Below are 57,671 nucleotides of genomic sequence, written 5' to 3' on the forward strand. Positions count from 1 at the left end.
CTACAGACGGTAAAATTCTTGCCGACCGGTATAAACTGGAGCACATCTATTATAATTTGATGAGTAATGCCCTGAAGTATACCCCTTCAGGCCAAAGTGTAACCACCTGTTTGTCAGAAGAAAGTGACACTTACGTCATTCAGGTGATAGATACCGGTGTTGGAATAGCGGCTGCAGATTTGCCACATATTTTTGATAAATTTTATCAAGGTAAGATGTCGGCCGGAGGAACGGGTATCGGTTTGGCTCTAGTGAAAGCTTATACCCTCCTACATCATGGTACAGCAACTGTAAATAGTGTGAAAAATGAAGGTTCAACCTTCACCATACGTTTGCCGAAAACTCAGACTGAAGGAGAAATGGTGCATGCTATGGTTACTGATAGTAAAAACGTCACAGATACTTCTGCCAAGGTAAGTGTGAAAGAAACTTTAGAGGGGCAATGTATCAATGGTCCTGTTAATCAGGATGTTCATCTGAGTGATATCGTGACAGAAGAAGAAAATGACAAGCCAGAAATCCTGATTATTGATGACAATAACGATATGCGCGAATATCTGCGTATCTTACTGAAGGCACAATATCATGTGCTTGAAGCTGTAGACGGAAAAATTGGTCTATCTATGGCTCGCAAGCAAGTGCCAGATATCATTATATGCGATATTATGATGCCTGTAATGGATGGACTTGAATTTACAAGAGCGCTAAAAAAAGATACCGTAACCAGTCATATTCCTGTTATTCTTCTTTCAGCTCGTAGTCTTGATGAGCAAAAAGTGCAAGGTTACCAAGAAGGTGCCGATTCTTATATTACCAAACCATTCCAAGCTGATGTACTGATAGCTCGCATTGATAATCTGTTGAAGAGTAGAGAGCACTTGCATAAACTGATGTTGCAAAGTCAACAAGGGGCAGTTGATTTACCATCTCATACCATGACGTCCACTTCTGCGACTCTTTTGAACGAGAGTAAGACAGATGATTTTAAGACATCCAGTCAGCTAAAACCAACTGATAAAGATACCAAGTTTATTGAGCTATTGCGTAAGAGCATTCAGGATAATCTAGGAAATTCCGATCTTAGTGTTGAACAGATAGGAGCAGAGATAGGTTTAAGTCGAATACAACTCTACCGCAAAGTTAAAGCTCTCACAGGTAAATCGCCAGTAGAACTGATTAGGACATCTCGCTTGACTCGAGGACGTAAACTTATAGAAACCACAGATATGACGATATCCGAGATAGCCTATACCGTAGGTTTCAGTTCTTCGAGTTATTTCACGAAATGCTTTAAAGATGAATTTGGTATTGGTCCGAATGAATTACGAGTATAATATCCCAAAAGAACTAAATCAATAAGAGGATGAACCCCGAAAAGGTTCATCCTCTCTCTTTTATCTGTTAATAATTCTAACTATAAAGTTGTACAAGCTTTTATTTAATCTGATCTAGGAATTCTTGAGGAATCTTAGGCATAGCACCCTTTTGGGTACAAACATACGCACTTACCTTTACAGCCAGTTCGTGAGCCTCTTGGATATCCTTACCAGCCAAAATTGCCGATGCAAAAGAAGCGGTAAAGCTATCGCCTGCACCAACAGTATCAGCAACCTCCACCTTAGGTGTAGGCTGATAACTGCTTATTCCTGGAGCGAAGACATAACTGCCATTTACGCCACAAGTAAGAACAAGCATATCCAAATCATATTTACCTAAGATTAACCAGCATTTATTCTCCATATCAAGACCAGGATAGTCGAACAATCTGCCGATAGCCACCAATTCCTCATCATTGATTTTCAAGATATTTGCTTGTTTTAGATTTTCCTTGATAATCTCTTTTGTATAGAAATTTTGACGGAGATTAATATCAAAAATCTTTAAACACTCTTTAGGAGTATTAGCTAAGAATCGTTGAATAGTTTCATGCGAAACTTTGCTGCGTTGAGCCAATGAACCGAAGCAAACGCAACGGCAATTTTTGGCAATTTCTTCGAGTTCGGGTGTAAACGGAATATTATCCCAAGCCACATTTGTCTTGATATCATAAGTAGGAACACCCTCATTATCGAGTTCCACATTAACCACACCTGTAGGGAAGTCAACACGAGGCATAATATGCTTTACCCCTTTCTCGTTAAACTCCTTAATCGCCTGATCACCAAGAGCATCATTACCCAGCGCACTTATAGCCACAGCGTTGTGGCCAAACTGAGTAGTATGATACGCAAAGTTTGCTGGAGCACCCCCCAATTTTGCACCTTCAGGTAATACATCATATAACGCCTCTCCGAGGCCAACAATTACATTTTCCATCTTTTATGATTTATGCGTTAACTTGTTTCATATAAGTAAATAGGTATACTACGCCAACTGCCATGACGATAACTGCGCCTGCCTGTCCGATGGTATCAGAAGCAAAGCCCATGAGCAGCGGAAATACAGTACCACCAAACAATCCCATAATCATGAGTCCAGAAACCTCATTCTTTTTTTCTGGTAGGGCAAGAAGTGCCTGACTGAAGATCATAGAGAATACATTAGAGTTGCCATAGCCCACAAGAGCGATAGCAATATAGAGTGTAGCCTTGCTAGTACCCACCAAAAGTCCTGCCATACTGAGTGCCATCATCACGACTGAAATAATGAAGAAGTAGCGAGTCTTCATGACACGAAGGAAGAAACTACCCGTAAGACATCCTATGGTACGGAAGATAAAGTACAAACTTGTAGCAAAAGCGGCTTCGTTGAGCGACATGCCCAAGCGTTCTATCAAGATCTTAGGAGCTGTAGTATTGGTGCCGACATCGATACCAACATGACACATAATACCAACAAAACTCAAGAGAACAATAGGTTTGCGGAGCAATTTGAAACAGTCTGTAAACTGTTGTGTCACAGAGACTTCCTCTTTTTGAGTGTTTGCTAAAATCTCTTCTTCTATAGGAGTAGAGGCAAGCAGTAAAGAAGCTACAATACCAATAACCATATAAATAGGGAAGAGAACACGCCACTCAAGACCGAAACTTGGAATAGTAGCAGAAGCACCCCACATAGCGATATACGGAGCCATGAAAGAGGCTATCGCTTTCACAAACTGTCCGAAGGTGAGTGTAGATGCCAGATGTCCTTTGGTCACTACAGATACCAAAGGATTGAGTGAAGTTTGCATCAAAGCATTACCAATACCTAAGAGGGAGAAAGAGATGAGCATGATTGGAAAATTCTCCGTGAATATAGGAAGTAAGAGTGATATAATTGTTACTACGAGCGATAACAATACCGTCTTTTTGCGACCAATCTTATTCATCAATACGCCGGTAGGAACAGAGAAGATTAGGAACCAAAAGAATACCAAAGAAGGTAACGTGTTGGCTACTGTATCACTCAGTTGAAGATCTTCTTTCACATAGTTAGAAGCAATACCTACCAAGTCGACAAAGCCCATGGCGAAGAAACATAGCATCACCGGGATTAAGGCTAGTTTATTAGTTGTTTTATTCATTTTAAAGCTGTTAGATTGTTTAGTCGGGGCATACTGTGTTTTACAGTTTCCCCGAATGTTATTTTTTTCTTTTCGTTTACCTTATTTCAGTGGATAGATTTTGGCTTTACCGCCCTTAACGACCACCTTGTTATAGGCTTCTGTAGGGAAGACGATATTTGTCATTCCCATTTTGCCCTCAGCATCAAAGATTTCAATGCTTGATTTGTCTATGAAGATTTGAAGCGTTTTTATTTTTCCGTAAGTTGGAGATTTGGTGACTACAGGGAATTCTGCGCTAAAGTCTGTAATACCACTCTTCGTGCGGTCCATGCTTAACTCCTCTTTCTTGTTATCATAAGCGATAACCACCTGTTCACCCTTGTCGTTTGTTAGTGTAATCGTGCTGTTTCCTCTGAGTTGTACATCTACACGACAAGCATCGGTAAGTCTGCCGGTTGCTTTAGGCGAGAAAGCTTTCATCACCTCAGGACTTGGTTTTACACTGAGATAGGTTTCTCCTTTGTAATTGAATGTACCCAAGTCGCGAGCAATACCATTAGCAGAGCGATACTGCATGGTAGGAACCTCATTAGCATACTGCCAGTTGCTCATCCATGGCAGAACGACGATACGACCATCAGGTGCATTGTTAAATGAAACGGTAGCGTAATGATCTTTTCCATAATCGAGCCATTTCGTTTCAGTCTTGTCATCCTCACAAGTAAACTTGTGGCCATCAAAATCACCTACAAAATACTGTGTTGCACTACCACCGAACGGACCCCCAGGGTTGATATTTAGCAAAATAAACCATTTGCCATTTATCTCAAAAATATCTGGGCATTCCCATACGCCGTCGTGACTACCGTACTCTTCACCAAAGCGGCTCTCAAATGTCCAGTTCTTCAGATCTTTAGAAGAATAGATATTGATGTGCGACTTTTCAGCGAGCACCATAACCCATTTCTGTGACTTTTCATGCCAAATAATATTTGGATCGCGGAAATCAGGAATTTCAGAAGTCAGCACTGGGTTAGCTGGATATTTCGTGAAGGTATTACCATTATCAGTAGAGTAGGCCATACTCTGTGTCTGTGCCTGTCCGGCAGAGGTATAATAAGTGACAATGGCGCCCTTGCCAAAACCAGCTGTATTATGATGATCGACAACAGAAGAGCCTGAGAAGATAGTACCAAAAGCATCACGTTCGATAACATCATCCTCAAATTTCCAGTTGATTAAATCGGTAGAAGTAGAGTGTCCCCAAGTCATATTCTCCCATTGAGAGCCATACGGATTATGTTGGAAATACAGATGCCATACCCCATCCTTATAGAACATGCCATTTGGATCGTTCATCCAGCCCCAAGTAGGAGTATGATGATATACCGGGCGATATTTCTCACGATTAGTCGTGTCAAAAGTGTTAGAAACCTTCATGCCATTCCAGCAAGCAAAGTCTTTGATAGAAAGCTGACCACCTCGGTTACCATTATTTGCACTTCTGTGAATCGTAATATCAAGAACGATTTCGCCAGCTGCATTTTCGCTGCCTTTCTCATTCTTACGAATACGGCCTAAATCCAAAGGCACGGTATAATCGGTTTTGTTAATAGCCAGTTTACAGTTGAATTCCTTCACCAACTTATTATCCAGAGATACACGGATATAGTCATTTTCGTGACTTTCCTCCACCGGCATCAGAAGATATTTATAGTTAGCAGGAATACGAAGCATTGCGTGCGTATCGCTCAAAACTTTGAGCTCCTGCGCATTTGCAGATAATGCCATCATACCCGCAAATAACATTGTTATAAGTTTCTTGTTTGTAGTCATTGGTTTTCGATTGTTTCCAAATTGATTTGTATTCGCAAATTTAACAATATATAGTTGGCTATATTGAAAATAAACGTTCATATCATGCTAAATATGTTTCATGTAACGAATTTGATATGAATAATACAAAATTTAATATGATGTCATCATATCCATGATGATAGAGGGTTTTTCGTGTACTTTTCAAAAAATCCCCAATCCAAAGAAGGATTGGGGAATATTCTCTGTTTACGAATCGTCTAACCAGATGATAATCCTTTTTTAAAATTCACTCACTTTGACATCGCTGATACTGATAGAGCCACCATAGTTATTAATACTCCAGGTATTCTTCTGGATGCCATAGATACGGTTGGTGTAGCAAACATTATCGTTAATATACATCACACAAACACTATTATCCGTGTAGATGGTAACATGATAAGTATTATCAGCCGGACGAGTAAAGTTATAACCATCGATAGCAGCGATAAAACCTTTACCCTCTGTACCCTCTTCTTCGAAGTTTATCTTACGAGTATCCTCATTCTCAGGATTAACAACCATCGTGTAATACTTCTTCGTATCACTACCACCACGAACGAGCGAAATACCAAACTTATCCCAGTTATTGCTGGTTTTTACGGTAAACGAAATCTTGTTGTGATAGCCTAGACGATTGAAGAGGACATATGCATTATCGCCCGTAAGGGTGTAGTCCTCGCCAGTCTGTGACAGACCCTGCTGGTCTACAACAGAAACGCTCTTCTCCTGATTATACTTCTCGCTAATACCTTGAACTTCACCTAAGGTAAGTGTACCGTCAGCATGCTGAACCACCTTGTGACAAACCAAAGCACCACTCCAGTTTGGTTCACCACCGTTATCGGTATTTACATTCTTCTCCATATAGTTTGCACCTGAACGGAATGGATTCCAGCCCCAGATGAAGCGATCTGTACCGTTGCTGGCTGTCTTACCGGCATAGAAGCCACGACTATCGAGAACACCCTCACGGCCATCTTTAGGCCAGTTCGCACCCGGGTCATTGAAACAAGCCTTCAATTCGTCATAACTCTTAGCCATCATATATTTCACCTTACGGCTCCATGCTGCCCTGTAAGCCTCAGAGTAAACAAGATACCAGTAATCGCCCATCTTGAAGATATCAGGGCACTCGCACATACGATCCCATACCATATTGAAACCACCAGCAGGAGTCCAGTTCTTCAAGTCAGTAGAAGTGAAATCGGCAAACTTATTCTTGCTGGCGATAACCATGTGATACAGGCCATCGTCAGTCTTGAAAATCTGCGGATCACGGAAATTGATAGAAGAGAAGCCATAGTCATCACCTTTCAGCTCCCATACATGATCACGCGTCCAGGTCTTGAAATCAGGAGAAGTAGCGCGCATAACCGTTTCTACATTCTTCAGCTGGCCATTGTGTCCTGTATAGTAAATGTAATAAAGACCATCTGCCTCGTTATAATAGCAGCATCCTGTACCCAGCGCAGCATCCTGAGCCAGTGCAGACTTACCCGTAGATAGCACCTCACCAAGGGAAGTATAGTTAGCACAGTCTTTTGTAGCTAAGCCCCAGAAAGGATGAAACATATAGGCATCATTGATATTGTATTCCTGCAGATACAACACTTTAAATTCACCAGCCTTCTGATCATAGAATGGCATAGGGTCGCCAACACGGCCGATAGCCGGTTGGTAATATGTAGAGAAATGACTCTCGTCTACTGAATTAAATACCTCTGTCGTTGTACTCAAGTCACGAACAGGATCACCTTCGAATTTCTCGTCGCTGCAAGCTGTCAGCGATAAAGCTGACAGCGCAAGTGCGAATGAATATATCATTGTTTTCATTGTTATTATTTCATTAAGTAATTGATTGCGTTCTTGGTCATCGTAGCGATGTTCTTGTGGTAATTCTCCGTATAACCTGCTTCGTAGGTATAAGAATACCAGTCGTAACAACCTGAACCGATACAGATGATACCACCCTTAGTAGCTGTGCGTGGGTATTCCCAAGCAACGATAGCGCCATCACCGCCAACACCGAGGATCGTAGCACCCGTGCGAGAGGTCCATGCATTATAGTCTGGATAATCACCCCAGTCGGTACCTATGTGATACTGAGCAGTAGAGTTGGTGATATGGTAACCAGCATCAGTACAGTATACTTCGTTAGTATTGTCACCCTTAATGAGTCCCTGGTACAAGGCATGTCCATCCTGTCCTTCATACATTCTGAATGTCCATGGACCGCCACAAAGTTCGGCACCACTTTCATCCTGACCCCAACAGTTGTTAGGTGTTGTCCATTCATCATCACCTGTAACACCGATGAATGAAGGTAGATTGGTAGCGTAGCGAGTAAGAAGGAATGAACCACCGTTCTCATAGAAAGAGCGTAGTTGATTCTTAGCAGCGAGTGCCTTGGTAGCACGAGCAGCAAAGACATCGTGACCGTCTACACCACCATCTACATGGTAATGCCACCACATCACTTTACAATTAGAGAGATCGATAGTATTATTCTCGATATCAGCAAATGATGCATAGAGTGAGTTTGGTACGTTAGCCAACATCCATAGACAAGCTTCCTTAGCTTCTGGATCGAGTCCATTCAGATTAGAAGCCTCACCGATGAAGAGTGCAGCTGGTTTGTCAATGGCATTTACGGTAACGGTATAAGTGCTCTTTGCAGAATTGTTAACAACCTCGTAAGTAACAGGATTTGTGAAATCTTGAGCTACACCTGTAGCAGGAGTAATGGTTGCACCATCGCTATAGGTAATGGTTGGAACCAGATTTGTAATATCAAGAGAATGAGGTACATACAATGTAATGGTTCTATTATCTTGATCGATAATACCGGTATAGATATCATTGATGACAAACTGCTTGATGCGGGCTTCGTCATTGACTACCTGAAGAGTCCAGTCGATATACACATCACCATTTTTAACATGGAGCACCTTAGCAGCTTCCATATTAAGCGTTTGGCCAGCTTGAATATCGCAAGTCGCACCATCAGAAAGTGTCAACTCTGTAACCTTCATAGCTGAAGCATCGTAAATCTCAGGAAGTCGTACAGTAATGGTACGATTGGTTAGATTGACAGTACCCTCAAAGTCATCGAGCTTAATACTTTCAACCATACAGTCTCCTGAGAGTTGCAGATCACTCACGTTATCATTGCTGCAGGCCGACAAAAGAATGGCGGCCATACAGAGTATATATTTGAAAATTGTTTTCATATTATTCCTGATTAGTATTAATGTTTACTATTCATTGTAGGCTAGTGCTTACCAGTTACCGATATTCTGGGTATAGTGGCCGTTAGAAGCAGCTATCTGAGAGTAAGGTATTGGTAAATATTCATCCTTGTTTGCTGTAAAGTGAGCGCTGCTGTATATAGAACAGTCATTAGTCTCCTCTTGATAATATTTGTTCAGTACAGTGGCTGCTTCTCCCCAGCGTACCAAGTCGAAGAAGCGTTCACACTCCATACCCAATTCCAATCGTCGTTCCATCTTGACTATCTTGATGGTTTCTTCCTGAGAATAGCTACCAGTATAGGTCTTGATATAAGGATTAACTCCGTAAGTGCTATGATAGTTACTAATCATCTGTGTACTGCCGGCAGCACGCTCACGAATCTGGTTAACCAACTGGATAGCCTGTTCGTTATTCCCCAACTGTGCATAAGCTTCAGCTCGTTCCAAGAGAACATCAGCATAGCGGAACACGATACGGTTCATAGAACTAGCCCAGTAAGAACCCTTGATCAGATAAGTACCCACCAACGCAGGATCTATATTCTGTTTTAAAGTAACATAATAGCCATAAAGACCGTTAGAGCGACTCCAGATACTACTCTTCTCCATCATATAGTTCTTATTAAACTCGTAAGGTAAGCCAGGGATGCCTACAGTGAGGAAGAGGCGAGGGTCTGCGTTATCAGTAGTCATATCATAGTTCTGATTATTATATGAGTCGATCAAAGGAAGACCATTATCACCTGTGCGATAGGCATTAACCAGATTCTGACTAGGTTTGTAAAAGTCGCAACCACCATCTGTAGTACCAGGAATATTTGGGACGATAAGACCATAACTCCAGTTCAAGTTACCAAAGGTGCTACCATCATTCTTAGAGTATTGAATAGCCCAGATACTCTCCTTACCATTTTCATACTGTTCCTCAGGACGGAAATTGTTGTGGAAATCACTTTCCAAACCATAATTGGTATAAAGAGCAGGGTTCGTATATTCGATAACCTTCTGCAAATCTTCCTTATTAATAGAAGTAACCTGATTACTCTTTGGATCATCCTGGCGATATGCCTTATATAAGTACACCTTAGCTAAGAACGCTGCAGCAGAAGCCTGAGTAGGTCTACCCTTATCAACCTGAGTCTTAGGCAGACTATTGTAGGCTTCAGTCAAGTCATCGATAATAAGTTGCCATCCCTGATCATTAGAATATTCTGTATTCGAAAGAAGATTATATTCATCATACGTCATATTCTCATTCATAATAAAAGGAATATTCTTATAAAGACGTTTCAAGAGGAAGTGAGCATAAGCACGAAGGAATTTCATTTCGCCCAAACGCTCCTGCTTGAGACTATAGCTATTGTCTGTAGAATGAAGCAGTGCGATAGCAGAGTTGACACGAGAGATACAGTTATAAAGACGTACCCACATATCATTAATATTCCAGTTGGTAGTAAGAACTCCTTGCTGTACTTCAAGCTGGTGGAAAACATCACCATCACTAGTACCGCTACCACCTTTATACGCATCGTCACTGCGTACATCAAAGTTCCACATAGAGAAAGAAGAGTTGATATCCTCTGCAGACGTAAAGATGGCATACGCAGAAGTAACCATTGCATCAGCGTTTTCAGGCTTTTTCACCTGATCTTCGCTGAGAGAACCCTGTGGAGTGTGTTCATCTAAGAAGCTGTCGCATGATGAAAAACCGGTTACGGCACATGCGGCTAAGATGAATGAATATATTTTGGTTTTCATATTGTTAATCGTTTTAAGTTAGAAGGAAACATTGAGACCGAAGGTTACGTTCAATGGGATAGGATAGCCAAAGTTTGGATTCTCTGGATCTACACCACTGAATTTATTAGACTTGATTGTAAGCAAGTTCTGAGCTGAGAGATATATGCGGAGACGTTCCATATAGAGCTTCTCGGCTAGCTTCTTAGGGAAGTTGTAACCCAACTGGATAGTACGAAGTTTTACGTATGAACCATTTTCTACGAAGTAGCTGCTTACACGTTTTTCGTTATTATTATCCATGGTGCTCACTGCTGGGATATTACTACCCATATTGGTAGGAGTCCAAGCGTTAAGAAGTCGTTCACCCTTATTCAAGTTAGAGATATTCAAACCACTCCAAAGGTCAGTTTGTTTCTTGAGGTCAGATATGACATCTACTCCCTGAACACCTTGCCAGAACATCGTAAGGTCTAGATTCTTGTACTGCAGGTAAATATTAAGACCCCAAGTGAAATCTGGAGTAGGGTCGTAGATCCAAGTTTGGTCTTTCTCGTTGATGACATTATTGCCGTCTAAATCTTTCCAGCGCATACGACCTAAACCAGCACCATTCTGAGTAGCGTGGTTATCAATCTCTTCTTGACTCTTGAAGATACCATCGAAAACATAACCTACCTGTGCACCCATAGGATGACCTACAACGCTCTCTACGCCGTTACCACCAAAGGTACCGTTAGCAGCGATCGTTTCAGGAAGTTTGGTAATCTTGTTGCGATAGGTACCGAGGTTAGCAGAGAGGTCATATTGGAAATCGTGAATCTGACCACGGTAGCCCAAATTAAGCTCAATACCCTTATTTTCCATTTCACCAGCGTTGATCCACTGTGAACTACCTTCACCCATTACAGCGATACCTGGCATATATACCAAGATATCCTTGGTTTTCTTATAGTACCATTCGAAGGAACCATAGATCGAGTTTTTGAGGAATGCGAAATCGAGACCCAAGTTGGTTTGTGTCGTTGTTTCCCACTTCAAATCATCGTTACCAAGCTGATTACGTTTGTAACCACTAGGAAGTGTAGTACCACCGTTACTACCGGTGATATCATAGCTTGTACCATAGCTTTGTCCACCAAAGCCAGCCTCACCATAGTTACTCTCATAGAGTGTATAACGAGCGATGTTAGAGATTTCCTGGTTACCAGTTTGACCCCAACTGAAACGTAATTTCAAGTTGTCTATCCAGGTAGCCTTCTTCATGAAGTTTTCCTGATTAATACGCCAGCCGGCGCTGACAGCTGGGAAGGTACCATAACGATTATGCTTACCGAAGCGGCTACTACCATCACGACGGATAGTAAAGCTGGCAAGATAACGATCGTCGTAAGAATAATTAGCCTTACCAAAGAATGAAACTAATGTATAACCTTCACCCGTACCATATGCTTCAGCCTCTCCTACACCGGCATTAGGCCACATATAATCAGGATTCAAGATAGAGAAGTCATATTTTTTACCGCTAAAAGAAACATCATCTTCACGGTTTAACTCTGTACCAATCATGAAGTCAGCACGATGTTTACCAGCTTCCAGGTTATAGGTAGCGATAGCGTTCCACATCCACTTCGTCCAGTGCTCCTGTTTGGCCTCTGAAGCATTTGTTGGATTAGCTACGTTACCCTCAGTAACAGGGTAGGTAAGGATACGCTGCTGTTTCTGTGCATAATCGAGACCGAAAGTTGTCTTGATATTCAAGTTCTTAATAGGATTGATGTTCACGTAAGCATCACCAAACATACGCCAATACGAATAGCGATTGTCGCTGTTGCGTTCGAGACGAGCTACAGGGTTTTCACGATCAGGGTAGCCACCGATAGGACCTGCATATTCACCGTTACGAGTATAAACAGGGAGAGAAGGGTTAAACTGAAGTACATTTTCTAGGAAACCACCTGGAGCCTGAACTTCAGAAGTGCGGTTTAAGGTAAAGTTCTCACCTACTGTCACCACATTACGATTGCCTACTTTAATAAGTTTATAACTTGTATTCATACGAGCAGAGAATCGCTCGAAATCAGAAGACTTGATAATACCCTTGTTCTTGTAGTAGCCTAGAGAGAAGAAAGAGCTACCACGCTCACCACCATTGCTGAGTGATACATTATAATTCTGAATCAACCCTGTACGAGTAGTCTCTTTGAACCAGTCAGTATCAGCAGCAGGAGTGGTACCAGCATTATCGATGTATTTCTGCATCGTGATATTGTTGAGTACAGGATATCCTTGAGCATCGTAAGCCCAGTCATAGTGATAGCCCAAACCATTTGTGTTAGGATCAAGTCCATCGTTTACATAGCCCTGCCACATGACTTGGCCGAATTCCTTGGCATTGAGCACCTTCATCTTGTGGGCATAAGTCTGTACGGCGATACTCGCATCAAAGTTTACCTTAACTTTGCCCTCTTTACCACTCTTTGTAGTAATAATGATAACACCATTAGCAGCGCGACTACCATAGATAGAAGCAGAAGCAGCATCCTTGAGTACTTGAATGCTCTCGATGTCGTTTCCGTTAAGTTCGTGCATACCAGCTTTGGTAGGCACACCATCAATAATGTAGAGTGGGTCGTTGTTATTCAAGGTTCCTATACCACGGATACGTACAGTAGCATTACCAGCAGGAGAACCATCGGCAGTAATATTCATACCAGGAACTCGTCCCTGCATAGCCTTGATAGGGTTGTTTTCGTTTTGCTTTGCAATATCACTGGCACTTACTACAGAGATGGCTCCAGTTAAATCAGCTTTACGTTGTGTGGTGTAACCCGTAACTACTACTTCGTTCAAATCATTTGCTTCTTCATGAATTGTGATTTTCATGTTAGGAGTAGCAGGTAGTTCCTGTGTCTGGAAGCCTACATAAGAGATAACAACTATGGCACCTTTGTTAACTTTTAAGGAGAAGTTGCCGTCCATGTCTGTAACGACACCATTTGTGGTACCTTTTTCCATAATCGTAGCACCGATAACAGATTCACCTATGGGATCTAGTACGGTACCACTGACATCAATCTTCTGTGCATTAGCGATAGTACATACCATCATGAACAAAATGCTCAGAATAGTCTTTGACAGATCTTTCATTCGATACGATTTTTAGTTACTAATTAGATTTACTTTTGCATAGTTACAACAAAAATCTAAGGATTAGCAATTGATATCGTTCGTTAGATAGCAAAAATGTTACATGCAACATTTTTTGCAATTATAGTCAAAAATGTTATAATGTCATGGAGGTAACCTCTTGTAGTTGTGCTCGATAACGGGTATTAATTGTTATTTTTCTTAAGATCAGCTGGGTAGATGTCGAATTCCTTTTTAAAGCAAGAGGCGAAGTAACTAGGGGTTCCAAAGCCCACTTCGTAACATATTTCTGATACACTTTTATCACTATTAAGCAATAGGGCGTAGGCTTGTTGGAGACGCATCTTTCGGAGCAGTTCTACTGGAGTAAGACCTGTGAGTGCTTTTACTTTCCTGTATAGTTGTACACGGCTTAGTCCGAGTTCATCTCCTAAGTCTTCCATTTTAAGATGTGAGTCTGCCATTTTTTCAAGAATTGCTGTTTTCAGATTATCGATGAAACGACGGTCGGCAGTGCTCATTTGTACGGCTGGAATCTCTTGTTTATGTTCATTGGCTTCCTTCTTCTGCGCATCATCTTTATGATGAGGAGTAGTACTGAGGTTTACATTTGCGGATTTCGCAAACTGTTGGCGCAATTTCTCGCGATTATAAAGTAAACTTTCTATATGACTGATGAGTAGTTGTGCATTAAACGGTTTGGTGATATATGCTTCGGCACCGTTCTTGAAACCTTCGATAAGTTGATGATCTGTACTTTGGGCTGATAGGAGTAAAACAGGGATATGGCTTGTGATAGGATCCTCTTTGATTCGTTTGCAAAACTCCAGACCATTCATGACAGGCATGATGATATCACTGACAATCAAGTCTGGCACTCCCTCGCGTGCCAATTTCAGTCCACTTTGTCCATCTGCAGCTTCAATAACATAATAGTTATCAGCAAATAGGGTGTGTAGAAATTTTCGCATATCACTATTTTCGTCAACCACCAGGATGGTAGGCAATTCATCTGTATCTAATTTCAGCAACATCTTCTGATGGCCCTTCTGAATATCGTTGGTGACAGACTTATCTTCATGCTGTTCATCCGCAAGCAACTGACTATTCGGGATAGCATCATCACTTACAGACAGAAGAGTATCCTCAGCCATCGCTTTTTTCACCTGTTCCTTAAAATTTAAGACATGATAAACGACTTGCTCCAAAAGATTGACATTTCGATTCAAAATTTCGAGAAGTTCTTTATCACGATCTTTTTTCTGTGAACAATTAGCAAGCAATTCCTTAGCCGGACCGGCTATTAATGTTAGTGGCGTTTTGAGCTGATGACTGGCATTCGTATAGAATAAAGTTTGTTCCTCATTTAGTTTTTTCATTTTGTTGTTAGCTTTTTTCATCTGATGGTTTGCGCGCCGTGTAGATTGGATAGCACGGCCAATCAAAAGAATTGCTACGAGCGAAATGAGAAAAGCGAAAGCAAGAAAGTAGAGCACCATTTGTTGGGTGTGATACTGTCCTAAATAATTTTCAAGTTTATTTTGGATAGTTATCAGATAGTCATTCTGTTGCATCATGACTTGTGTACTAATCATGATATCATCTACATTAGTAGGAGTAACCACAAAACTCTGGATTGTATTATTTTGTTTATATTTTTTGCCTTCCAGAATATTCAGTGCTAAAAGAATAATCTCCTCGCCATGAGTAGGGTAGATATAAGTACCAGCTAATTTCCCACTTTTTACACCTTCCAGGCCCTGTCCCTCTCCAGGTAATCCGTCGATGCCGAGAAAACTGATACTTTTTTCCAGTCCACACTCTTTTGCGGCCTGATAAGCTCCTAAGGCATCGATATCGCTATGACAAAATACAATATCCGGTCGCTTACCAGCTTTCAGATAAGCCATCATCTTTTTGTAATTATCTTCTGGTGTCCAATTGGTTATCAAGAACTGATAATCTATCAGCGTATTTGGAGTGATGGTTTGCGCAAAACCTTTATGTCGTTCTCGTGCTGGTGACATTTCCATCGGACCAGTTAATTCGAGCACGCTTGTTTTTCTGCCTTTATTTTGTGATTGTAGACGATCGGCCAGTTGCAGCGCATATCGGCCGATACAAGCGCCAGCTTCCACATTATCACCACCAATATAAGCCGTATAGTTTTTGGGAGATATTTTTCGATCGAACAAGACGACAGGAATATTTTTTTGTCGTGCTCGTTCTATGCTTTTGGTAATGTGTGAATATTCATAAGGAGCGATAACCAACAAATCGACATTTGCATCGATGAGGCTGTCAATTTGTTGAACTTGTTTTTGAGCATTATCATAACAGTTGGCAATCGAGATTTTTACTTCCTTATCATAGAGATGTTGTGCTGATAACATTTCATGATTTACCTTTTCACGCCATTTGCCACTTGAACACTGACTTACACCTATCGTATAATAAGAGGTAGACTTGTTGCAACATGTCAGCAAAAGTGGTATCAGCAAAAGGAGTATGTATTTTTTCATCTTTATAATTCAGTTTGATGTATTTATTTTGTTTCAAAATTATAAAAAAGATGTGAAACTCACAAATAACCACTCTTATTTGTATTAGAATTATTATGGTTGGAGAAAGTGGGGGGGACATTGAATATGAGTAGAACGCAGCTTTTCCATTTTATATCAATCGACATTTTCGCTATAGTTTAGTATCTCTATTTACTGTATTTTTTGTAATATCACAACTTTTAGGTATTGTGTATATTGTATCGTCTACGTACCTTTGCAAACTAAATATGAGAAAAAAGATTCTACAGATTCACTTGTGGCTAGGATTCCTGTCAGGAATCGTGATTGTCATCATGGCTGTCACAGGAGCATTATATGCATTCGCTGAGGAGATTAAGACTGTGGGTATTGAGGCCGTTAATCCTCAAGGTGAGATACTTTATACCCCAGGGCAACTCAAAGAAATTCTTGTACCGGAACTGCGTAAGTTAGAGGGGGGCGATGTCGTGGCTTATGGTGTAACTTATCAGCCTGCACCAAAACCGAGTATGTTAACCTATTCTTCTCAGAATACGAGTTATGGTAATGTATATATCAATCCGTATACGGCTGAAATTTTGGGTAAACCAACGGGTGAAGATTTCTTCAACTGGGTCATGGCTGGTCATCGTTCATTATGGCTTCCACCAACCATTGGTCGGCTGATTATAGGATGGAGTATGGTTATTTTTGTTATCGAATTGCTTACGGGGTTGATACTTTGGTTTCCGCGCCGGTGGAATAGAAAAGCCATTCGTCAGCGATTAACCGTGAAAACCAATGGTGGGCACCGCCGATTTTTTTATGATTTACATAATTCTTTGGGCGGACTGATTTTGTTGCCTATATTGGCCATAACCTTTACCGGACTAACCTGGAGTTTTCCTTTGCTAGCCAAAGGCTACTATACCTTACTTTCTAGTAAAACTTATCATGAATGGAGCATGCCTGTATCCGACACGACACATGTCGATACAGCGAAAATCAATGATGAGGCTATGTGGGATAAAGTGTTAATGCGAAAGCCAGATATGAAAACGAGTTCTGTACGTTTCGATTTCCCGATGGGAAACACGGGCGTCTATACAGTGGTTTTTAATCCGAAACCTGGTAAGAATTACTCTAATGACTATCATTTTTACGACCGTTATTCTCTTCGGGAATTAGCTGGCGGAGGAGTCTATGGCTTGTCCCAGTCCCAGGTGAATGGAGGTGACATCCTGTTTCGTATGTCTTATGATATCCATTCTGGAGCTATTGCAGGCATACCTGGCAAGCTGATCGCTTTCTTGTTGAGTATCATTGCAGCTTCTTTACCGATAACCGGATGTGTGATTTGGCTTATGAAACGTAAAAAGTAACCCTGAGGCGACGTAGCAGGGTTACTTATAACGATATTCTATCGGTGTACATCCTAAATGTTCTTTAACGTATTTTCCGAAGAAACTGGTATTCGGAAAACCTACTTTATCGGCTATTTCCTTAATCGTCATATTTGTGTTCTGTAGATAATGGATAATATCAGCCACAGTATACTCGGTAATCCATTCATTAGCCGTCTTTTGGGAATTCTTCTTGCAAATTACGGTAAGATATTTAGGTGACATTTTACAAAAAGTGTTGTGAGAATCGCATGAAACAAAAAGGGAAGGCATTAATGCTTTCCCTTTTTGTTCGTCAGATATTCTGCAAAGATTCTGGCAGCACTCTCAACTTTAGCAACACACGGTCGCTTCTTGTAGTATTCAGCAGTACGTTCAGAGGCAACATAACTGTTGGCTGCTTTATCATGCCCGTTGAGTCCTAATATCTCCGCACAGATAATAGAACCATTCTGCAGTTTGGATTCTTCCAGTAACTGTTGAACGATCATATAGCAATGTGATTTGCCTTCACGGTCGGCACCATCAGTCTGTCCCTCTTCCAAGCCAACGAGCATCACGATTCCCGACACAGCCCCACACATCATACGCATTCTGCCTACGCCACCACCAAAGCCTGCAGCAATCTTTAAAGCTAATTGATGATCTAAACCATACAAATCGGCAAAAGCAGCTACCACACTCTGGCAGCAACCGTAACCTTGCATGAAATAATCGACAGCATGTTCTACACGTGTTTCAAATTCTGGGCTTATGGTATTATTCCTCATGATGATGACAATGATGATGACAACTACTGTCGCCATACACGATAGTACCGTTTAGATACTGTGTAAGTACTTCTTCGATAGCGATGGCAGGAGCTCCGCCATGAATCTTAATGCCCAACTGTTGGAGCATATTTACTGCACCCTGGCCAAGACCGCCACAAAGAACATCGGTAGCCCCTTGAGCAGCAATAAACTTAGGCATGGCACCATGTTCGTGCTCCGGAGCCTGCATCACGACAGAATCTTTTACCTTTCCGTTTTCAATGGTTACAAATGTTACTTGTGGTGCTTTACCGAAATGTTGCCACAATTTTCCTTCACATGTTGGAATAGCTATTTTCTGATTCATTACTTATATTTTTTGTTTTTATCTACACGTTATAATAACGTATGTTCTTTTTCATTGCAAAGATACTAAACCTTTTTGAAAATATGTCCTTCCGTATCATTAAAAAAAATGGGCATGTCACATCTTATGGCTTTAGCCATCGTCAGTGTCATGCCCTTTCATTAATTCTTTAAATCCAAAATTTTTAATTCTCTTATCTTCTTTTTTCCTTCTTTTTTCCTTCTTTTTTCCTTCTTTTTTCCTTCTTTCACTAGAGCTAACCTATTGTATATTTGGAGCTTTTAAGCTTGAGTACTGATTAAGGCTACTAGACCTACACCAAGGACAATCATCGCCATATATAAAATATTCATTACCATATAATACTCCTTTCCTGTTGGTAATTTATTACACATTATCTCGTTTACGATGCAAAGATAGGAATAATATTTAGTATCGCAAACGATTAAGATAACTTATTAACTGGTTTTAATAAATTATCGCATACGAGTATTGTAAATTATCAGTTGTTAACATATATCGTATAAAATTATTAATGGAAATCAAAGATGAGAAAATAGTACGAAACGAAAAAGGAAGAAATGAATTACTTTTGTAAAGTAATAACATTATAACTTGTTTTATATCAAGAACTTGACGATTGATATGTATACCAAGTGTTTGGAGATATGGGGTGAATCCCTGTTGAATACACTTTATAATATGGCATAAAGGTAAATATACATGAGGGCACTTCAAAAGTAACAGAAACGATCTCTTTGTATTAGTTAGATTAACCATGGTATCGAAGGGTTTAAAGGTGGAATTTTTAACAAAAAAAGGTGATATTCTGATATTTATGACTTTTTTTGCAGAATTTTGCTCCTTTCTTTATTTCTTATTTACTTTATTTGTAGTCGTGAAAACTAATAACGAGAAAAGTATAACCTAAGCATTATAAAACATATCTAAAAAATTTAACCTAAATGAAATCTAAACAAAGTAAGAACATTTCTCATGCCGTATGGCAGCGAAGGGTATTGTTCTTGGGCGCATTGTCGCTGTCCATGATGGTACAAGCCCAAAAAATTGATCTTGATCAGAGTGGTAGAAATACTACAGAGGTGACGATGGACAATTTCTCCAGTTGGCAGGTGAACGAGTTAACGGCTAATCAGAGTGAAACCAAAACTTTTGGTAATGTCAAGGTGACCATTCAGAATTCCACCTCAGCCTATAGTCTGCGTTCTGGTTGGTACAAGGCTGCCATCGCCAATGATAAACTCATCAATGATGGTATTCACCATGATGGCTCTCCGAAGAGTGCCACGAGCATAACCGTAACCATAAGTGGATTAAGCAACGGTACCCACACACTTCAGGCTTATCATAATAATCCCGAGGGATTATCAGGTATGGGCAGTATCAATGTAGCCGTCAACGGCACGAAACAGACAACAGTAACACCTACCTCAAGAGCTGCTAACACGGCAGCGTCAGCTAAGAGTTATGTTACCTTCAGTGGCACATCGGCTACCATTACCTATAGTAGTTCTACCGATTTCTTTATCAATTCACTAGAATTAGATGTGACTAATGCTGATGTTTTAGCCACCAGTCCTTCGCCAGCCGATAACGATCTGCATGCTAATGCCGACGGTGGAAGTATCTGGCTAAACTGGAAGGTGGCAGCCAGCGGTTCTGAGGGACAAAAACTATATTGGGGTACGGATAAAAATACCATTGCCAATGGTGGAGGTACCTGTATTAATCTAAATAGTACATCACATTCGCGCCAGCTTACGGGGCTTTCTCCGTTAAAGACCTATTATTGGCGTATCGACAATACCAAAAATGGTATAGTCTATAGAGGCGAGGTATGGACATTCCAGCCAAGACGTCTTGCTTTCCCTGGTGCTGAAGGTTATGGCAAATGGGCTATCGGTGGTCGTGGAGGACAGGTATATCATGTTACCAGTCTGGCCGATGACGGTAGTTATGGTACCTTCCGTTATGGTGTTACCCAACTGAGTGGTCCTCGCACTATTGTCTTTGATGTGGGCGGTGTCATTACCTTGAAAGAGCGGCTTACCATAAACGATCCATATATCACGATTGCCGGACAGACAGCTCCCGGTAGAGGCATTATGTTTAAATCGAGTCCGTTGGGTGTTGCCAGCGATGGTATTACCCGTTTCATTCGTCTGCGTCTCGGTGGTGGCGACAGCTGGAGTGGAAGTGGTGCCAATGCCAATACGTCAGATGGTATGGGTATGGCTGGTAACAATCATGCTATTATGGACCACTGTAGTATAGGATGGGCCATTGATGAGGGATTTTCTAGTAGAAACAGTCGTAATCTTACCTTGCAACATACTCTGATTTCGGAAGAGTTGAATTATGCTGGTCATAGTCACTATGTAGAGCAATCTGGCCGTTATGTAGAGCATGGTTATGCTGCTACTATCGGTGGCGGCTATACGGATGGCGTAGGTAGTTATCACCACAATCTGCTGGCACATAATAACGGTAGAAACTGGAGTATGAGCGGTGGACTAAGTGATGGCGCCTATGCAGGTGCCCTTGATATTTTTAATAATGTATGCTACAACTGGGGTGACCGTACTACTGATGGTGGAACCCATGAGGGCAACTTTGTGAACAACTATTACAAGATGGGGCCGGCCAGTACAGAGAAGTATCTTCTGACAGCCGATTTGGAAGGCACGGGAACAGGTACACAGAGTTATTATGTGGCTGGTAATATCCGGGAAAATACTGATGGAAGCAAAACAACCAATCAGAGTGAACTGCGAAGACAACGTGCAACCAACGGTCAGGTTGTGAATTGGACCGTATTTCAGAGTGCGCCTTTTTTTGATAGCTATGCTACTATTGAGAATGCTGAGGCTGCCTATAAGAATGTGCTATCCGATGTAGGTTGTAACCTGCCTGAACTGGATAATCACGACCAGCGTATGGTAAAGGAAACTCTTAGCGGAAGTTATTCCAAGACGGGGCATTATACCGGAAAGAAAGGTCTTATCGACCGTGAAAGTGATGCCGAAGGTTTTGGTGGACTAAATATTACTACAGCATCGCGCCCTTCTAACTGGGATACGGATAAGGATGGAATGCCAGATTGGTGGGAGAAGGCTTATGGTACTAATGCCAATTCAGCTGATCATAATAGCGATCTGAATGGCGATAACTATACGAATCTGGAAGAATACCTTAATTGGATGGCCGATCCTCATTTCACGATGAGTGGCAAGATAACCATCGACTTGGCTACCTATTTTGCTGGTTATACTAATGCCCGCTATCAGGTGGTAGCATGTGCAGAAGGTGCGGTAGCTGGTATCAATGGTAGTACGCTGACGGTTTACAATGGTACTGCTTCGGCTCTTTTTACCGTTCAGGTGAAAGCTACGCAAGATGGTGTGTCGCTTACCCGAACCTTTAACTTTTATGTAGATGGGGCTTCTGCCGGACAACAGACTTCGGGCTCTACAGCAACAGCTACCCTGCCTAATGTCTCGGCTCAGAATGGTGTTATTCTCTGGCCTTTTGAACAGGGTGTCGCTCATCAGTTGGCTGTGGTCGGTGATGATCTGAAGAATTATGTCACCACAGATGTTACCATCGGTTCGGGGCTGACTTATGGTGGTGTCAAGGAGCTCAATGACCTTACTGAGACCCGAATAGGAGTAACCGTGGATAATAATCCAGCACCAGATGCTGACAATAAATTATCTTTTAATATCGTACCTTTATCCGGTTACAGTCTGAATATCACCCGTATCGACTTTACAGCCACCCGTATCGGCACCGATGGTGGAAATATAGATGTGAGCTGGTGTGGCAATAAAATAGCTTCCGGTCTTCGTCCGGCCCGTAATGCCCAGAATCCAGAATACACCACATATTGTTATAACGTAACGACTACCAATCCGGAGAAAGGTCATAAACTAACGTTTAACGTCTACAACTTAGGTATTACCAAGCAGATGGCCTTTGCCAATATCAAACTCTATGGTACCATCAGCCAGACGGCCAATGCCAAGAGTAATACCATCGACAATGCCGTAACAGGAATAGTCGATGTACAGTCTGACGCCTCTGTAGAAGAGAAATGGTATACCCTGAGTGGTGTGCGCATCAAAGCCCCAACCCAGAGTGGTATTTACATACTTAATGGGAAGAAAGTAAGCGTCAAGAAATAAAGAAAAACGAATAACCTAAATGATATCAAAAATGAAAAACCAACTGAGGGCTATGGCCCTAACCGGCTTACTGGCAGCCACAACAACCCCGTTAGCCATACAAGCGCAGAATACGCCAGTCTCGCAAATGGAGAAAATCACCAGAGGAATCATTGCTGTACCAGCCATGAATGCTACAGGTGAATTTGTGTCATGGAGACTGTTGGGTACCGACAATGCCAAAACAACCACCTTTGATGTGCTTCGTGATGGACAGACCATAGCGTCTAATTTGAAGAATGTAACCAGTTATCTCGATACAAATGGAAATACCTCAAGCAAGTATCAGATAGTAACCCGAGTTAACGGTGTCAAAACAGAGACATCGGCAGTTGTCACCCCTTGGAGTGATAAATATCTGAAGGTAAAACTCAGTAGTCCCGGAAGCCAATACACACCTAACGACTGTAGCGTGGGTGATGTAGATGGTGATGGTGAATATGAAATTATCGTGAAGTGGAATCCAGAGAATGCCAAGGACAACAGCCAAAGTGGCAAGACAGATGCCGTTTTTCTTGACTGTTATAAGTTCTCAGGCCAACGTCTGTGGCGTATAGACTTAGGCTATAATATTCGTGCAGGTGCCCATTATACCCAACATCTGGTGTACGACTTTGATGGTGACGGCAAAGCAGAAGTAATCTGTAAGACCGCTCCGTTGACCAAGGACGGTAAGGGGCAGTATGTAACAGCAGCAGCTACCGACAGCAATATCAAAAATGCCTCACAGACCAATTATCGTAACAGCAGTGGCTATATCCTGTCAGGTCCAGAGTTTCTGACCGTATTCAATGGACAGACCGGATCAGCTATACATACCGTATGGTATAATCCGAACCGTGCTGGAGGAGCATCGGGTGCAGCCAGTATGCCTTCGAAGAGCTTCTGGGGTGATACCTATGGTAACCGATGCGACCGTTATCTATCGGCAGTAGCTTATCTCAATGGAGCCGGTAATAGACCAAGTGCCATCCTCTGTCGAGGTTACTATACCCGAGCTTATGTATGGGCTGTAGACTTTGACGGAAAGAAGTTGAGTACCCGGTGGCTTCATGCCTCTACTTCCAGCACATCGGCCAGTGTGACCGATGCCAATGGCAATACCACAACCAAGAGCTATGGCTCAAGTACAGCAAACCGCGGAAGTCATACCCTTTATGGTAATGGTAACCATAATCTCTCGATAGCTGATGTCGACGGAGATGGCTGTGATGAGATTATCTATGGATCGGGTGCTCTGGATAACAATGGTTATCTGCTCTATGCCACAGGTTACGGTCATGGTGATGCTATTCATGTGGGCGATTTTAATCCAGATAGAGCAGGTCTGGAAGTATTCCAGGTACATGAAGAGAGTCCATACGGTTGGGATTTGCATGATGCCAAAACCGGACAAATTCTTTATTCGGCTACAACCAGCGGTGATAATGGTAGAGGTATGGCAGGTTGCTTCGTGGCGAATAAGCGTGGAGGACAATTCTCATCGTATGGTGACAGAAGTTTGCGAAGTGCCGTCGACAATAGTATAATTACCACTAATGGTACGTCTTGTAATTTTCGCATCTATTGGGATGGAAGTCTGCAAGATAACTGGTTTGATACGAATGTGAGCAAATGGAATGGCAGCTCAGCCACCACAATATTCTCACCAGGGAATTACAGTAATTCCAAGACTTGTAACACGACCAAGGCTACTCCATGTTTGCAAGCCGATATATTTGGTGACTGGCGCGAGGAAATCGTGGAGTACAGTGGTGATGACAATACGACTCTCACTATTTTTACCTCAACAGAGGCTACCAATTATCGTGTGCCATGTCTGATGCACGACCATACTTACCGTATGGCTGTTGCTTGGCAACAGTCGGCTTATAATCAGCCACCTCATTTGGGTTACTATTTGCCTGATGCTGCTGCAGGCTTTATAGCCAACAGTTCTATTACGGTTCAGGATGACGCTTCTTCTTCATCGGCAACAATGCCAGCGGTGGTTCCTCAGAATGGTGTTATTCTTTGGCCTTTTGAACAGGGTGTCGCTCATCAGTTGGCTGTGGTCGGTGATGATCTGAAGAATTATGTCACCACAGATGTTACCATCGGTTCGGGGCTGACTTATGGTGGTGTCAAGGAGCTCAATGACCTTACCGAGACCCGAATAGGAGTAACCGTGGATAATAATCCAGCACCAGACGACAACAACAAATTATCTTTTAATATCGTACCTTTATCTGGTTATAGTCTGAACATCACCCGTATCGACTTTACAGCCACCCGTATCGGCACCGATGGTGGAAATATAGATGTGAGCTGGTGTGGCAATAAAATAGCTTCCGGTCTTCGTCCGGCCCGTAATGCCCAGAATCCAGAATACACCACATATTGTTATAACGTAACGACTACCAATCCGGAGAAAGGTCATAAACTGACGTTTAACGTCTACAACTTAGGTATTACCAAGCAGATGGCCTTTGCCAATATCAAACTCTATGGTACCATCAGCCAGACGGCCAATGCCAAGAGTAATACTATCGACAATGCCGTAACAGGAATAGTCGATGTACAGTCTGACGCCTCTGTAGAAGAGAAATGGTATACCCTGAGTGGTGTGCGCATCAAAGCCCCAACCCAGAGTGGTATTTACATACTTAATGGGAAGAAAGTAAGCATCAAGAAATAAAGACTTGCATATATAAAAGGCGTCAGTTCAAGCAGAACTGACGCCTTTAATGAATTCCTGAGAGATATCCCCTCAGGGACTATTTCTATTTCCATTATGCCATACCGTATGGAGTTGATTTCAAAAGGGCTTCACCCCAAATCACCAAACATTTGGCATACAAGTTAACGATTCTCTTCATTGTTTTTCTCATTGCTCTCAACATGTTCATAATTTGTTATCCTAAATTTAATCAATAATATCCTGAATACTTATTTTTTCTTCGGCAAAGGTAAGCACAAAACAGTAAGAGACCATGTAACATGAGATATTTAATGAGAAAACAATCTTTTTCTTGATTAGTATCAAGTACTTGATTTAGAACAAGTTACAAAGTCTTTGGATAATCGATATTGTTATTACATGTCTGGAAAACATTAGGATTGACCGAGTATTCGCTGATAACTTTATAGGCGTGTGCAGGAATAATCTACAATAGTAGAAATTAAATAAGCTTTATAGCCAAAGCCGATGAAAAAGTAAGTCCATATCTTATCTACAATAGTAGAAATTAAATAAGCTTTATAGCCTGAAAAATTCATTATCATACTCTTTCTCATCTACAATAGTAGAAATTAAATAAGCTTTATAGCCAAGTCAATGAAAAAGTAAGTCCATATCTTATCTACAATAGTAGAAATTAAATAGGCTTTATAGCCTAACTTGGAAAATTGCATACCTCATTATGATCTACAATAGTAGAAATTAAATAAGCTTTATAGCCCACACACACTTCACAGTAATTATCTTTAATCTACAATAGTAGAAATTAAATAAGCTTTATAGCCCTTCCAGGTAAATGTACGGGTACATGCAAATCTACAATAGTAGAAATTAAATAAGCTTTATAGCCCTAAAGAACCCTTCTTCAAGTTTCTGCAATCTACAATAGTAGAAATTAAATAAGCTTTATAGCCAATATTTTGAAAGAGATCAAAGTTAACATCTACAATAGTAGAAATTAAATAAGCTTTATAGCCTCTCGTTACAATAGTCGTTTACTTTCTGATCTACAATAGTAGAAATTAAATAAGCTTTATAGCCTTTCTGGTCGCTCCAATCGGCTACTGCATATCTACAATAGTAGAAATTAAATAAGCTTTATAGCCAGCCAAAAAAGGACGATTGGATATATCTATCTACAATAGTAGAAATTAAATAAGCTTTATAGCCAAATAATATGAGCCAAAAATTTTATATCATCTACAATAGTAGAAATTAAATAAGCTTTATAGCCAAGCAATGTAGCAGGCGGTCGCCAATAGATCTACAATAGTAGAAATTAAATAAGCTTTATAGCCTTCAAAATCTGATTGTCGGCATTTACTTGATCTACAATAGTAGAAATTAAATAAGCTTTATAGCCTTCAAAATCTGATTGTCGGCATTTACTTGATCTACAATAGTAGAAATTAAATAAGCTTTATAGCCTGGATTTTGTATTGTCCAACCGTCCGCATCTACAATAGTAGAAATTAAATAAGCTTTATAGCCATGCTTCTGGTCAACTTTCTATGGCATAATCTACAGTAGTAGAAATTAAATAAGCTTTATAGCCGTACCACGCCTTAAAGTCCCCAAGCCAATCTACAATAGTAGAAATTAAATAAGCTTTATAGCCTGGCGCATCCTACCCCTTGTCCTAACTTGATCTACAATAGTAGAAATTAAATAGGCTTTATAGCCATAAAAGTTAAATCACCCTGTTATTTTCTAATCTACAATAGTAGAAATTAAATAGGCTTTATAGCCATATGGTGAGCGTTCTGTTTGCCAATCAATCTACAATAGTAGAAATTAAATAGGCTTTATAGCCCTTCATCCACCAATACCATATGTTTCGATCTACAATAGTAGAAATTAAATAGGCTTTATAGCCCTCTACTTGCCATAAGTATGTCAATCGGATCTACAATAGTAGAAATTAAATAAGCTTTTTTATAGCCCCCCTAAAACTAACGATGAAAACTAGACTATCTACAATAGTAGAAATTAAATAAGCTTTATAGCCCGCTACTATTCATAGGCATAGCTCGCAATCTACAATAGTAGAAATTAAATAAGCTTTATAGCCTCTTATTTTTTACAAAAATATAAAAAAGTACTGATATATAAGCATTTTTTGGATAATTATTTTTGAGTTTTTATCTCCCCGTCAGCTTCTTGATTGTTATATAAAAGTTTATAATGTGTTTGATATCAGAACTTTATGAAAATGTAGGCTAAAACATAATATCGTATATTTGTATTAAAGAAAAACAATGGCTTTATCCCGATGAATGGCATTACCGTATTTTATTAAATCTTTTTGATCAACATCGAATATGATAACACTGTCGTCACCAGAAAAATGTTTTGACCAAGCTTCGATTTTGGTCATTAGATTGTCTGTAATCCTGTTTGTATTGATTACTTCATAAACTGAATATTGTAACCTGATTGCACCATACTGTTTTAGCATTTTTGCAAATTTCCCTCTCCAAAAGTCATTGGAGATATCATAACTAATTATTTTCATTGATATACAAAATTAGGAAATTGTTGAGCTGATTTTCTACCCATGAAACATCGGTAGTATTGTTGAACATACTTAAAAATCTCAGTTTTGTAATCTATTAATACTTTAAAGAATACATTATAATACACTGAAGATTTTTCATACTTTAAATGGATTTCACCTTTAAGTTTTATAAAGTCTTTATCTTTGAATTGACCTCTATGAAAAGCCAATAAGATAGTATGATCAATAATACATCTGAATGGTTCCATGATATCGCAAATTAGTGATTTGCGTTGATACCATAACCGATGATATACACCTTTGTATAAATCGAATCCAAACATACGCATGAACGATTCCATATAGTTGAAAAGTATTGTGTATCCGATATCCAATGTAACGTTTAGTGTATCACTTTTCATTCTTGGATGACGTCCTTTCCAGTTAAAGTCTTGAAAATAAGCAGAAAAGAAGCATTTGGCTACAGTTCCTTCCAACCCCATCAAAAGATTGTAATCTTCTATGTCTTCAATTGTTGTCAATGCAGCCTTACATTGTTGGATGGCATCTATTGTTTTATTATCTTTTTTTCTGGTTTTCTAAGATTATTTTTCCTTTCTATTAATTGTTTCTTATCAGTTTTGTATACATCGATTTTGCCAGACACACCCAGCGTATCACTATAAACATGTATAGAAAAAATATCAGTTTTTTTTGTGCTACTCGTTTTATGGTCTACACCCTCATGAACTAAAGTACCTTTTATTTGTGGTGTAGCTTTATACATTCCTTCGTCCGTATCCATATATACGTTATGCAAATATATGGAGTACGGACAAAAGATGTAATCATTTAGAGTGGCTATAGCAATATAGTCATCCATGTTTTATCAATCATTAAGATAAGGTTTTTCTTGAGCAAATATAAGCCAATCTTTATTGGTAATAGGACTAAATTTGAAGCGATTAGAACTGGTTGAGTCTTTAATCTGTTGAATCAACATTAAACCTTTACGGGCTATGTTATATGCTCCATTAGCATCAGCATTAGCTGGAAGTGAGTTGTCACATATTCTACTATCATAGAAATTACCTTTAGAATCGTGAACAGGAGATATTAAATAATCTGTGGTTGTACCAGTAATGCTATTTCGCATCTGAAGTGTTAACTTCAACAAATGTAGTAAATCTTCAAAGAAGGACTTCTCCGTTTCCATGGCAATTGCTTCCTTAATATTATCATAGATATTTATTCCATGTTTGGCAAAGAACGCTTTGTAGGCTTTCGTTAAATCAATCTCTTCGTTGTCCCATTGGGAATTCTTAGCTTGATTTCTGAAAGTTCTTATGCGTGAACCATAAGTACAAATGGTCCAGTTGGTTCTAGTTCCTTCTGCTTTTGTCGTAAAGTTGTTATAGTCAAAAGCAAATTCAAACCAATCTTTATCGGCATTATATCTGATACTGTCAAATTTTCCAAAGAAAGCTTTTGCCTTATCAATACTTTCATATCGTGTGTCGAATAAATTTACAAATCCAGTTACAGGATCTATTTTTGAAGTATTCCAGGCAGGGATATAGAATAAGAATCCACTTTGCTTTCCTAATTTTTGGAAACTTTCAAACTTACTTGTAAGTTGATAAGCGTGCAAAAGTCCTCCTGCAGAATTTTGATCTGCCTTCTTGTTGACTAGATAATTTAGTTTATTAATCAACATTTCTTCAAATTTCTGGTAAACTTGTTTTTCTACTTTTTGTCTACCACGCATGAATCCCATGTTCAAATCTTCCAAAACAACCACGGCATGATATTTTTGCATCAAGTCAGTTATCTTATGGATTACTTGAGAAATATAGCCTTCTTTCAGTTCTTTGATATTCTCAATTGTTTGCCAGCTTTCTCGTGCCTTTTCTCGATTTTGTTCTCTTGTGTCAAGAAGATCATGATAATTTGTACGATAAATATTGCCACCATACTCATTTACAATTTCGTTCAAGGTAAATTGTTCTACGATTTTGCCGTGGCTGTCGATGACGACAAGATATAAAAGATGACGTTCACCACGATCTATACCTATAATATGGGTATCGTCTTCTGTGCGCAAATAGTCTATAACTTGCTGATTGATGTTAGTATTTCCCGTACTCTTGAAATTCATAGTTATAGGTACATGGAATTGGAACTTATCCACAGTATATCTCTTGTCTTTTACCAAGTCGTAATCGAATATGCTTTCCTTTTTCTCATTGCATTTATTTTTATTCTTGATAGCTTGGTGAGCAGGATGAGTTGGGCGTTTATAGTTGAGGCTTTTCTTACGGAAGAAGATTTCTGCTTGTCCATTCAACTTATAAATGATATTATTAAGATTCTCTTTACTAAATAAAGAGTTCCAATATAGTGTGTGCATGTTCGGTGTACCTTTGCTGAATTCAGAGAAATCCTTATTATAAATTTGGAAGAGATATAGATCACCTTTCTCTACCATTTTATTAATATACTCTACAGATACATCACAGAAGCTTATAGAATATCCTTGTTGCTCTACTTCGCGGTAAAAATCACTGAGATCCTCATAAGAAGAGGTGTCAGAAAAGTGGAAATTGAATTTACTCCAGTCTTCATGTTTGGATATTGATGATTTGAAGAAATCAATTAGATTATGGCAATCAGCTAAGTTGAAATTGGCACCTTTTTTATGTGTTCCTTTTTTGTAGTTCTCAATAATATTTTCACTAGGCTTAAATTCATCAATCCTAGACTTGGAGAAGAAAACTTTTGGTAACATCTTGTTTGCACCTGGTAGTAATTTATATACCATTTTTTCGTAGCAGTCTCCAGAATTATCTAGTTTATCTTTGTCAAATATCTTATTGGCACTTTTCTTCATGATAGCCAAATAATATAGACCGTTTTTTCTTAGAATAATGGCTGTGTTATCATGCTCTTTATTCAGGTCCCATCCTCCTAAAAGAGTACTATTTTCAAAATTGAGTTTAATTTTTTCTTGTGAATATGGTTTACGAGTCATATAATTGCGAACCATATTGTAAAGAGGAGTTATTTGGTTAAGCGTTTCCCATAAAGGTGTAAAATCACCATAAAAGCGCTCATCTTTATCACTTTCATCACCCTTACCGAGTAATGGTTTGATAAAACGTTGCAATCGTTTTAAAGAGTCAAGGAGATTTTTAATTAATGCTACGGTCTCCTTGTCCTGTGCTAAATTCGCGTTTTCAGGATATGGTGTAGTAAGTATTGCTTGTACTGATGTATATGCATTTCTTACTTGTGCAAATAGATTAATGGTCTGTTCGTGCTCATTGTTAACTGCTCCTAGTTTTGCGAAGTAATCTTGTATGTTTTCAGTTTTTCCATAGGCACGTAAACAGTCATTTAAGTACTGGATGGAGAAACTCTCTTGTGAAGTGTAGAGTTTCTTTAAGCGGTCATTATAATCTTCTGCTGATTCTTTTTTCTTGCGTGAAACCTGCTTCTTCAAGTCAAGAATGACAGCATCTTGAATGACGTTCCAACTAGCATACATTTTTTGTGAAATGTCTGTCAACTGTAAATCGTTGCGAATGAATATTCCTTTCAGGTTATAAGTATCTATATTTTCCAGTAATAGTTTTAAATTACCCTCTCCTAAAACATTGCCATCATTCAATAAGTTCTTATAGCATGTATCAATAGAATCGAGCGCTTCTTGGTCATCCTTAAAGTTGTCAGGCAACCATGATATTGCAATGCGATCGCTTAGAATCTGTTTGAATAACAGCTTTAGTTTTGGAAGTTTACAATCCTTGTGTTTCTGATTATACAGATTAATGTACTCATTTAAACCCTGAATTTTCTTATCATTGGTACTTTTACCACCAATTATGGCATTATAAACTTCTATCTGTTTTTGTGTCATCACCATGCTGAAATAGTCAAGATGGAATATTTCATCGATGCTTTCTACATTTAAGTATTCTTCAAAATCTTGATAAATCTGATTTAATTTTTCTCGGAGTTCAGGAATAAGAATTATTTTCGAAAACGCATTAATATTATCAACAAACTTAGGAAGATTCTCATGAATTATGCGATGTGATATAGCTGTAGACTTATCTTCAGCAGAGTACATGTTTTCACGATTCTCATAAAAACCTTTAAAGTAAGTGGTGAAGTCCTTAAATTCTTTTATTAATGTCCGTTCTTCGTCAGATTTGACAAAATCAGGCAAATTTTTACGAATAAGATCTTTGCTGAAAATAGTTTTATAAGATTCATCCCCTTTCAGGTGATCAGCGATTTGTTTTCTTAGGTTATCTTGTATTTTAGCAAATTTATCTTTTTCTGTTTTTTCAATGCGTTTCATGGAATAGTACATCAAATATTCTTCGAGTGAGTCTAATTTGTCTTCACTTTGGTATTTCAGTTCGAAGTTTGATAAAGATTTTTCGATAAATGCTTTGTGGTATTCATCAATGATCTTTTTTACTTTCTTGTAGCTGTCAGCTCTATGCTGATCTTGTTCAAGAAGACCTGCTTTCTTGATGTTTTCAAGGGTTTTACCTATAGGTTTGAGTTCGAAACGTAATGTTTTGGAAAGGGAATATAATCCCGTAAAATCAGTGAATTTCATATATATAATTTTTAAATTATTAATTTGCAACAAAAGTAGTTTGTTGCTACGAAATATATGTTCACTGTTTTTTTAGAATAGTGTTAAATATCTCAGAAATTAATATTTTTTAAGCATATGGGCTTTAATTTTTAGTTCGCTTATAATGAATTCTGAAGTTATAAACAATAATAGTAAAATATGTCTAGGTATTGAATATATAATAGTAATTCGAATGAAGCTTTAGAAGTATTAAATTTATTTATTGTGGGTCGAAGGTATTCTACAGATTTGTCATAATTTTAATGATGGCTCAAATCGATATAGTCAAATACTCCTTTTGCAGTGATTCGTCTTTGTTGATTATCCTTGTAGCATATAATCCGATATTTCTACGCAAAGCAGAAATATCGGATTATTAATTTTGATGTATCTATTTTTAGATCTTTATTTGGTCTTCAGCGATAGTGTTGCGATAGGCAGTTTACTCTTGATGCTTACATTGACAGTGCCTTTCTTTTGCGAACTGCGAACCACGAGCATTGCACGTCCTTTCCAGGTCTTGCTGTGTACTGATGGATAAGGCTCTTCATCTTTCAGGTTAGCAGAAGCAAATGCCAGAAGTTTTCCGGTTCCCTTCACGGTAGCTTCGCATGGTATCTCTGCTTCAGGTACAAGGTTGCCGTCTTGGTCAACTACTTCGACAATGATGTAGGTGAGTGATTGACCATCAGCTCTCATAACGGTTCGATCAGGAGTAAGTTTCAAACGAGCTGGTTCGCCTGCTGTCTTCAGCGTAACGCTTTCTTCGCCAGCTTCTGCACGAAGTGTTCCTTTTTGGTAAGGTACAGTGAATACTGCTTTATACTCAGTATTGCGATTTACCTCCTTGGTACCAATGAGTTGATCGTTTAGATAGAGTTTCACTTTTGGTTGATGGGTGTAAACTTCCACCTCTACAGGTTTTCCTTCCCAACCTTTCCAAGTCCAAGATTCATAGGTAGGCCATACGCTCCACATGGTTTGTTTAATTTCGCCATGATATCCCTCTGGTTCTTTCACTGCCATATAAAGAGGAGTGTTTTCGTTCCATAGCATTTCACGATAGTGGCTGATTGGTTTGCGACAACCTGTGATATCGACATCACCGCATGGTGCGCCATGCCATTCTGGTTGTCCACCTTTGATCCATGATTCACCTTCGCGTTCACCTTTATAATAGGTACGGCCGATACCACTTTCACCTAAATAATCCAAACCTGTCCAGACGATATCGCCTACTACATAAGGGAAATCGTGTACTGTAGCCCAGTTCCTGAAGGCATCACGGGGATAGCTCTCGGTCTGCCATATTACGCGTTTAGGATCGCGCTTGTGGTCATCGGCGTGCTTGAAGAGCATATAGTTATAGCCCACAACATCGAGCACCTCTGCATGAGGATCGTATATTTCCCAGTCGCTATCCCAAGCACAGAGGGCCTCTGTGACAGGGCGTGTGGTATCTTTCTCGTGAATAGCAGCTTTCATCTGTCGAGCTGTATATACCACCCGGATATCCTTACGCTCAATCACTTCATTACCAATGCTCCAGGAGATAATGCTTGGATGATTGCGGTCGCGCAACACCATTGACTGTATGTCGCTCCGGAAACAGGAGTCGATTACGGTAGAGTAGTCGTATGGATTCTTCTGTGTGCGCCAACCGTCGAAAGCTTCGTCGATAACGAACATTCCGATAGAGTCGCATGCATCGAGAAATGCACGTGTAGTAGGATTATGGCTCGTGCGGATGAGGTTGAAACCTGCATTCTTCATCTGACGTACCTTTCGTATTTCAGCATCGTCGAAAGCGCTTGCTCCCAGTACTCCATCGTCGTGGTGAACACAGGCTCCATTGATGAGTACCTTCTTTCCATTGAGTATAAACCCTTTTTCTGCATCGAATGAGAAAGAGCGTATACCATATTTCACGGTCTGCGTATCAAGAATTTTGCCTTTCTCCTTGAGTTGCACACTAAGGTTGTTGAGTGTAGGATGTTCCGTCGACCATAAACTTGGGTTATTCACGGTGAATTGGGTACGTACTGTTTGGGTCTCTCCTGCAGCAAGGTTAACCGTTAGTTCCTTTCCGCCGATTGTTATTATGGCATTACGGTTGGATGGTGACTCATTCGCAACGCTTACTTCTACTTGTACCAGTGCCTGATTATCTGAAACTTCAGGCGTAGTCACAAAGACACCATTCTCAGCGATATGCAAGGCAGCCATGCTTTCTAACCAGACATGGCGATAGATACCCGAACCGGAATACCATCGACAGTTAGGTTGCTGGCTGTTGTCTACTTTGACAACTACCTCGTTCATGCCTTTGTTTTTCAACATCTTAGTGATATCTACAGTAAACGGTGTATATCCATAGTGGTGTTGGCCCACTTTCTGTCCGTTGACGAAGATTTCTGATTTTTGATATACACCTTCAAAATGTAGTTTTACCACTTCGCCTTTAGGTGACGCAAATAACTTACGATACTCACCTTTACCGGCTTCGAACCATCCACCACCGGTACCTGTGGCTCCCTTGCCAGAGTGGGGACCTTCAAGAATATCCCAGTCATGAGGTAAGTCTACCAATTGTGTGGTTCCATTGTGAGTAAATTTCCAACCGAAATCGAATAGTTGTTTTTGTGACTGTGCTGAGAGAGTCGTAGTAGATGCCAGCGCAGTTAATGTTAGAAAATAGGTTTTAAGTTGTTTCATGAGTTTTAAATTATATCAGGTGCAAAGGTAATAAAAAAAACGAAAAGGCTTATTAAAACGTTAATTTTAAAAAAATGTTTATAAGCAATCGGATATTGATACCTTTTCTTTATATTTGTTTTAAAAAAAACTGATGCAGTTTCATTATTTTTAGGTATTGTTTTTTTCGCTGGGAATATCTATATTTGCACCGAAAATTGTATTAAACAAAAAATATTATCAGATATGAAAATCGAAAAAATTCATGCAAGAGAAATTCTTGATTCAAGAGGTAATCCTACAGTAGAAGTAGAGGTAACTCTTGAAAATGGTGTTATGGGTCGTGCTGCCGTTCCTTCTGGTGCATCTACCGGTGAAAATGAAGCTCTCGAACTTCGTGATGGTGATAAGAACCGCTATTTAGGTAAGGGTGTACTCAAGGCCGTCGATAATGTGAATCAAGTGATTGCTCCTGCATTGCATGGCGAGTGCGTCTTTGAACAGCGTGCTATTGATTATAAGATGTTGGCTCTCGATGGTACTCCTACTAAATCTAAGTTGGGTGCCAATGCTATTCTTGGTGTATCACTGGCTTGTGCACAGGCTGCAGCTAAAGCACTTAATATGCCACTTTATCGTTATATCGGTGGTAGCAATGCTTACACTCTTCCAGTTCCGATGATGAATATCGTGAATGGTGGTGCTCACTCTGCTGCTCCTATTGCTTTCCAGGAATTTATGATTCGTCCAGTTGGTGCCAGCAGTGAGCGTGAGGCTATTCGTATGGGTGCAGAGGTGTTCCATCATTTGGCTAAGCTTTTGAAAGCACGTGGCCTCTCTACGGCAGTAGGTGACGAGGGTGGCTATGCTCCTAATTTCGATGGTATCGAGGATGCACTCGATACGATTGTTGAGGCTATTAAGAAAGCAGGTTATGAGCCTGGCAAGGATGTGAAGATTGCTATGGACTGTGCCGCTTCTGAGTTTGCTACTTGCGAAGATGGCCAGTGGTATTATGATTATCGCCAGCTTAAGAATGGTGCAAAGAAAGATCCTAATGGCAAGAAACTTTCTGCCGATGAGCAGATAGCTTATCTTGAAGAGCTGATTACCAAATATCCTATTGACTCTATCGAGGATGGTCTTGATGAGAACGACTGGGATAACTGGGTTAAACTGACAGAGAAGATAGGTGATCGTTGTCAGCTTGTAGGTGATGACTTATTTGTAACTAACACGAAATTCCTGGAGAAAGGAATTAAGATGGGAGCTGCAAACTCGATATTAATTAAGGTGAACCAGATTGGTTCGCTTACAGAGACCTTGGAAGCTATAGAAATGGCACATCGTCATGGCTATACCACAGTGACTTCTCACCGTTCTGGTGAAACAGAGGACACTACGATAGCCGACATAGCTGTAGCTACAAACTCTGGGCAAATCAAGACTGGTTCCCTTTCTCGTACAGACCGTATGGCTAAATATAATCAGCTTATCCGTATCGAGGAAGAGCTTGGTGAGATTGCTGCCTATGGTTATCGCCGATTGAAATAAAATTTCGTTTTGAATAAATTATGTTATCAAATTTGCAAAAGCAGACAAACTGTGAAGTTTGTCTGCTTTTTAGTTTACCTACATAACTACGAGGTCATGTAGGTAAATGTCGTTTATTTTATGGATATCATAATTAACTATAATTACGATATCCCTTTAGCTATTGCTTCTTTTACTCGGTCGGCTAGTTCCTCATAGGTGTTATTGGCTTCTGGCATGATGGCAGGCAGAAATTCCAAAATAATCTTGTGTGGTTTCACAAGGAGACTGGAACGTGACCAGGCTTCGTAGGCTCCTGTAATACGAACCGGAATAATCGGAATGTTAAGTTCGGTAGATAATATAGCAAAGCTCTTCTTGAAGTTTCCCACTTTGCCATGGTGAGTTCGGCTACCTTCAGGGAAGATAATCAAATTTTTATTATCCCTCAGTACCTGAGCTAATTTCAACAGAGAGTTGCGTAGATTGCTTCTTTCCATGAGAATGATATTGGTATTGCGAGCGTATGCTTTGCTCAAAGCATTCTTCACATGATCTTCTTTAGCATAAAAGTAAGAGTGTGAAAGTACCTGAGTAGGTATGGCTGCAGCTACCAATGGTCCATCGAGAAAACTCTGATGGTTAGGTGCAATGATGCAGGCATGGTCGAGTGGTAGGTTTTCGATACCTCTTACTTCCATTCGATTATAGCATTTTAAAAAGGCCTTAGATAGTGCTCTAGACAGTGGAAGTAGGAAGGATGCTTTAGGTATCTCCACAGCGCTTGTGTCTGAATGAAGGAAGGTGTGCCAGTCTTCTTTCTCAACATCCATACGGGTTTTGCTCTCGGCAATGGCTTGTGCCAAAGTTTCTATATTTTTATAGGAAGGGAAAACAGAAGCTTTAATATGAGTACCGAACGTGTGCTCGATAAAACCTTCGAGTGCTACCATATCAAGAGAATCTAAGGCTAGGTCGGTCTCGATATGATCGGTTGGCTTTACCTGAATTTTCTTTTCGCTTTGAATGTAATCCTTGAGTATCTGGTATTCCTCTGATTTTGGTTCATCGATGGTGACTTCTGTAGTGACAGATTTTGCACCACTCAGAATATCCTTCAGTTTGAATCGTTGCAGTTTCTCTAGTTTTGTGCGAGGTAATTCGCCACGGTACACCATAAGACTCATAACCTTCTTATAGTTGGTTACGCTACGATTATAAGGTTCCAGAACCTCACGCTTCAGCGCATTTTCTACCACTTCATCCGTAAGGTTTTCAGCCCATGTTTTTTGTGGAACAATGATTGCCTTGAGTAAGTCACCATCTTGTACAACTGCAGCTTCTTTGATACGCTCGGTATACTTCTCGAGTTTGTATTCTATTTCAGCAGGCTGAACATTTTTTCCATTGGAAAGTACGATAATCTCTTTACTTCTGCCGGTAATATAGATGCGCCCTTTCTCATCTATTCTTCCTAAATCGCCTGTATGTAAGAATCCGTCTTGATCGATAACAGCTGCAGTCTCTTCAGGTCGATTATAATAGCCCTGCATGATGTTTGGTCCCTTGGCACATATCTCACCATTGATAATTTTACACTCTAAATCGTTAAGTGGGAGTCCGACACAATTAGGTACTAAGTCGCCTGGTCGAGTGAAAGCAATCATTGGTGCTGCCTCGGTCATACCGTATCCCTCCAGAAGTTCAAGTCCTAGTGTTTGCAGGCCCAATGCTATCTCTCGGTCGAGTGGTGCACCACCGCTGACAAAATAACGAATGTTTCCACCCATTTTCTGATGAACGGCCTTAAATATAAAGCGTGAGAAACTTACCAGGTTCACCTTTGCACAGAGATCGAACAACTTACGGGTAATCCATTTCTCATCGATTTTCTTTTTGATTCCTCCATAAAGGGTCTGCCATAAGCGAGGAACACCAACCATAATGGCAACTTTACCCCGTTGAAGGGTATCCATAATGTCTGGACCCGACATAGAAGGGCAGATGGCAATGCCGCCACCTGCAAATAGTGGCATCACTACCGTTCCGACAAGTGGTAATACATGATGTAGTGGTAGTAAGACAAGAGTGCGACGGTCTGGTGTGAAGATAGGTACTTCTTGGGTTACAGCCTTAATATTGACGAGTATATTTTTAAAGGATAGCATAACACCTTTAGGAGAACCGGTAGTTCCGCTGGTGTAGATAATCACAGCAGTGTCTTCTTCTTGGTAAGCGATCTTCGCTTTTTCTCCATTTGCAGTTTCAGACTCGTAATCCTCTACCTGCAAGATATCCGCCTTTTGACCTACTTCTTGTAGTGCAGCTTGTACGATTTCCACTCGTTTGGCATTCGTCCAGATACTTGTAGGCTTACTGTCGTTGAGAATGTAAGCGACGTCGCTTATGGTAGCTGAAGCATCTACAGGCACAGCGATACCTCCGTTAGCCCATATCGAATAGAAGGCATAAATCCATCCGGTACTATTTTCGGCAAAAATCAAAGTTCTTTCGCCTTTTGCCCTAGGATTCTTTTGTGCATACACATAAATATGTTCGAGCAACTCCGAGAACGTAACCTGTTTTTCTCGTGAGATAATCGCAATCTTATTGGAATCTTTAATCATTTCAATCGTTAATATTTTTATAAATGCAAAAATACGATAAGAATCGGGAAAGTGAAAAAATATCCTATAAAATCATGCGATATAAGTTGATTAAGCCTATTTTGTCCTATTAGGAATACAACAAAATCCTATTTTGTGAAGACTTTTTATCCAATCAACCTCTTTCGATATTCTTCAGGAGTGAAGCCAATTTGTTTTTTGAAAAGTCGAATAAAATAAGATGAGTCGTCCATGCCTACAGCTTGTGCAATTTCTTGAATGCTCATCTCTGAGCCCAAGAGAAGTGTCTGGGCATGCTGGATTTTCTTGTGGTTAATATATTGAAGCGGAGAGATTCCAAGAGTTTGTCTGAAGGTACGGATAAGATATGATTTGGTAAGGCATGCATTAGCAGCCAAATCTTCTATCGATATGCGCTTATTGATATTCTGTTGTATCATATCGAGTACAGTAGTAAGGCGTTTGTCGTTGAATGCGGCCTTCGGATGGGCATGTTTAACAAAGTAAGATAATAGTATTTCGACCATGCCATGCAACTGTAAGCGCTCATAGGAAGCCATTTTCATATATTCTTTTAGATAGTCGAAATATGACATGTGATAGAGAAAAGCCACCGAGTTTCGGGAAGGAAGGTTAAGCTGAGGATAGAGCATACAGTAATGTTCGAAAAGTAATCACATAAAATAATCGCACAAATGGTGATGAGATATCCTCATTCATCCATTTGTGTACGGTTTGTGCATGTCCTATATTCAATACGATGAAATTATCCTCCATATAGTGATGCAAAGTTACATTTTTTCATGAATATATCGTAGTTATGGTATATTGATGTTAATTCTGCATATTTTGAGAATATGGCAAGGACCCTACCAGGACCTTTTTTATTATAACGTATAAAATCTCCCCAAGTTATATTTTAGGGGGAGATTTTAATGCTTTTTTTAAGAAATCATAAGTTTTGTATCCTATGAATTTATGTCGTGTCTTCACATAGGATTAACTCCCTATGATGGTTTATATAATGCTTTCAGCATTTATTTTTTGATGTTCTTCTTTACTACTTTCTTCTTGGCTACAGTTTTCTTGGCTTGAGCAACAGGTTTCTTGTCTACCTTCAAGACAGCAGTGCGAATTTTCGCAGGAGCAGTTTTTTTCTTGTCATATACCACTACTACAGTTTTGGTCTTGGCATTATATATAGCCTGCTTAACACCTGGAGCGGCTTTGGCTGCAGCTTCAATTTTAGCCTTGCTTTCATAACCGTTAACCTTAATATTAGTCTTTACCTGCTGTGCTGATGCTGCAACAATCATCATGGCTGCAAGCATTGTCATCATTAATTTCTTCATAACTCTCAGTATTTTTTATTCTAATAAATATTATGTCAATCTTGTTTTGATCACCTGTTTTCGTTGCAAAGTAAAGGTTTTCAGTCTGATTATTCAAATACTTTCAACTAATGGCTCTTTTTATTCTGTAAATGACGGATGTTTCATGTGCAATCATTTTCTGAGTGTCTGTTATTCTCTATATTGGGTATCAGTCTTTCCTATAATAAAAAAAAGTGCCCTCACTCTAACGAATGAGGACACCAAGTGATGTATGAATTATCATCGGTTACGGTTATAGGCATATTACCAACAATCTTTTTCACATCGCTATTGGTATCTGCATCGGTATAACGACCATAGCCAGGAGAGAATACGTAGATATCGCCATTGTCATTGCTCCAGATAGTCTGATAGTATTCGTTCAGGTAATTGAAAAGTATACCTTTTGCAACATTATCTTCGCCTGGATATCCGATTAATACTACAGCTAGCGGAATAAATTGTTCGCTTAGTTGTAATCTTTTGCGTATGCCATTTACCTTTTTTCGATAGGATATGCGGTAGTCCATACTGCACCTTTTCTAAATAAAATGAGGAGCAAACCGAAGTCTGCCCCTCATCATTTGTTATAAATATATAGATGTATAAATGTTTTTTTATTTAAAGATCATACTGATATTTTCACTTTCCCATGTTACCCCCTTCTGTCGGATATTCACTTCATACTTACTCTTACCACGTGCGATGGCATTTTTATGGCCGAGAAGCATAGCAAAACTAAAATGTACCAGTACTAGAAAACCGATAACCATAGAACCGACAAGAGCATACCAGTTAGCGCCAAGTAGGCGGCATATAGTATTGTAGGCTTCTTCAGAGAAAACCAATGTCAAGTTCATACCACCATGAAAAAGAAGGAATGCTGTCAGCGCTAGTCCTGAAACGCTCATAACGACCTTACGGCCGATGGGTGAATTAATTATCTCTTCAATCTCACGATATTGAGAGAGAATGCAGGAATCGTCAGTTGTAGTTTATCATGATGTGGAGAAACGGTTTCAGACATAGGCACGACCAGAGTAGGGGTGTCAATAGAATTTTCATGAATGCCCTTAGCTGATGACAAGCGGATAACTTCACCCTGTTTTACCTGATAGCCATCAAGATCGATTTGACATGTGGTGTTCTCCTCGCTGGTATTTGCTATTTTCACGATAACATCACCTTGGAGTTCATCAAGTGTAGCCGTCGAGAAAATACCTGGAGTAGTATTTTGTTGTAGTTTAGTATCAAAAATGAGTTCGTCATTCAGCCATGCTTTGAGTTTGTCACCATCTTGTTCGAAGGTTATGTCGTACCATTTACCGGTTTCCACCTTGCCAGTCTTAGTGGCAATCTGCATCTTAGCACCGTTAACCACTTGTTCGATGCCATGTTGAGTATTTCCCCATCCGCCGAAATTAACCCAACTGTAGTTGTTTTCGTCGATATAATTGAATACCAGCATAAAGCCCTCAGCACCACTATCTTTACGAGCGCGCAATTTAATGGTAGAGTGGTTGCTTACTAACATATCGCCGATATTCAGACAAGATTCTCCGTTGCCTTTCTGGCTGATGATGTTGTCCTCATGGTGCCAGTCACCCTTTAGGGCTGTATATTTCTGATCAACAGGTTTATCGTTTACACTTACCAGTTGATATGAAGCTTGAGTAGCCCATGTTGCGAATCCCAGTTTACTCTTTTCTGGCGAAACCAATTTAGCTTCGAGATCAGTTTGATATGGATTATCCTGAGTAACATGGAGAACACGTGTTCCGATGTGATCAGCCATCATCTTTTGTACGTAATAAGAAGGTGTGCCAAAAGCACTTTTTGCGTTAAACTGAATCATATCAGGGCGCCATCTTAAATCATTAAGATTCGCGAAAATAGGGGCATAACTTGCCATCTTTACCACGTCACTATTATTTTCGATGCCCATCATATACACCGCTTCACCAAGCGCAGCATCAAGTGAACCGTTTACACCGAATCCCTGTGTTACAGCATATTCGCCCACATAGATATCGTGTTTACCACGTTCATATGAATCGTATTTATGAAAATTATTAGCAAACCATGCCGGGTTACGATAGTAATGTTCATCCAAGAGTTCTACCTGCTCATCAGAGTTCCATTTTGGATTATCATTACCCCACGCTACCACATTGCCGATAATATGCATTTTCGGATATTTAGCTAGAATAGCATCTCGGAAGAGTTGGTAACGTTTGTAGTACTGGTCGCTCTGCTGGGTAGGATCTTCCTGATTATTTTCGTTACCTATTTCGATATATTCGATATGGTATGGTTCTGGATGACCGTTTTTAGCACGGAGGGCACCATATTTTGTGGTAACATCGCCGTTGGCATATTCGAGTGCGTTGAGCGCTTCATCTATCCATGGCTGTATGCTGTCTACGGGTGTGAATCCTCCATGCCAAATACCGACATTTACAACATAGAGCGGTTTGGCGCCAAGGTCTTCTGCCATTTGTAGATATTCATCGAAGCCGATACCATCGGTAGTACGATACCCCCAGTTTACATTCCAGTGGCCAGGACGCTGTTCGATAGGTCCGATAGTACGTTCCCATCTGAAAGCATTATCAGGACTCTGTTGCCCTTCGACGAAGCAGCCTCCAGGGAAGCGGAAAAATTTGGGATGAAGTGCTTTGAGCATAGAAGCCAAGTCTGGTCGCAATCCATTTTCGCGATTATTAAAGGTAGGAGGGAAGAGACTTACTACATCAAAATCTACAGTACCTTTGCCCTCAGAAGTAATCCAGAGACGAGCCTTTTCATGATTGGTCGTTGCAGTAAACTCAGCAGTGTATTTCTTCCACTTGTTTGTAATCTTTTCATTGATGTTGGCAACGGCAAACATCTTCTTTCCACAATTACAGCCCAGATAAACTTTCAGATTACCATTCAGTTTACCCTTAGCCCAAAAAGAGAGTTTATAAGTTCTGCCTTTAACGGTATTGATACCCCAGAATCCCTCATTGCTGATACCCGAGGTACCCTTACCGGTAAAGTTGACTTCCAGATAATTTTTCTGTGCTCGATTTAGTTGTTTCTTGGCCGAATTAACCAAGGTCATAGTAGCCCCTTGATAAGTTTTCCAAGCCTCTACTGTTTTATCATTATCTTCGAAAGAACGGTTTCTTACCAGTTCGGCATACAGACCGCCATCTGCAGCATGATTAATATCTTCATAGAAAATGCCATAAAGATTTGGTGAAACTCTGACCCCAGGATTTTGAGTATCAATATGAATATTTACTTGCGCCTGAGTCAGAGTTGTCATACCCAGCAAAGCTGAGAAAAGTAATCCTTTTCGTATCATAATTTAGGTTTAATTGATTATATTAGATTTATATGATTTCTAATGGCAAAGATACAATATAAACCTTATTATGAAGTGGATTAAAGGGGCAAAAAGGTGGATAATCCCTATTTATGCGATAATTTCGCGTTACCTACACAGCTATTTGGCATTTGTATGTGAAGCATCTCACAGATAGTAGGTGCGATGTCTACATTCTTCGTAGGTTCTGAGCTTTCGCCATGGTTTACATGCCAGCCATAAAGTATGAATGGGATATGAGAATCGCTTGGGTTCCACATACCGTGTGTAGTACCAGTATAATCAGGTTTATTAGAAACATTCTCCCAACCCTCTCGTGCAATATAGAGCAGATCACCACTTCGAGAAGGCATGTAACCATTGATAACACGCTCACGAATCAGCTGAGGTATTGGCGAGGTTAATATCTTATTATAATCTACAGTAAAGAGAATATTTGGATTTTTGTTAAACTCAGCAATTACCATTGCTTTGACTTCATCGACAGTTTTGCCTGTTTTCTCGATAGCAGAATGATTCAGATACACGCTACCAGCAATTTCATCGCTAATAATCTGCTCACTCGTTCCGAGTTGTTCACCTATAGTCTTATTCACTTCTTTAATGAAAGTCTTAGTTTGTAGGCCACCTGCAGGAATCTTATGCGATTTTAGTACGTTATGATTGTGTTCTGCACCATGATCAGCAGTAAGGAAGAGTAGATAGTTACCTTTACCCACTTTAGAATCGAGTATTTCAAAGAAATGAGCCAGTTGCTTATCGAGTTCCATATATACCCCTTCATTCTCATTTCCACGAGTGCCGTAAGCATGGCCGATGACATCGGTAGAAGAGACACTTACAGCGAGAAGGTCGGTGATATCATCTTGTCCCATTTGTTCATTTTCGATAGCAGCTTCAGCCATCTCAAAAGTCTTGGTAACGCCCATATTCGATGATTTGACATCGAATCCTGGTTTGGTACCTATCTTTTTATTGATTTTCTTTACCCATTCAGGTAATTCCTGACAATAATATGTAGAGGTAACAAAGTGTCCAGCTGAAGTATCCCACCAGTAAGCACCGTCAGCACTGAAACCTGCAGGAAGAATAGCAGCACGGTCTTTCAGAGCAACACCGATAACTTTGGCCTTCTGATCAGTTGCCATTTTAAGCATATCACCAATACCTGTAGACTTCAAGCGATGAGGTGACATCTGAGCCTCTTTGCTCTTGCTGCCAACCCCCTGTACATTGGTATCAGTACAGCAGTACACATTTTTACCATCTACATGAAAATTGTTACCGGTAATACCGTGAAAAGCAGGACATGTACCTGTATAGATAGAAGAATGGCCAACAGCTGTAATCGTCGGAATATAGTCTATCATTGTGTTTTCGTAACTATATCCCTGGTCAACCAAGCGTTTTAATCCGCCCTCCTGAAATTTGTCGTAGTAATAATACAGATAATCCCATCTCATCTGGTCGACTACCAGCCCCACAACCAATTTTGGGCGTTCGATTTTAGCTTGAACTTGAATGGTAGAAGCAGCCAGAAGGCAAACAGCTATCAAAACATTCTTCATATTCATATTTATTTATTTTTGTTTAACATCTGCAAAGATAGTGAATTATAATAAAAAGTGGTAACTTTGCCACCGTAAATTGAATATGTGTTTTTAGGATAATGAAATCGCAGAAATCGCTTAAAGGTCAGCTTAAGGTGTTGACTGTACCTGTTTTTATTGAAATAGCCCTTGTTATGTTGCTTGGAGCCGTTGATACGGTGATGTTAAGTCGATATAGTGACAACAGTGTAGCAGCTGTGGGACTCGACAATCAATTGATGTCGCTTATATTTCTAGTTTATCAGTTTTTCTCTATGGGTGCAGCTATACTATGTGCTCAGTATATAGGAGCTAATCTGCAGAAGCGGTTGGTTCAGGTCGTAGGTGTAGCGTTGCTAGTGAATTTCTTTTTAGGGTTATCTGTAAGTATACTGCTGTATTTCTTTGCTCCACAGATGCTACAGTTGATGGGGCTACGTCAGGAACTGATGGGCGATGGACTGGTATATCTTAAAATAACAGGTGCATTATCCTTTTTTCAGGCATTATCCCTCACCTTTTCAGCTTCGCTTAGAAGTGCCGGAAAAGTAGTATATCCGATGACGGTAACGGGTATAGTAAACATTCTCAACATTTTTGGTAACTATGTTCTGATATTCGGAAAATGGGGATTTCCGCAGTTAGGTGTAGAAGGAGCAGCGATTTCAACAGCCATCAGTCGTGCTATCGCAACACTTTTATTGGCAACCATTCATTTCCGGGTGCATATTCCAAAATTTCCGTTTAGCTATTTCAGACCATTTCCGTGGAGTGAATTTAAGAATTTGCTACATATCGGTGTGCCAGCGATGAGTGAGGAGTTATCCTACGGTTTATCCCAGGTAGCCATCACCTATTTTATCAATAAGATAGGCAATGAAGCCCTTGCAGCTCGTACCTATTGTGTCAACATCATCATGTTCGTTTATCTCTTTTGCGTAAGTATAACACAGGCTGGTGATATACTAGTTGGGCATCTCGTGGGGCAGTTACGCCATCGTGCAGCTTTCGTGTTAGGTAATTATTTCTACCATTTGGCATTGGTCGTAACCCTTTCAGCTTCAGCTATTATGGCCATTTTTGGTAAGCCCTTATTTTCGATGCTGACCAATAATCCAGACATCATCTCTATGGGCTTTTGGGTGCTTGTAGTAGATCTATTCTTGGAATACGGTCGTGTATCTAATATCTTTGCTTGTGGAACACTTCGTGCTACAGGTGATGCTGTCTATCCGGTTATAATTGGTATCATTTTCCAGTGGAGTATAGCCGTAGGTGTAAGTTATGTTATTGGTATACCTATGGGCTTCGGACTTATAGGTATGTGGGTGGGATTTGCGCTCGATGAAAATATTCGAGGTATTATCTTGAAGCGTAGATGGCGCTCATTAAAGTGGACGACTAAAGGATTTGTGAAGTCAGCAGCCTAAGAACATTTCAGAATAGTCAAGGCACTTGAATCATGTTATGTTTTAAGCTATTTTTAATGCTTTGATTTAGATTTATTCTTTACTTTCCGCCTCTTCATCTGGCGTCAGTATCCAATCGTATTTCTTTACCCATCGCCAGATGGTGACACGTGAGAGTTCGGTCATGCTTTGTATCTGAGGTTTAGAGAGTCCGATACGCATAAGGTAGCAGACCTGCATCTGCTGTTCGGTGAAATTACCCAATTCCTTTAACAATCTGTCCTTGAATAAGGGATATAGTTTATCTACGGCTTGGTATAACTGCTTCCAGTCAGACGATTTCATGTTTTTCTTTCCTTTAGAGGACTGCCTGATGGCATAAATCACATCCTCAGCCTTGCCCTCCAATTCTGATTGGTGCAACAGTTTGATAAAAGTCTTATTCTGGTCCATCTTTTCCGATAACTGTTTTTCTTTCGCTTTCAAAGCCTCGTGATAATCAGACAGTTCAGTATTAACTCGTTGAAGTTCGCGTTTCACGTTGCTGAGTTCATCAGATGATTTTTCCAATGATTTCTTTGATCTCGCAAGTTCTTTCTCTTTCTGCTCAATATCTTTACGAAGTTGCTGCTCGTCATTAGATACCCGCTGTAGTTCTGCCGAAAGTGAAACAACCTCCTTTAAATGTTTGTTACGCCTTCTTACATAAAAAATGTAGGCAACACACGCTAATAGTATTGTTGTCATGACTACAAAGATAAGCGTGTTCTTATACTTTTCTTTCTCATCTTTTAAAGTCTGCTCTTTCTTTTGATCAAGATGATACTGAAACTCGTTATTGACTGTTGCAGCTAATTCTTGGCGTTTCCCAAAATCCAAAGAATCACTTATTTGCATATAAACTCCTGCATAGTAATTGGCATTTTTCATATCCCCCATTCTGTCATATATCCGATAAAGAAGCTTTGATGCGTCATACATATTATATATGTCTTTTCCTTTATTAAGTAAGAGCTTAGCATATATGATAGCAGAATCTTCTCTATTACATAATTCATAGTATTGCGCAAATGCCATGCAATGGAAATCCGAAAACTCGTATATTGGATCAGTTTCTATTAGAGAAAAGCATTCTCGAGCACTAGAAGATTGTTTCAAAACAGAATAGTCACACAACAGATAGAATAGTGCATCTTCATGTCTTGAAGTGTTTTTTGAACGAACAATTTCATCAAAGGCCGCATCAAAAGCGATACAAGCTTGCTGTTGGTTATTCTGCGCAAGAAATGCTGTACCAATATGCAAGTATGGAAGCGTTGTGTTTTTCCTCATCTGCTTGGTGATTTCAAGTTCTTTCTGAGCCATTTTTACAGCATCATTATAATTCTGAACTTTATAATATAGGTCATTTAGATTTGAATACGCATTGCGCATCATAACCGAGTCACAATCATTTTCATTCTTGGCATATTCTATAGACTTGAGGAAATATTCCAAAGATCGGGGGGTGTCTTGTAAGTCACGATATACACTACCTGCATAATAATATACTTCTTGTCTATCATGCATAGAGCCATTTTCTTCAAAATAGCCAATAAGATTCTTAATCATAATATCTGAATTGGGTATATTGTCAGCCTTGTCATTCAGTCTGATTTGTAATAAATCATATTTGTTCTTGACATAATCACTCTCTTCTCTAATTAAAATTTTCAGAGAATCCAACATTGCAAGTGCTTTCTTAGGGTTATCGTCACCTATCATTTTAATTCTCTCTAATTCTTCTATAGAATGTTGTTCTTTAGAGCATGAGAACAAAAATAACAAACCAAATGTGCACAGAACACGAACAATGAATCTTACTATACTCATATTGAATCTTGATTTATGGATGCAAAGGTAGAAAAAAAATAGAGCAAAAAACTAAATTTTGGACAGAAAATGTTTCTCTGCGTTTCTCACAAATTAGCATAGCATTCTAAGATTTGTTACTTTATAGTACTACTTAAACCGCTGATATACAGATGGTTAAAATTATTGAATGGGGAATGGGTAACATATTTTAATATATATCAGAAACACAATGAAACAAAAAATATATCTATGCATGGATAAAGGTTCGTAACTTTGCACCCAGAAAATTCAAACATTTAAATTCAAATTGATGAGAAAAAACATCAAATTATTGGCAATCATGTTTGCCTTCGCAATGCAAAGTGTTACGATGTGGTCAGCTACCACTTCTATGTACCCTGTATCTCTCTCTTATCGACAAGGACCTCTGGTGGGAAACAACCCAAAGCCATCGAAAGCTCCGGCTCACTTTTGTATTCCTTTGAGCGTCGTCCTTGATGAGGATAGTCAACAATTGTTGGTAACCGCATTAGCAGAAGGAGAATTCACATATAATATATATAATGAAAGTAATGAAATCGTCTCTCAGGGAGTCTTGAATTGTAGCAACAATGGTAGTTATGGTATCAATCTCAGATTTTGCTCCTATGGGACATATAATATCGAAGTTTCATATAATGAACATGTTTATGAGGGAACATTCATACTTGATTAAAAGTCCATCTTTATGATAACATAATAGAGTCGACAATATTAATATGTATCACATTGTTATTAATACCACATTGGACTGCAATTTAAGATGTTGGTATTGTTATGAAAGTAAATTCAAAGGTAGTCAGATAAAGGTTGATATCTTGGAGGCAATCAAGAAGAACATAGAACTTCATTACCACAAAGAAGCATATGAGATTCTAAAACTTTCTTTCTTTGGCGGGGAACCTTTTATGAATTTTAAAGCAATTAAGCAGGTTTTGTCTTTTGCACAAGAATTTTGCTTGGCGAACCGTATAAAATTGACTGCCGATTTCACGACAAACGCCACTTTAATAAATAAAAATATAGTAGACTACCTTAAGAATTTTAATTGTATGTTCCAAATAACGCTTGACGGGAATTGTGAACAGCATAACAAAGTAAAGGTGTTAAAGGGAATTGACACATTTCAACTTGCAATAGACAATATTCATCAGATAGAAAATAATATTCCTGAATCTAAAATTTGGGTTCGTATAAACTATGATGCTGATACACTAAAGAACATAGACAGCATCTTTGCGAAATTGAATGATCTCAATCGCAAAAAAGTTTATATAATGCTAAGAAAAATTTGGCAAGTTCCCTCCTGTGATATATGTTCTGAAGACCTGTTGTCAGTTATACAAAAGGGTATAGACTTGGGATTTATCTTGGATTGTTACCCTTTAAATCCAAGAAGAATGTGTTTTGCAGAGTACAAAAATCAGGTATTAATCAACTTTGATGGAAAAGTTTTCAAGTGTTCAACAATATCCGCTTTTGATGATGCACATTCTTTAGGCAAGTTAAATACGGTTGACGGTTCTATAGAATGGGAGAACAAAAAAATTCAAAGCTATGATGAGACATTATCTTCTAAGAGGTGTGAAAACTGTCCTCTATTTGGAACTTGTTATGGAGCATGCACCCAAAAGTTATTAAAAAACAGAAATGATAATTTTTGCATTTTGGATGGATTAGGGCTTAGCATAGAGCAATTTTTAATGTATAACTTCAAATTGAGTCTATTACACAAAAAGATTTTTGGTTAGCTATGAGGATCTGGTTGTTATTACTGTTTGTTTTCATAAAAACAGATATTTCTGCTCAGAGCATTAAAGGTAAAATCGTTGATGAAGAGCAGGGAGCTTTGGCATTTGCCAACATTATGCTGCTAAACCCAGCTGACTCCACTTTCGTGAGGGGGACGGTGTCGAGAGAGGACGGAACTTTCACCATTGAAACAAACAACTCTGAAGGGCTGCTCAAAGTGTCGAGCGTAGGATTTATAACAAAATATGTCAAGGCACATCAGGGAAACATAGGCGACATACAGATGCAGTCTGACTCGCAGATGCTGGGAGAAGTGACGGTAAAAGGCGAGCGACCTCACTTCCAGACTAAGGACGGCTCAATAATTGCGAATGTGGAGGGTACAGTTCTGGGCAAAATCGGTACTGCCGAGGACGTGCTTGCTCATATTCCTGGCATCACGAAGAAACAGGGCGGTATTGAAGTATTCGGCAAAGGTACTCCCATCATCTACATCAATGGAAAGAAACTACAGGACTTGTCGGAACTTGACAGGCTAAACTCTACAGACATCAAGAACGTGGAACTGGTAACTGAACCAGGTGCAGCCTACGATGTCACCATTAATGCGGTGATTAAAATTAAGACCATCAAGAAACTTGGCGACGGTCTGGGCGTAGCCTATCGCCAAGTGTATAGCCAAGCCCACCAAAACGGTTTACAGGAACAGATTGACATCAACTACCGACATTACAACTTTGACCTGTTCGGCTCATTATATTATGGATTGTCTCATGGCCGCCAAGAGCAGTGGAACGACCAAACGGTGAACGGAGAACATACACTTGAACTCATTGAAGACCTTATCATCAAATCACGAAACGAGGACTTCAAGGGTACTCTCGGCTTCAATTACGACATCAACGAGCAACATTCCTTTGGAGCAACCTTCACCAGCAACACACCCACTTACAGCAAGGCTGGTTGGGTAACCAGTATGGACGTGTTAAGGGACGGAGCCAAGGCTGACAGGCTATTAAACATTTTCAGCTACACTGGAAGAAAGCGTCCGACCAACGACATCACTGCATACTATAAAGGAAAAATCGGCAAGGTTGACATAGACTGGAACGGCGAGGCATATTACAGAAAGAACGGTAACACACAAAACTCACAAGAGACTGGAGAAACGCCAGACAGCGAACGAGCCTTGACCACACACTATGCAGCCGACAGCAGGCTATATGCATCCAAGTTAGTTTTGAGCGTACCTGTTTGGAAAGGCAACTTGCAGATTGGCAGCGAATACACGGACATCGACCGCAAGAATATCTACCAGATAGATGCCTATGGCAATAATCTCCCGACAAGTTCGGATGATAAAATCAAAGAAAGCAATATCGCAGCCTTCGCTTCCTATACATTCACGATGAACAAACTACATGTGGTTGGTGGTCTACGTTATGAACATGTTGTGTCAGACTATTACGACCACGATGCATATGTGGCGGAACAAAGCAAGACCTACGACAACCTATTTCCTCATCTTTCAGTCTCGTTTCCCATTAAAAACGCATCGGCAAATCTGAGTTACAACATCAAAGCACGCCGTCCGTCATATAGCATTTTGAGCAGCAACACCCAATATAACAATCGTTACACTTATCAAAGCGGCAATCCCCTTGTGCAGCCCTCATATCTCCACACAATTGCTGCAAATGTATCCTACCGATGGCTGCGCTTCTACTTCAATTGGCGGTACACAAAGGATGCTTTCTACCAGTGTGTCGAACCATACGAGAAGGACAACGAGATAACACTTTTCACATTTCGTAACCTCTCGCACTATCAGACCATTTCCTCGGGCATTACGCTGTCGCCGAAGTTTGGCTGCTGGCACCCAATGCTTGACCTAAGCATGATGCGTCAAAATTTCTCTGCGGGGGACCGTGATTACAACAAACCTCTGTTTTTTCTGAAGTTCAACAACTCCATCCAGTTGCCCCACGACTTCATCATCAATATTGACATGGATTATATGTCAAAAGGCCATTCTACCAATATAGAATGGGCAGAGACAGGTGGAGTAAACATTGGTATTTACAAAGGTTTCTTCAATGACAAGTTTTCTCTAAATGTACAAGGGCGGGATTTGTTTGCCTCCTATCGCGGCTCCAACTGGATGCGCTATGGCAACAGAGACATTTACAAGTGGAACTATGCTGATACGCGGAAACTTGTGCTCACCCTCCGCTACAAGTTCAATACTACCCGAAGCAAGTACAGGGGAGTGGGTGCAGGTATTGATGAAAAGAAGCGATTATAATGAAAAGATTTCCATTCTTCAGACAATCGGATGCAATGATGTGCGGTATCACCTGTCTTCAGATGATATGCAAATACTATGGTAAGAGGTATAATCAAAATTTTTTATCTGGTATATGTTGCGCGTCTAAAGAAGGGGTATCCCTTCTTGGCATCAGAGACGCAGCCGTTAAAATTGGATTATATACTATTAGTGGTCGTTTAACTATAGATGAACTATCCTCAGCAACATTACCGTGTATTCTTCACTGGAACCAGAATCACTTTGTTGTTTTATATAAGGTGAAGAAAAGACAAAAGTTCTATATAGCCGACCCAGGAAAAGGACTGATAACTTACACTATGGATGAGTTCAAACAGCATTGGATAGGAACGGGTCGAGACAACGAGGGTAAAGGAATCGCCATGTTTCTTGAACCAACTCAGGCTTTTTACGATAATACCAACGAACATGAAACACGAACAGAAAAGCCGTTCAAGTTCTTATTCGGCTATATCAAGCAATACCGTAAGTATTTCTTCCAGATAATACTTGGCTTGCTTGTTGGAAGCCTTCTACAACTTGCATTGCCATTCCTTACCCAGAACATCGTCGATATTGGCATTAAGAACAAAGATATAAGTTTCATCTGGCTAATATTGATAGGGCAACTTGTCATCACACTCAGCCGGACATCGGTTGATTTTATCCGTAGGTGGCTCTTGCTGCATATCTCCATGCGCATCAATATCTCACTGGTAAGCGACTTCTTCATTAAGTTGCTTCAACTTCCCATGTCGTTCTTCGACACAAAGCTGATGGGTGACTTGATGCAGCGTATCGGTGATCATTCACGGGTTAACTCATTCCTGACACAGCAGACGTTAAATGTGGTTTTTTCCCTTATCAGTTTTGCTGTGTTCGGTTGTGTGCTGTTGGTCTATAACAGGCTCATCTTCTTAATATTTCTTATTGGAAGTATTCTGTATGGTGGATGGATGGCACTGTTTTTGCGCCGTCGTAAGGTTATTGACTATGAGTTGTTTGAGCAACAAGCTATCAATAACAATAAGACATACCAGTTTCTCACTTCCATGCAAGAAATAAAGTTGCAAGACTGCGAACAGCGCAGACGATGGGAATGGGAGGATGTACAGGCAGACTTGTTCCACATTCAGATGAAGAGTCTGAAACTCCAACAAGCGCAGGAGGCAGGAAGCATTTTTATTAATGAATTGAAGAATATCATCATAACTGTCGTTTCGGCTACTGCAGTCATTAATGGAAGCCTTACACTTGGTATGATGCTGGCCGTGCAGTATATAATAGGTCAGTTGAACAGCCCCATAGAGCAACTTATGCATTTCATATACTCCATACAGGATGTAAAGATAAGCCTTGAGCGCATCAATGAGATTCACAAAAAGGACAATGAAGAAGATTACAATCGTTCAAGAGCAGAGTTTGACAATGAAAGTCATGATATAGAATTGAGCAATATTGACTTCAAATATGATCCTCATGCCCTGTCGAAGACCATTGAGGGCGTGAACATACATATCCCAGAGGGGAAAATCACAGCCATCGTGGGGGCATCAGGAAGTGGCAAGACCACACTGATAAAACTCATGCTGGGGTATTACCCGGTAATGAATGGTGAAATAATGATTGCTGGGCACAACATTTCCGAATATAACTTGAAATGGTGGCGACGGCAATGTGGTGTTGTCATGCAAGATGGTGTCATATTCTCTGAATCTATTGCAAGGAATATTGCGGTTGATGATGGCGAGATAGATGAGGAAAGACTTGAAATGGCTGCCGAAATCGCTAATGTCAAAGACTTTGTTATGGCTCTCCCGTTGAAGTTCAATACAAACATTGGAAGGGACGGAATGGGATTAAGCCAAGGTCAGAAGCAGCGTATCTTGATTGCTCGCGCAGTGTATAAGAATCCGAAGTTCATCTTCCTTGATGAAGCGACAAATTCTTTGGATGCAAGCAATGAACGTGCCATCGTTGAGAATCTGGATAAGTTCTATATAGATAAGACAGTCATAGTAGTAGCGCATCGTCTGAGTACAGTAAAGAATGCTGACCAGATCATCGTCTTGGATAAGGGCAAGGTGGTTGAGACTGGAAATCACAAGTCCCTGACAGCAAAGAGAGGAACGTATTATAATCTTGTTAAAAACCAGTTGGAATTAGGAAATTAAACAATAGGAATATGGCTAAAGATTTTGAGAAGAAAGATATCCGAAGCGATAAAGTTCGCAACATCATGATGGAGAAACCACCAGTATTAATTCGATATGGTATGGCAATAATAGCAACTTTATTAGTTGCTGTGGCTTTTGTTGCTTTCTACATTATAAGGTGAACAAAATTGATATGTAAAATATAACAGACTCCGGAACTCTGTAAAACAGACTAGACTGGATAAAAAACAAATATTATATGACTGTATATAATGAAGAAAAGGCGTTATATTCCGATACATCTAATATATATATAGCTCGATACGATCATAAAATGATAGGATCTATAAGAGTTTTCAAATGGGATAGAAAAAAAGAACTTCCAATAGAAAGGATGTATGGTATAAATCCTTTAGAGGCAATATCTCATGAAAAATATGCGGAATATTGGCATATAGGAAGATTTGCAATTGATTCATCTATTGGTATTTCTCCTGTTCATTTATTTAAGCAACTCATGATTTATGCTGTAACGCCTATAATGAAAAGCGAATATGGATATATGGTGGCGGAAGTTGATGCTAAATTGTTGAAAGTTGTCAATGCATTAGGTATTCATTCTATTAATTTGGGGGAATCAATATACTATCTATCCTCAGAGACTATCCCAATATATGCAAGCCAGAAAGGGATAACTCCCTTTTATCAACATTATCTAGGATTGTGTAATTCTGCATGATTACCCAAAAGGGTAATTGTTGAGCATAACAATTGCTAATTACCCTATTGGGTAGTGGAAATAATAAAAACATTAAGTATTTTTGCAAACGAAAAAGTAAATACATAATATTAAATGGAATACATGATTTCAATAATACAATATGTATTATCCGCTTACAAAATAAGTGGAAAAAGAAATGACATCTATAATATAATTTAATAAGTACTGCTAATCATCTTTAATGTATCAATTGGGTACCCTCATTATTTAATAACATGAGAGTACCCAACATAAAAAAACAATACATAAATGAAGAATTATATATTATTAACTCTGATTATGCTTGTGAAGGTGGGACTTGTTTCAAAGCTCTCAGCTCAAAGTACAACCCCTATAGAATCATCTATATTAGAAGTTAGATACATAGTTACGCATAAAAGTGATAAAGATATGTTTGTCCTTCGTTGCGGAAAGAACGTAAGCCAGTATTTCAGCGTTGGCAAATTACGGGATGATTCGCTCCGTGCATCACCAGACCCGACAGTCAGCCAGATACCATTGAACGAGATGATGGAAGAGGCCATGCACCGCGATGACCCCAGCAAACGGCGTCCAAGTTCGCCCTGTCATAGTGACTACTTGTATTGGAATCTATCGGTAGGCAAGGTGTCGGTTTATACCAGTGTATTTGGTAGCAAATATGTTATTGAGGAAGAAACGCCAACGATGGATTGGGAAATCTACGAGGATTCTGTGCGGACTATTATCGGCTATGAGTGCCACAAGGCCGTTACGAAGTTTCGTGGCAGAGAGTGGGCTGTATGGTATGCTGATGGAATCCCAGTGAGCCTTGGGCCGTGGAAACTGAACGGACTGCCAGGAATCATATTGCAGGCAGAATGTGATGGCTACATGAAGATAAATGCTTGTGGCATCATAACCAGCGACCTTTCGCCCGTCACGTTCTACAACTTTGCGGAATATAAATTTCAGCCTGTAGAGCGCAAGAAGTTGCTGAAGATGAAAATGAATCCCAACTTCTATCCTGCAAATACGAAGATAACCCCAACGATGGAACTGGAATGAAGCGACACCTTATCATTATATTATGCTGTCTCTTTCCGTTTTTGGCAATGGCGCAGATGCGGATAATGGGAACGGTCACCGACAAAAACGGTGATCCGTTGACGGGTGCCATCATCCAAGTGCGCAGCAATAGCACGAATAAGATGATACGCTTTGGCAAGACCGATAGCAAAGGCTCGTTCTCCATTGAAGCAAATGCCGATAGTTATCTGGAAGTCTCGATGCTTGGATTCAAGAAACAGCGCATTGATAATCTGTCAAACGAGAAACCGTTGAGAATAGTGATGCAGGAGGAAAGCGTAACATTGAAGGAGGTGACCGTCAAGGCAAGTAAGGTACGTGAGCATGGCGACACGCTGACATACAACGTGGCGACCTTTGCCGACCAGAACGACTGCAACATCGGCGATGTGCTTTCCCGCATCCCTGGTTTCGAGGTGAACAAGCAGAACGGACAGATCAAGTATGAGGGTAAGCCCATCAGTAAGTTCTATAT

37 protein-coding genes, 1 pseudogene and 1 CRISPR repeat array (2 of these 39 only partly in view) are annotated in these 57,671 nt (G+C 39.9%); of the genes and pseudogenes, 14 read left to right on the forward strand and 24 right to left on the reverse strand.

The window, feature by feature from the left end:
• On the forward strand, positions 1–1,334 hold the final stretch of the coding sequence (locus L6469_RS11505; RefSeq protein WP_006281714.1) for a substrate-binding domain-containing protein. It extends 1,480 nt beyond the left edge of the window; only the last 1,334 of its 2,814 coding nucleotides appear in the window; its start codon lies off the left edge, out of view; it ends in the stop codon at positions 1,332–1,334.
• A 100-nt stretch (positions 1,335–1,434) separates the two neighbouring features.
• Here L6469_RS11505 and L6469_RS11510 read toward each other — a convergent pair whose 3' ends face one another.
• The 8 genes from L6469_RS11510 to L6469_RS11545 all read right to left on the reverse strand — a co-directional run bounded on the left by L6469_RS11510 (position 1,435) and on the right by L6469_RS11545 (position 16,007).
• Positions 1,435–2,316 carry a carbohydrate kinase family protein gene (locus tag L6469_RS11510; RefSeq protein ID WP_006281713.1) on the reverse strand — a complete coding sequence of 294 codons (882 nt, stop codon included), beginning with the start codon at positions 2,314–2,316 and terminating at the stop codon, positions 1,435–1,437.
• A gap of 10 nt (positions 2,317–2,326) precedes the next feature.
• Positions 2,327–3,505, reverse strand: coding sequence for an MFS transporter (locus tag L6469_RS11515; protein WP_006281712.1), 1,179 nt, complete (start codon positions 3,503–3,505; stop codon positions 2,327–2,329).
• Positions 3,506–3,586: 81 nt separating this feature from the next.
• Complete coding sequence (locus L6469_RS11520) at positions 3,587–5,323, reverse strand: DUF4980 domain-containing protein (protein WP_006281711.1); 1,737 nt, start codon at positions 5,321–5,323, stop codon at positions 3,587–3,589.
• 261 nt (positions 5,324–5,584) lie between these two features.
• Positions 5,585–7,180: a glycoside hydrolase family 32 protein gene (locus L6469_RS11525; RefSeq protein WP_039869796.1), complete on the reverse strand. Its 1,596-nt coding sequence runs from the start codon at positions 7,178–7,180 to the stop codon at positions 5,585–5,587.
• Between the two features lie 5 nt (positions 7,181–7,185).
• Positions 7,186–8,577, reverse strand: a complete 1,392-nt coding sequence (locus L6469_RS11530) for a DUF4960 domain-containing protein (RefSeq protein ID WP_039869793.1) — start codon at positions 8,575–8,577, stop codon at positions 7,186–7,188.
• Positions 8,578–8,625: 48 nt separating this feature from the next.
• Positions 8,626–10,356, reverse strand: coding sequence for a RagB/SusD family nutrient uptake outer membrane protein (locus L6469_RS11535; protein ID WP_006281708.1), 1,731 nt, complete (start codon positions 10,354–10,356; stop codon positions 8,626–8,628).
• Positions 10,357–10,374: 18 nt separating this feature from the next.
• Complete coding sequence (locus L6469_RS11540; protein ID WP_039869790.1) at positions 10,375–13,485, reverse strand: SusC/RagA family TonB-linked outer membrane protein; 3,111 nt, start codon at positions 13,483–13,485, stop codon at positions 10,375–10,377.
• A 185-nt stretch (positions 13,486–13,670) separates the two neighbouring features.
• Positions 13,671–16,007 carry a substrate-binding domain-containing protein gene (locus L6469_RS11545; protein WP_006281706.1) on the reverse strand — a complete coding sequence of 779 codons (2,337 nt, stop codon included), beginning with the start codon at positions 16,005–16,007 and terminating at the stop codon, positions 13,671–13,673.
• 269 nt (positions 16,008–16,276) lie between these two features.
• Here L6469_RS11545 and L6469_RS11550 point away from each other — a divergent pair, with 269 nt between their 5' ends.
• Complete coding sequence (locus tag L6469_RS11550; protein ID WP_006281705.1) at positions 16,277–17,389, forward strand: PepSY-associated TM helix domain-containing protein; 1,113 nt, start codon at positions 16,277–16,279, stop codon at positions 17,387–17,389.
• 21 nt (positions 17,390–17,410) lie between these two features.
• Here L6469_RS11550 and L6469_RS11555 read toward each other — a convergent pair whose 3' ends face one another.
• From L6469_RS11555 to L6469_RS11565, 3 genes are read right to left on the reverse strand one after another with little or no spacing between them, the layout of a single operon-like run.
• Positions 17,411–17,635: a helix-turn-helix domain-containing protein gene (locus tag L6469_RS11555; protein ID WP_006281704.1), complete on the reverse strand. Its 225-nt coding sequence runs from the start codon at positions 17,633–17,635 to the stop codon at positions 17,411–17,413.
• A 47-nt stretch (positions 17,636–17,682) separates the two neighbouring features.
• Complete coding sequence (locus tag L6469_RS11560) at positions 17,683–18,216, reverse strand: C-GCAxxG-C-C family protein (protein WP_006281703.1); 534 nt, start codon at positions 18,214–18,216, stop codon at positions 17,683–17,685.
• Positions 18,170–18,529: a NifB/NifX family molybdenum-iron cluster-binding protein gene (locus L6469_RS11565; RefSeq protein ID WP_006281702.1), complete on the reverse strand. Its 360-nt coding sequence runs from the start codon at positions 18,527–18,529 to the stop codon at positions 18,170–18,172. The genes L6469_RS11560 and L6469_RS11565 overlap by 47 nt, the downstream gene beginning before the upstream one ends.
• 965 nt (positions 18,530–19,494) lie before the next feature.
• Here L6469_RS11565 and L6469_RS11570 point away from each other — a divergent pair.
• A complete protein-coding gene (locus L6469_RS11570) occupies positions 19,495–22,734 on the forward strand; it encodes a hypothetical protein (protein ID WP_177181317.1) in 3,240 nt (1,079 codons plus the stop codon).
• Between the two features lie 31 nt (positions 22,735–22,765).
• Entirely contained in the window at positions 22,766–25,450 is a 2,685-nt protein-coding gene (locus tag L6469_RS11575; RefSeq protein ID WP_143067231.1) for a rhamnogalacturonan lyase, read from the forward strand.
• A 467-nt stretch (positions 25,451–25,917) separates the two neighbouring features.
• Positions 25,918–27,563: direct repeats of the CRISPR family, unit length 36 nt; unit sequence ATCTACAATAGTAGAAATTAAATAAGCTTTATAGCC.
• 174 nt (positions 27,564–27,737) lie between these two features.
• Here L6469_RS11575 and cas2 read toward each other — a convergent pair.
• The 5 genes from cas2 to L6469_RS11600 form a co-directional block, all read right to left on the reverse strand.
• A complete protein-coding gene (gene cas2 / locus L6469_RS11580) occupies positions 27,738–28,007 on the reverse strand; it encodes a CRISPR-associated endonuclease Cas2 (RefSeq protein ID WP_039871280.1) in 270 nt (89 codons plus the stop codon).
• Positions 28,004–28,531, reverse strand: a complete 528-nt coding sequence (gene cas1 / locus L6469_RS11585; RefSeq protein WP_006283772.1) for a CRISPR-associated endonuclease Cas1 — start codon at positions 28,529–28,531, stop codon at positions 28,004–28,006. The genes cas2 and cas1 overlap by 4 nt, the downstream gene beginning before the upstream one ends.
• Before the next feature lie 26 nt (positions 28,532–28,557).
• Positions 28,558–28,872 (reverse strand): type V CRISPR-associated protein Cas4, encoded by a 315-nt coding sequence (gene cas4, locus L6469_RS11590; RefSeq protein WP_039871323.1) that lies wholly within the window; start codon positions 28,870–28,872, stop codon positions 28,558–28,560.
• Positions 28,873–28,878: 6 nt separating this feature from the next.
• Positions 28,879–32,622: a type V CRISPR-associated protein Cas12a/Cpf1 gene (cas12a, locus tag L6469_RS11595; protein WP_039871282.1), complete on the reverse strand. Its 3,744-nt coding sequence runs from the start codon at positions 32,620–32,622 to the stop codon at positions 28,879–28,881.
• A 426-nt stretch (positions 32,623–33,048) separates the two neighbouring features.
• Positions 33,049–35,358: a glycoside hydrolase family 2 TIM barrel-domain containing protein gene (locus L6469_RS11600; protein WP_006283775.1), complete on the reverse strand. Its 2,310-nt coding sequence runs from the start codon at positions 35,356–35,358 to the stop codon at positions 33,049–33,051.
• A 225-nt stretch (positions 35,359–35,583) separates the two neighbouring features.
• Here L6469_RS11600 and eno point away from each other — a divergent pair, with 225 nt between their 5' ends.
• Complete coding sequence (gene eno, locus L6469_RS11605; protein WP_006283776.1) at positions 35,584–36,891, forward strand: phosphopyruvate hydratase; 1,308 nt, start codon at positions 35,584–35,586, stop codon at positions 36,889–36,891.
• A 143-nt stretch (positions 36,892–37,034) separates the two neighbouring features.
• Here eno and L6469_RS11610 read toward each other — a convergent pair whose 3' ends face one another.
• The 7 genes and pseudogenes from L6469_RS11610 to L6469_RS11640 form a co-directional block, all read right to left on the reverse strand.
• Positions 37,035–39,497 carry an AMP-binding protein gene (locus L6469_RS11610; protein ID WP_006283777.1) on the reverse strand — a complete coding sequence of 821 codons (2,463 nt, stop codon included), beginning with the start codon at positions 39,495–39,497 and terminating at the stop codon, positions 37,035–37,037.
• Positions 39,498–39,643: 146 nt separating this feature from the next.
• Positions 39,644–40,150, reverse strand: a complete 507-nt coding sequence (locus tag L6469_RS11615) for an AraC family transcriptional regulator (RefSeq protein ID WP_006283778.1) — start codon at positions 40,148–40,150, stop codon at positions 39,644–39,646.
• 384 nt (positions 40,151–40,534) lie between these two features.
• On the reverse strand, positions 40,535–40,849 hold the full coding sequence (locus L6469_RS11620; RefSeq protein WP_039871284.1) for a hypothetical protein: 315 nt from the start codon (positions 40,847–40,849) through the stop codon (positions 40,535–40,537).
• Between the two features lie 278 nt (positions 40,850–41,127).
• Positions 41,128–41,253: pseudogene (locus L6469_RS14750) on the reverse strand (DUF4374 domain-containing protein); the annotation flags it as partial.
• A 234-nt stretch (positions 41,254–41,487) separates the two neighbouring features.
• Entirely contained in the window at positions 41,488–41,781 is a 294-nt protein-coding gene (locus L6469_RS11630) for a hypothetical protein (RefSeq protein ID WP_006283781.1), read from the reverse strand.
• Between the two features lie 29 nt (positions 41,782–41,810).
• The gene (locus tag L6469_RS11635) at positions 41,811–44,222 is read right to left on the reverse strand and encodes an alpha-L-arabinofuranosidase C-terminal domain-containing protein (protein ID WP_006283782.1); all 2,412 of its coding nucleotides are present in this window, start codon (positions 44,220–44,222) and stop codon (positions 41,811–41,813) included.
• A 107-nt stretch (positions 44,223–44,329) separates the two neighbouring features.
• Complete coding sequence (locus tag L6469_RS11640) at positions 44,330–45,811, reverse strand: alkaline phosphatase family protein (protein ID WP_039871329.1); 1,482 nt, start codon at positions 45,809–45,811, stop codon at positions 44,330–44,332.
• A gap of 101 nt (positions 45,812–45,912) precedes the next feature.
• On the opposite strand from L6469_RS11640, the gene L6469_RS11645 reads away from it, so the two are divergent.
• Complete coding sequence (locus L6469_RS11645) at positions 45,913–47,262, forward strand: MATE family efflux transporter (RefSeq protein WP_006283784.1); 1,350 nt, start codon at positions 45,913–45,915, stop codon at positions 47,260–47,262.
• Positions 47,263–47,334: 72 nt separating this feature from the next.
• On the opposite strand, the gene L6469_RS11650 is transcribed toward L6469_RS11645, so the two are convergent.
• Positions 47,335–49,113: a tetratricopeptide repeat protein gene (locus tag L6469_RS11650; protein WP_039871286.1), complete on the reverse strand. Its 1,779-nt coding sequence runs from the start codon at positions 49,111–49,113 to the stop codon at positions 47,335–47,337.
• A gap of 292 nt (positions 49,114–49,405) precedes the next feature.
• Between L6469_RS11650 and L6469_RS11655 the strand changes: the two genes are divergently transcribed.
• From L6469_RS11655 to L6469_RS11690, 8 genes are all read left to right on the forward strand, one after another.
• The gene (locus L6469_RS11655) at positions 49,406–49,810 is read left to right on the forward strand and encodes a hypothetical protein (RefSeq protein ID WP_006283786.1); all 405 of its coding nucleotides are present in this window, start codon (positions 49,406–49,408) and stop codon (positions 49,808–49,810) included.
• A 43-nt stretch (positions 49,811–49,853) separates the two neighbouring features.
• The gene (locus tag L6469_RS11660; protein ID WP_006283787.1) at positions 49,854–50,885 is read left to right on the forward strand and encodes a radical SAM/SPASM domain-containing protein; all 1,032 of its coding nucleotides are present in this window, start codon (positions 49,854–49,856) and stop codon (positions 50,883–50,885) included.
• A 2-nt stretch (positions 50,886–50,887) separates the two neighbouring features.
• Entirely contained in the window at positions 50,888–53,191 is a 2,304-nt protein-coding gene (locus L6469_RS11665) for an outer membrane beta-barrel family protein (RefSeq protein WP_006283788.1), read from the forward strand.
• Positions 53,191–55,386 (forward strand): peptidase domain-containing ABC transporter, encoded by a 2,196-nt coding sequence (locus L6469_RS11670; RefSeq protein WP_006283789.1) that lies wholly within the window; start codon positions 53,191–53,193, stop codon positions 55,384–55,386. Before L6469_RS11665 ends, L6469_RS11670 begins: the two co-directional genes overlap by 1 nt.
• 11 nt (positions 55,387–55,397) lie before the next feature.
• Entirely contained in the window at positions 55,398–55,550 is a 153-nt protein-coding gene (locus tag L6469_RS11675; protein ID WP_006283790.1) for a hypothetical protein, read from the forward strand.
• A gap of 77 nt (positions 55,551–55,627) precedes the next feature.
• On the forward strand, positions 55,628–56,107 hold the full coding sequence (locus L6469_RS11680; protein WP_006283791.1) for a hypothetical protein: 480 nt from the start codon (positions 55,628–55,630) through the stop codon (positions 56,105–56,107).
• A gap of 291 nt (positions 56,108–56,398) precedes the next feature.
• Positions 56,399–57,175, forward strand: coding sequence for a GLPGLI family protein (locus L6469_RS11685; protein WP_006283792.1), 777 nt, complete (start codon positions 56,399–56,401; stop codon positions 57,173–57,175).
• Positions 57,176–57,222: 47 nt separating this feature from the next.
• Positions 57,223–57,671, forward strand: the 5' portion of a protein-coding gene (locus tag L6469_RS11690; protein ID WP_162091569.1) for a carboxypeptidase-like regulatory domain-containing protein. The gene runs 2,050 nt beyond the window's last position; 449 of the gene's 2,499 nt are visible here — the first part of the coding sequence; the start codon lies at positions 57,223–57,225; its stop codon lies beyond the right edge, outside the window.

This window comes from Segatella baroniae B14 (assembly GCF_022024235.1).
GTDB classification, from domain to species: Bacteria; Bacteroidota; Bacteroidia; order Bacteroidales; family Bacteroidaceae; genus Prevotella; species Prevotella bryantii.

Bases quoted from the DNA above. Each gene is read 5' to 3' on its own strand.
- L6469_RS11550 (WP_006281705.1), top strand. From the start codon at position 16,277: ATGAGAAAAAAGATTCTACAGATTCACTTGTGGCTAGGATTCCTGTCA.
- L6469_RS11600 (WP_006283775.1), bottom strand. From the start codon at position 35,358: ATGAAACAACTTAAAACCTATTTTCTAACATTAACTGCGCTGGCATCT.
- L6469_RS11650 (WP_039871286.1), bottom strand. From the start codon at position 49,113: ATGAGTATAGTAAGATTCATTGTTCGTGTTCTGTGCACATTTGGTTTG.
- L6469_RS11570 (WP_177181317.1), top strand. From the start codon at position 19,495: ATGAAATCTAAACAAAGTAAGAACATTTCTCATGCCGTATGGCAGCGA.
- eno (WP_006283776.1), top strand. From the start codon at position 35,584: ATGAAAATCGAAAAAATTCATGCAAGAGAAATTCTTGATTCAAGAGGT.
- L6469_RS11640 (WP_039871329.1), bottom strand. From the start codon at position 45,811: ATGAAGAATGTTTTGATAGCTGTTTGCCTTCTGGCTGCTTCTACCATT.
- L6469_RS11670 (WP_006283789.1), top strand. From the start codon at position 53,191: ATGAAAAGATTTCCATTCTTCAGACAATCGGATGCAATGATGTGCGGT.
- L6469_RS11680 (WP_006283791.1), top strand. From the start codon at position 55,628: ATGACTGTATATAATGAAGAAAAGGCGTTATATTCCGATACATCTAAT.
- L6469_RS11685 (WP_006283792.1), top strand. From the start codon at position 56,399: ATGAAGAATTATATATTATTAACTCTGATTATGCTTGTGAAGGTGGGA.
- L6469_RS11615 (WP_006283778.1), bottom strand. From the start codon at position 40,150: ATGCTCTATCCTCAGCTTAACCTTCCTTCCCGAAACTCGGTGGCTTTT.
- L6469_RS11665 (WP_006283788.1), top strand. From the start codon at position 50,888: ATGAGGATCTGGTTGTTATTACTGTTTGTTTTCATAAAAACAGATATT.
- L6469_RS11530 (WP_039869793.1), bottom strand. From the start codon at position 8,577: ATGAAAACAATTTTCAAATATATACTCTGTATGGCCGCCATTCTTTTG.
- cas4 (WP_039871323.1), bottom strand. From the start codon at position 28,872: ATGGATGACTATATTGCTATAGCCACTCTAAATGATTACATCTTTTGT.
- L6469_RS11610 (WP_006283777.1), bottom strand. From the start codon at position 39,497: ATGATTAAAGATTCCAATAAGATTGCGATTATCTCACGAGAAAAACAG.
- L6469_RS11630 (WP_006283781.1), bottom strand. From the start codon at position 41,781: ATGAGCGTTTCAGGACTAGCGCTGACAGCATTCCTTCTTTTTCATGGT.
- L6469_RS11525 (WP_039869796.1), bottom strand. From the start codon at position 7,180: ATGAAAACAATGATATATTCATTCGCACTTGCGCTGTCAGCTTTATCG.
- L6469_RS11560 (WP_006281703.1), bottom strand. From the start codon at position 18,216: ATGGCGACAGTAGTTGTCATCATCATTGTCATCATCATGAGGAATAAT.
- L6469_RS11675 (WP_006283790.1), top strand. From the start codon at position 55,398: ATGGCTAAAGATTTTGAGAAGAAAGATATCCGAAGCGATAAAGTTCGC.
- cas12a (WP_039871282.1), bottom strand. From the start codon at position 32,622: ATGAAATTCACTGATTTTACGGGATTATATTCCCTTTCCAAAACATTA.
- L6469_RS11555 (WP_006281704.1), bottom strand. From the start codon at position 17,635: ATGTCACCTAAATATCTTACCGTAATTTGCAAGAAGAATTCCCAAAAG.
- L6469_RS11535 (WP_006281708.1), bottom strand. From the start codon at position 10,356: ATGAAAACCAAAATATATTCATTCATCTTAGCCGCATGTGCCGTAACC.
- L6469_RS11645 (WP_006283784.1), top strand. From the start codon at position 45,913: ATGAAATCGCAGAAATCGCTTAAAGGTCAGCTTAAGGTGTTGACTGTA.
- cas2 (WP_039871280.1), bottom strand. From the start codon at position 28,007: ATGAAAATAATTAGTTATGATATCTCCAATGACTTTTGGAGAGGGAAA.
- L6469_RS11520 (WP_006281711.1), bottom strand. From the start codon at position 5,323: ATGACTACAAACAAGAAACTTATAACAATGTTATTTGCGGGTATGATG.
- L6469_RS11655 (WP_006283786.1), top strand. From the start codon at position 49,406: ATGAGAAAAAACATCAAATTATTGGCAATCATGTTTGCCTTCGCAATG.
- L6469_RS11635 (WP_006283782.1), bottom strand. From the start codon at position 44,222: ATGATACGAAAAGGATTACTTTTCTCAGCTTTGCTGGGTATGACAACT.
- L6469_RS11510 (WP_006281713.1), bottom strand. From the start codon at position 2,316: ATGGAAAATGTAATTGTTGGCCTCGGAGAGGCGTTATATGATGTATTA.
- L6469_RS11515 (WP_006281712.1), bottom strand. From the start codon at position 3,505: ATGAATAAAACAACTAATAAACTAGCCTTAATCCCGGTGATGCTATGT.
- L6469_RS11660 (WP_006283787.1), top strand. From the start codon at position 49,854: ATGTATCACATTGTTATTAATACCACATTGGACTGCAATTTAAGATGT.
- L6469_RS11565 (WP_006281702.1), bottom strand. From the start codon at position 18,529: ATGAATCAGAAAATAGCTATTCCAACATGTGAAGGAAAATTGTGGCAA.
- L6469_RS11620 (WP_039871284.1), bottom strand. From the start codon at position 40,849: ATGAAGAAATTAATGATGACAATGCTTGCAGCCATGATGATTGTTGCA.
- L6469_RS11545 (WP_006281706.1), bottom strand. From the start codon at position 16,007: ATGAAAAAATACATACTCCTTTTGCTGATACCACTTTTGCTGACATGT.
- L6469_RS11575 (WP_143067231.1), top strand. From the start codon at position 22,766: ATGAAAAACCAACTGAGGGCTATGGCCCTAACCGGCTTACTGGCAGCC.
- L6469_RS11540 (WP_039869790.1), bottom strand. From the start codon at position 13,485: ATGAAAGATCTGTCAAAGACTATTCTGAGCATTTTGTTCATGATGGTA.